Genomic DNA, 49,663 nt, shown 5'->3' with positions numbered 1-49,663 from the left:
CCGTCGACGTCCAGGCGACAATCAGCGGCAAGACCACCACCCAGACCCTGACCTACGATCTGGTCAAGGAAAGCGGTGAGTGGAAGGTGTGCGGATTGGCCAACGCCATCCGATGACATGACCTTCGGTGGCCTGGTCGGGCCGGTCGCTCATAGGCGGATCAGCGCCTCGCGGTCGACATCGGTGACATACAGGGGGAGGTAGCGGGCGAGGTGGTCGAGCACGGCGGCGGTATTGCCACCCAGAGCTGCCTGATACTCCTTCATGGTGAGCCCCACGATCTGTAGAAATCGCAGCTCGCCGTGTGGAGTGTCGATTTCACCGAGTTCCGGATCAACGGTGAACGCCATCGCGCGGATGGCGCTGTCCGGGCGGTCGGTGGCCAGTGGTCCACTCGCCTTCATGGTGTGGCCGGGCTCGAACCATTTTCCGGAGTCGAAGACGTAGCGGCCGAGTTTCTGCATGAGCTGAGCGGGCCACATCGGCGGTTGCGCCTCATCCGGGCGGCGGAGCAGGCGGACGGTGAATTCGAACCCCCAGCCCGAGACAGCCGGATCCTCCGATTCCTTCTCGTAGAGTTCGGACATGCCGTAGCCGACATAGTGCCAGTGCGGAACCGGGCCACCGTGGGCGTAGATACTGATCCCGTCGAGTGGATCCGGGCCACCCAGCGCCCAGGGCTGTTTCGTCCCCAGATGGAATGGCGTCATATCTCTGTACAACTGTCGAAGCGCGCCGTCGATCGCGGCCCAGCCCGGTGCATCACTCACGGGGGGAACAATAGTTCGAGCTCGGGCTCCCGTGCTCGCTGGGAGAGCTCAAATATTTGTAAAACCTTTGTCCGCCAACCACTCCCGGGTGCTGGAAGGTGCGTGGACCGGCCGACGCGATCGGGTGGCCACCGAGTGCGGCCGCGTCACGATGACCGGGTAGCCCGCCGGTCGAACGATTGGGCCCGGCGCAGCACACACCGCGGTCGACGAGTTATGGCGGTGTCGCGCCGCCTGGCCCCTTGATCATGCGGTGGCACACCTCCACCAGTGCCGCGCGCAGCGCGTCGTCGGGAATATCGGCCAGGGGTCCGTCGTCGAGGCGGTGCGGGTGGATCGCGATGGTGGTCACGATCATGGTCCGAATGCGGAGCGAACGGACGGCGTGGGCCGCGGCGGCCGCGCGGCGACTGGCGGGGATGGGGTCGGCGGCGAAGTAGTCGAAGGTGCGGTGTTCGTGGCGGGCGACGTATTCCGCCGCGAGTACGCGCGAACCCGCGGTCGAACCGCCCTGTACCTGTCGAGACAGCAGCCGGAAGGCATCGGGATTGCGGGCCGTCCATTCCCAGACGGCGGTCACGATCCGGTCGAGGGTGTTCTCGTCGGCGGGAGTGTCGTGCGGCCAGGCCGCCTCGGCCGCCGCGGAACTGGCATCCATGGCCGAGCGCAGCGCCACATCGAACAGCTCCTCCTTACTGGCGAAGTGGTAATAGACCGCGGCGGGCGCCATTCCGGCCGCCGCGGCGATCTCCTGTACCGACGTTTCGGCGAAACCCTTGTGGGCGAATACAGCTACGGCCGCGTCGATAATGTGGTGGCGGCGCGACGGACGGTGCGCGGCCGGGCGAGCGGATTGCCCGAGTCCCGAACCACCGGCCGAATCGCCTGCGATATCACGGGGATTCGCCATCGCCTACCCTCCTGTGGCCGGTGTGCTCCGGCGGCTCGTCTACCAGCACAGGATGGCACAGTCGATCCCGGCGGCTGTCATCATCGACCCATGCCCGCCGAACCCGCCGCCCGTGCCGCCCACCGTCCGTCTCGGCAGGATGCCGTGCTGGACGCCGCCGTTCATCCAGGTGATCGGCGTCGATATCGCCACGGAAGCGCGGATGAGCCCCGCTGTCCTCTACCAGGGTGGCGGTACCAATGCTCCGTCTTCTGGCCACCAGTGTGGTCCGCGCGCGGACTCACCCACCCCTGAGCCGAACATTTTGAAGACACCTGTTGGTCAGATGATCAGTATCGACACGCGAAATCGACGGAAGGAGTGAGTAATTCATTAGTGTGTCACCACCGGGCGACGATAGGATTCGAACATGATTTCGACACCCGCGCCGACCGCCGGCTCAGCGGCGGACGATGCCGGGTGTTCTCGCGGTAGCGCCGTTGTGGGTCAGGGGCAGACGCGCAGGGGTGACCGCGTGCGGGCCAATACCGCCCTGAGGTTCCGCGTCTACCCCGACCGGGGTCAGGAAGAGCGGCTCACCGCGTGGTCGCACACCTGTCGTGCAGTGTGGAACACCGCACTCGCACAACGTATTTGGGCATACAAGTCCGCCCGGCGGGTCACTCTGCGCGCGGTGGCGCAGTGCAAGGAGTTGACCGAAGCTCGCCGCGCACACGAATGGCTGAAAGACTTGCCCGCCCAATGCGCCCAGCAAGTCCTGCGCCAGCTCGACACCGCCTACGACAACTTCTGGAACCCGAACCATCCCGCAGGGTTTCCGCAGTTCAAGAAGAAGTCCCACCGCCAAGGCATCCCCGTCCCCGGCCAGGCGATCCAGGTGCGGCAGGTGTCGCGGCGGATAGCGCAGGTGCACCTGCCGAAGATCGGATGGGTGCGGTTTCGGCTCTCTCGCCCGATCGACGGAACCATTCGTAACGCGACGATCGGCCGGGACGGGCTCGGCTGGCACATCGCGTTCGGGGTGCACCGCTTCGAATCTGTAGTGCCGTCGGTGCCTCCAGGTCCGCCGGTTGGGGTTGATATGGGGATCGCGTGCTCGGTGTTCGTCTCCGACGAAGCCGCCGCGCGGCAACGTCCCGACCTTCTCACCCCAGGTGAGCAGGCGCGGCTGCGGGGTTTGGAGCGACGAAGGGCTCGGCAACTCGCGTACGCGAAAAGGCACAATGGAGGTAGACACTCGAATCGGTTGCGACGGACGATTGGTCAGATCGCGGCACTGAATGCTCGGCAGGCGCGTCGTCGCGCGGACTGGAATCATAAGCTCACCACTGATCTGGCCAACAACCACGGCCTGATCGCGGTGGAGGACTTGAAGGTTCGCGACATGATGCGTTCGGCGGCGGGCACCGTCGAACAGCCCGGACGGAATGTGCGGCAGAAGTCCGGGCTCAATCGCGGTATTGCCGATCAGGGCTGGGGCGAGGTCCGCCGCCAGCTCGAGTACAAGACCCGCCGTCGCGGCGGGGAACTGATTGCGGTCCCGGCGGCGGGTACGTCGCAGACGTGCCGCAACTGTGGTGTACGGGATCCACGCTCGCGGCAGGGGTGTGGCCGGTTGTTCGCCTGTACCGGGTGTGGGCATACCGAGCACGCGGACCACAATGCTGCACACACTATTTTGGATAGAGCTTTGAGCACCGCCGGACGTGGCGGGGTCTGCCGTGGTGGTAGCGGTGGGCCGCAGAGCACGCGCAGTCCGCGAGGGCGAGGCACCCGTAGGGGGAGTCGGTCGCGTGAACCTTCCTCGACGATCGCCACAGCACTGTGATTTCGAGGAATCTCCCGCCTTCAGGCAGGAGTGGACGTCAACATTACCGGTCCAAGGAGGGGGGTGTTGCGCGCTAGCGGCGCTGCGCTGATAAGCCGCCGCGCTGCTGCATTGGATGGACCAGTGACGTTTGCGTCGCTGCTGCCTTTCGTGCGATCCCCGGGTTGGAGTCCCTCGGTCGACATGTGCGGTGCGCGGGGGACGTGTCACTGTCATGTCCGTCGAATTGGTGCCACGGCATGGTATGACCTTCGTCGGCGAGTGCCCGGTTTCGAGGAGGGACACACCACGATCGACGAACCGAGACCCGTGCTCAACCTCAAGGGGTACGGCACCGTGACGGTCTGCGCCCTCACCCTCTGTCACTGCCGCGGCAGGTTCGATCTCCAGGACCTCGGCGTGGACGATCTGGGCGTCACCGATCGTGGCAGTTGGACATCCCGGAATTTCGCACCATCCTGCGCCGCTGTGTGGGCTGGGCGGTAACCGGCACAACGGATATGAGCGACGGCGGATTGTCGCGCTGGTCGGTTTCGCCGCCGCTCGAAGCGACCGCGGAGGGGTTCCGCCGACTGCCGGTCACGCGAGCACGGGTTCACTCGGTGCGCGAGACCACCTCGGGTAGGTGCGGTCCGCGGCGGCGTTGTATCCCCTCATAGTCCGTGCGGCTCGGACATGGTGAACACCCTCAGACTCCGTTGTTTCGGTTGTTTGCGGTGGGAATGCTCGACTACAACGGGCTGACCAGTCGTGCCCGTCTCCGGGAAACGGCCGTGAGAGAAGTTGAACACTGTGGTTACCGATGTCATCGATGTGGTCGCGGAGGTGGCAGTCTCCCGACGTGCGCTGTGGACGCTACTGCTGGACCCGCAGACCTATCCGAGGGTCTATCCGGGAGTGGGAGGTTGTGAGCCGCTCGAATCCGTCGACGGGAGTTCGGTGGTGCGATTCCGGGTCGGGAATCCCACGGTCGGTATCGGGACGGTCGATATCCGGTTGATGGTCGGCCGCTGGTTCGAGCGGTTGGAATTGCAGTGCGCGGGCCGGGAGAGCTTCGCGTCGATTCGCCTGAGCGGGGAGGGGGAGCGGACCCGGGTCGCTTTGACCTGCTTCAGAGCGGGCCGTCTGCATCCGGCGATAGCGGGACTGCCGAAATCCGTGGTGGTGCGGTGGATTACGGATGGCCTGGCTCGAGCGGTCGATATCGCGCGCGGGGCGCGGACCTCGGTGCTTGTCAACGCGGAGAACTCGCCCGTGCGCCACCAGGTGGGGGTGGCCCGGCAGATCCTCGGCTCCGGAGTGGTGACCAGCCGCCCCGACCTGCTCGTCGGACAGCTACGCGAACTGGCGCGCTGGGGATTCAATATGGCGGGCGGATTCGGGGCGGGAGCGGCGCATTCACCGGAACTCGCCGCTATCGTCGACGCGCGGGGGAGCCGGACCTACGCCGAGATCGACGCCCGGAGCACCGCACTGGCCGCGGCCATGGCCGATCTCGGGTTGGGTTCCGTTGACGCGATCGGCCTGCTGTCGCGCAACCACGCCGGGATGGTCGAAACCATGGTCGCCGCAGGCAAACTCGGTCTCGATGTGGTGCTGATGAATGCCGGATTGTCCGGTCGCCGTCTCGAGGAGATCGTGCAGCGCGACCGGCTCGCGGCACTGTTCGTGGATGGTCGGCTCGAAGAACTCGTCAAGTACCTGCACGACGGCATCCCCCGGATACTCACCGATGACGGCGACGGTGCCTCCCACCATCGGACCATCGGCGACCTGATCGCACTGGGGCACAGGGAGTTCCGCAAGCCCGCCCAGCCGGGCCGCCTGGTGGTGCTGACATCCGGGACCAGCGGTACACCGAAGGGCGCGCGCCGCCCGCATCCCAGGGGATTCGGCACCATAGCCGCACTGCTGTCCCGAATTCCCCTGCGAATGAACGAGGTCATGCTCATCCCGGCACCGCTGTTCCACACCTGGGGGTTGGCGGGGCTGCAGATCGGGACGGCGCTGCGCGCGACCACGGTGCTCGTGGAGCAGTTCGACGCCGAGGACACCCTGCGCCTGATTGTCGAGCACCAGGTCAGCGCACTTTTGGTAGTGCCCACCATGGTGCAGCGCATACTCGATCTGCCCATCTCGGTCCGGGCCAGATACAACGTTTCGAGCCTGCGGGTGGTGGCGAGTTGCGGTGCGCCACTGGCGGCCGCGACGGTTCTGCGGTTCCTGGACAGCTTCGGCGACATCCTCTACAACGTGTACGGCTCCACCGAGGTGTCGTGGGCGACCATCGCCACTCCGGAGGATCTGCGCATCTCGCCGATGACCGCGGGTTGTCCACCGCTCGGGACGAAAGTCGCTGTACTGGGCAGCGATCGGCGCCCGGTGCCGGTCGGCGCCCCGGGGCGCATCTTCGTCGGCAACCACATGCTCTTCGACGGCTACGTCAATTCCGCGCCACCCGATGAGGCCGACGGCATGCTCGATACCGGCGACCTCGGGTATGTGGATGCCGCGGGTCGGCTCTTCATCGCGGGCCGGGACGACGAGATGATCATCTCCGGCGGCGAGAACGTGTTCCCGCGCCCGGTGGAGGAGGCGCTGGCGCAACTGCCACAGGTCAGCGATGTGGCGGTGGTCGGGGTTCCGGATCGGGAGTTCGGTCAGCGTTTGGCCGCATTCGTAGTGAAACGCGATGGGGTGGGGCTGGATTCGGACATGGTGCGCGATTACATCCGCGACCGCCTGGGTCGGGTGTCGGTCCCCAGGGATGTGGCATTCCTCAGTGATCTGCCGCGCGGCGAGACCGGGAAGATCCTGAAACGCCTACTCGGACAGGGCGCTTGAAGCCCTATTCCAACCGTTGTGTCTTCTCCCCACGGGATCGGCGAAGCAGTCGTGAAGTGTTTCAGAGACTTCGCGGAATTCCGCCCCGAATTGTTTGTCCGACATAGCGTGATCGCAGTTTCGAGCCCGGAGCTTCTCGGGCACGCGGACGTGAACGAGTCGGGTTATCGAAAGGCATGGAATGAAACGACGTACGCGCGGGGGGACGATCAGGGCGGCAGTCATAACCGGGGTATCGCTATTGTCGATCAGTCTTATCGGTGTCGGTGCGCGGGGGGCGCCCGAATCACCGCCGACCGAACAGCAATTAGCGGACTACATTGCCGCGGGCCGCACAGTCGCTGATTCCGGTAGCGCCGGCTCGGGGTCATCCTGCAACTCCGGCAGCGGTACCGGCTCGGGTAACGGCTCGGGCGATTGTCTCGGCGGCTCCGGTTCCAGCTCCGGCCTATCGGGTGGCTACGCCTCCGACACCGTGGGGCACGGACCGTCCATGACCTCGTGGCTGGCCGCGTTCGGCTACGGGCTGGCCAACGGTGATGCCGCTCCACCGGGATCGAACGACTGGAACTGCGAGCCGACGCCCGAACATCCGCGCCCGGTAGTGCTGCTGCACGGCACCTGGATGAACGCCTACAACGGGTTCGCGTACATGGGGCAGCCCATCAAGGACGCCGGCTACTGCACCTTCACCATGAATTATGGCCGTTCCAACGTGATCGAGGGCGGTGGTCTCGGTTCGGTGCTGCCGGGTGTGATGGGGACCGGTTACATCCAGGATTCGGCGAAGCAGACAGCGCAATTCGTGGATCGGGTGCTGGCCGCGACCGGTGCGTCCGAGGTCGATATCATCGCCCATTCACAGGGCGGGTCGATGGCCAACTGGTACACCAAGTACGAGGGTGGCGCGGCGAAGGTGAACAAGCTGATCACCTATGGGGCGACTCATCACGGGACGACCCTGGTCGGCATCGGCGCACTCGGCCGGGCCATCAATAACTTCGGTATCGATATTCTAGGCTTCATCGAAATCTTCGTGGGGCACGCCGGAATTCAGCAAACGGTCGGCTCCGACTTCATCAATAAGTTGAACGAGAACGGCGATACGGTGCCCGGCGTCGACTACACGGTCGTCGGCACTCGCTATGACGAGATCACCACCCCGCACGAGCTCACCTTCCTCACACCGGGACCGGGTTCGACCGTGCGCAATGTCGTGCTGCAGGACGGTTGCGAACAGGACCTCTCCGATCACCTGACGATCATGTACTCCCCGCGCGCCCTGTCCATCGCATTGCGCGCCCTCGATCCGGCCGCGAATCACCAGCTGGAGTGCACCTTCAACCCATGGTTGATCGGCGGCGGCGGAAAGCTATAGCTCATTTCGAATCGATTGGGTGGGCGGGGTACATCCCGTCCACCCGATCGGTTTTCGTCATCGGGAATCAACCCAGGTTGGCTCGCGGGAATCGCAGATCCGCGGTCGCGTAGCCGAAGAGCTTGCGGCCCTGCGAATACGCGTCGATGGCTACCGTCGCAGTTCGACGGCGGCCATCTATGGCGACCACCCGGCCGCTGAATTCGATTTCGGCCGTGTGGTCCGGCGGTACCGGCAGATAGTGGATATGGTTCGCGAACTCCGCTCGGAACGTGGTGAGCGCGGTCGGATCGGCCGCACACGACGAGGCGTACCCGGCGGCCAACGCCAGAATCAGCGTGCTGGGCGCCACCACGGCGGGCGTGCCGGGCGCCGAGGGGCCGGTGTCCGGCCCGATCGGATCGGTGTCGCCCATTACGCGTGCATAGATTCCCAGGTCACGCGGTGCGAGACGGGTAGTGGCCGTGGGCAGTTGGGTACCGGTGGTCAGTCGTTCGAAGTCGAACGCGGGTGGTGTCAGCCGTAGGTGGGGGACCGGTGCGACACCATCGTCGGTCGCCAGCAGGCAGCCTCGGCGTGGGGCGCGCACCCGGCTCACGTCGCCCTGCGGTTCGTCGGTGCGCACCAGTAGGGCGCTGGAGCCGGACTGCACCGGCAAACCGGCCTGGTCGACAAGTAGCCCGGTAACCGTCAAGACATCGTAGGTGCGATAGCTGCGGAACGATTCGAAAAAGATATCGCAGGTGAGGACATCCCCGGCGAGTAGCGGCCGACCGATCTCCAGCACCTGATCGATATGCAGAATCCGCTCCGGCCGGTAGCCGGTGACCAGGTTCCGCAGCAGTTCCCGCCGCGCCTGCTGCCAGATCAGCGATGCGAAGGTCGGCGGCGCCACGACGGCGTCGAATCCGAATACCGCCGCCGCGGATTCGGGCCAGTGGACCGGGTGATAGGCCCGGACCGCGCGAGCGTACTCACGAATCCGGGTGCGGTCTACGGTGAATGGCTTCGCACAGCGGTAATGGTGCCCGGTGAGGTCATGGGCCCGATCGGCCGCGCTGCCAACGGTTCTGGTCATGGATGTCCTCCAGATCGCCCCGGCGTCGTGTCCGGACAGCTTCATGATTGGTGCGATAAGAACCGATTACGCGGAATTCGCCGCGATATGTGGAAATTCACCGAGACCTGCTCGCGATTATTGTGAAAGACCTATTCCCGCTACCGAATACGGCGGTATCCGGTGGGTTGACAGTGCCACCAACATTCATCCCCGCGGGTATTGTGCGGTCGTGCAACATGTTCGCCGTACCGTTCGGATCGCCGTACTGTTCGTCGCCATTGCTCTGGTGGGTGTGAGCGGACCGGTGATCGCCGATCCGGTGATCGCCGCCGACGTACCGAGGCCGGTACACGCGATGCGATCGGCCCAGCCGGCGGCCAATGGCGCTCGACTCCTGGCCGCGGCACAGGGGCCGGGCCGGATCGTCGATCTGACAGTGCACTCCGAGGCGATGGGGCGGTCATTCCCGGTAGCGGTGCTTCCCGCACCGGATAGTTCCCGTCCCGCCCCGACCCTGTATCTGCTCAACGGGGTGGACGGCGGTACCGAGACCGGTATCTGGAGCGACAGGCACAACTGGCTCACCCGAACCGATGCCGAGCGCTTCCTCGCCGACAAACAGGTGAATGTGGTGGTTCCATTCGGCGGTGCGGCCAGCTTCTTCGCGGATTGGCGCGCCGATGATCCGGTGCTGGGCAGGCAGTCGTGGGCCACCTTCCTCACCCGGGAACTGCCCCCGATCATCGATTCCGCATTCGGCGGCACCGGTATCAATGCCATTGCCGGACCGTCCATGGCCGGCTCGGCGGTCTTCCGGCTCGCGCTCGCGGCGCCGGGCCTCTACCGGGCCATCGGCTCCTACAGCGGTTGTGTGCGCACCAGTGATCCGACGGGGCAGGCCATGGTGAATACCGTCGTGGCGACCCGACAGGGCGATCCGCTCAATATGTGGGGTCCGTCGACCGACCCCGCCTGGGCCGCCAACGATCCCTACCTGCACGCGGCGGATCTGCGCGGCACCGCCATCTACGTCGCCTCCGGCACCGGCCTGCCGGGGGCGCTGGATACCCTCGACGGGCCGGGGATCGACGGTAATGCCAAGACGCTGATCGACCAGCTCGTCATCGGCGGCATGCTCGACGCCATCACGGCCTCCTGCACGCGCCAGCTCCAGGATCGGTTCCGGGAGTTGAACATTCCCGCGGTATTCGAGGTACGGCCCACCGGCACCCATTCCTGGGGCTACTGGCAGCGAGACCTGCGCGACTCCTGGCCCACCCTGGCCGCCGGGCTCGGCTTGTGAGCGCGCCGCACCGGCGACGACCCCGCCGAATATCGACTTCTTGACGGGGACATAGCGATTCAACGGTGCGAGCCGCGGTGAGCGGCGTGCCCGCGACCGCTGCCGCTACCGTGGGTGATCGGTGCGTAGGAAGATCGGGGATTATCGTGAACTCCGCAGTTGTGTCGGTGACACTGCCGCTGGCCTTGGCCGTGATCATGTTCGGATTGGGGCTATCGCTGACAGTGGACGATTTCGCCCGGGTGGCGCGCAATCCGAAGGTGGTGGCGATCGCGCTGGCATGTCAGATCGTGGTGTTACCGCTGGTGGCCTTCGGTTTGGTCCTGCTGTTCGAGCTGCCGCCGATCCTGGCGGTGGGAATGATGCTGCTGGCGGCCTCGCCCGGCGGGGCGACGGCGAATCTGTTCAGCCACCTGTTCCGTGGCGATGTCGCGCTGAATGTGTCCCTGACAGCGGTCAATTCAATGCTTTCGGTGGTGACCCTGCCGCTGATGGTGAATTTCGCCCTCGGCTATTTCGAGCCGGTCGACGACACGGGCGCGGTCGGGTTGCAGTTCGGAAAGGTGCTGCAGGTCTTCCTGCTGGTGCTGGTGCCGGTGATCGTCGGGATGGTGCTGCGGCGGATAGCGACGTCATTCGCCGAACGGATGGATCGGCCGGTGCGGATCGCCTCGGCGGCCATCCTGGTATTCGTCGTGGTGGTGGGCGTCGCCGCCGAACGATCCAATGTGTCCGACTACGTTATCGACGTGGGTGCGATCACCGCCCTGTTCTGCCTGGTCAGCCTGACCGCCGGCTACTGGATTCCGCGCCGCCTCGGCATCGCCCCGCGCCAGGCCATCGCCTGCTCGATGGAGGTCGGAATCCACAACAGCGCCATCGCCATCACCATTGCCATCAGTGTTCTCGGCAGCACCGAGATGGCGGTACCGGCCGCGGTCTACGCCGTCACGATGTCCCCGATGGCGGCGCTGGTCGGCTGGCTGATCTCCCGTCGGTCGATTCCCGCCGATAGCGCCCCCGACCTGGCGCCGGTCGAATCGTGACGCGCTGATTGCCGCAGGTGTGCCAGACCTCCGTTTCCTGTGGCGAATGGCGGGCACGCGCAGGCGGCGGTGCTGACCGCCGGACTCGGGCTGCCCGGTGCGTTGGAGGGCTGCGCTCGCACCTCATCGGCGGGCCTGCGGGGCGCAGTTATAGAGCAGTTGGGAACGGATATCCGACCATAGCTCCGACAGGCCCAGCTCCGCCGCAGTCGGCGGTAACGCGCTGATCGCCTCACCGGCCAGTCGCACGCGATCCGCCGTGCCGCCCATCGACTAGAGTCCCGCACCGGGTGCCATACCCGGTGCCGGACCGATCCGATCCATCCATACGTTGAGGAATTCACCGTGACCGTCATTGCGTCGCACCCCTTCGATGCCGCCGTCCAGCTCAGCGCGGCACCGGATGGAACGTGCACCGGCCGGACGAGTGAGCGGTACGGCAATATGGTGGGTCCGTTCGGTGGCGTCACCGCGGCCACGCTGCTCCAGTCGTACTCCAACATCCGCTGCGGCTCGGGGATCCGCTCTCGCTCACTGTCAATTACGCGGCTCCGATCGCCGATGGCGCGTTCTCGATTTCCGCCCGCCCTGTTCGCACCGCCCGCACCACTCAGCACTGGGTGCTGACCATGAGTCAGGGCGATGTCGTAGTCACCACGGCCACAGCGGTATTCGGCACCCGCCGGGAAACCTGGGCCGCCACCGAGATCGAGCCACCCGTGTTCCGCCCGCGACGGATATCGATCCGCAGGCCGTCCCCGATTTCATCCGCTGGATGCACAACTACGAAATGCGTTTTGTCACAGGCGGACTCGGTGACCTGGAGACGCCGGCGACGGATTCGACCAGCACCCTCTGGGTGCGCGACCTACCGCACCGTCCGCTCGATCACCTCTCACTCACCGCGCTCAGCGATGTATTCGTCCCGAGGGTGATGATGCGCCTGGGCCGCCTCGTCCCAGCGGGGACGGTCTCGCTGAGCGTCTACTTTCACGCCGACCGGGCCGCCCTCGATGCCCGGAATGACGCCCCGGTGCTGGCCACGGCCCGGTCCCAGCATTTCGGCTCCGGCTACTTCGATCAGACCGCGCAGCTGTGGGCCGAGGACGGCGCGCTGCTCGCCACCGGTCATCAACTGGTGTACTTCAAGGACTAACCGGTGTTCGCTGACGGTTCGGATCGAATGCTCAGTTGGGCGCTGTGGTTACCCGCCCGGCGTCCGGAGAAGACGCAGTCTGCCAGTGACAGGCCGCTGACGTAGGAGTTGGAACAGATGCCGACGGCCGCGCGACCGGCCGCGTAGAGGCCCGGAATATCGTGGCCGACCCCGGTGCGGACCGCGCCGGTCTGCTCGTCCACGAGCAGGCCGCCGAGGGTGAGCATCGGGGTCGGGTAGGTCAGTCGAGCCTTGAAGGAGATATCGAGTAGCGCGAACGGACCCGTGCGAATGGGGCGACGGATATCGGCCGGTTTGCCCATCGGGTCGGGTCGGTCCTCCTCGATCGCGCGATTGTGCGCGTCGACGGTCTCGCGGAGCCCGGCCGGGTCGATTCCGGCTCGGGCGGCGACCTCTTCGATCGAGTCGCCGGTAATCCGACCCACCCGCAGCAGGCGTTCGGTCTGCATTCGCTGGAACCACACCGACTGCGGACGGATCTGGGTCCGGGATTCGGCGGCCAGATTCGCGTCGAGCAGGAGCCAGGCGCGGTTGCCCGGACTGGTGGCGATGGCCGCGCCCAGCGCCGCGCCGTAGCGGGATTCGTCGATCATGCGCTGCCCGTTGGCATCTACGGCGATCGAGCCGAAGAAGGCACTGGGTGGTGCGATGAACCGCCAGGTGGAGATGGCATCCATCTTGCCGGTGGCCCCGCCGACCGCCTCACCCATGGCGATACCACTGCCGTCGCACCCGGCGGTACCGAGCGGAAGGCCTTCGGCCCACGGATAGTTCGGTGCGTGCTGCCGGACCATCTCGCCATTGGCGATGAATCCGCCGGTGGTCAAGATAACACCCGAGCGCGCCCGCAGGCGGACCGCGACGCCGTGCCGTCGTTCGATGCGGTCCAGGGCGAACTGCACCGCACGGCGCAACCCGGGGTGGTACACACCGGGTTTCGCCGAAATCCGCGCCAGCGCGGCGAATCGTCGCCGCACCGCCGCGGGCGCCTGTGCGAGGGTCGTGGCTTCGACACCGACCACCCGGCCCGCTTCGACAATGAGCCGCGTTGCCCTGGTGCCGGTTTGGACGCGCACGCCGTGCGCGGCGGCGGAAGCGGCCAGCGGCTCGAATATCTTCTTGCCCGAGACGCCCGGCCCGTGCGCGCGATGTCCGCGCTGACGCGGTGTGGTCAGATCGCGGAAGCGGCCGGAGTTCTCGCTGCCGGAGTAGTACAGGTAGTGGTCGTCGGTCGGATACGACGTCTTGTACGGGCACAGCGACGCCTCGAAGGGAACCCCGTGCGAGGTGAGCCAATCGATCATGGTGGCCGATTCCTCGCAGAACCGCCGCAGGGTCTGTTCGCTCACGGCGTCGCCGACCTCCGCGCGCAGGTACGCCTGCATGCCATCGACATCGTCTTCGACCCCGGCGGCCCGCTGCACCCAGGTACCGCCACCGGCGTACACGATCCCACCGGACAGTGCCGTCGCGCCGCCTCCGCCGAAGCGGTCGATCGCGAGCACCTCCGCTCCGGCTTCCCGCGCGGCCAATGCCGCCGTCACCCCCGCGCCGCCGTACCCGACAACCACGACATCGGCCGAAGAATCCCAGGTCCGCACCGTTGCGACCACCTTTCCCGAACGGAAACCCCACCTGCCCAGCACAAGCGCACTGAACTATAACTCGTTCTAGTTTCGCATGCCGTGCGTGCGGCGCGACCCCGGTTCGACCACTGGCGCGCGGATCGGCGGGAGAGGATGCTCGATGCTATCCAACCGGCCGCTCGCCCGAGGAGGGGCGATCGTGGTCGACGAGGCCGAGAAGGCTGGGGAGCGGGTATGAGTATCGAATCGCCACAACGGCGGGCCCGGTTCCGTCACGCGGCGGGTACGGGCACCCTGCTGCGCTTCGCGCTGCGCCGGGAGCGATTCACCCTGCCCGGTTGGGTACTCGGAGCAGTCACGCTGCTGGTCTTGCAATCGGTCAGCAGTCAACGCTTCTACGACACTCCCGCCAAACTGGCGCAGCTGCGCAACACCATGGCCGGAAATGCGGCGGCCGTCGCCATGGGCGGTCCGACCCGGCTGCTGGACACCATCGGCGGCGAGATCCTGTTCGAGATCTTCGGATACCTGGCGATCGTGGTCGCGCTCATGAATATGTTCCTTGTCGGCCGTCTCACCCGCACCGACGAGGAGAGCGGGCGGATGGAGCTGATCCGTTCCGCACCGGTGGGTCGGCGAGCGCCGGTCATCGCCGCGCTCCTGCTGGCCGGACTGGCGAATCTCACTGTCGCGCTGGCGATTATCGCCGCAGCGATCGCTACGGGGCTGCCGGTGCACGGTTCGCTGCTGCTCGGGGTGGCGGTGGCCGGGGTCGGTGCCACCTTCGCCGCACTCACCGCCGTCGCGGCGCAGGTGTTCGAGAACCCGCGCAGTGTCTACGGGTCCGTGGCCCTGCTGCTCGCCGTCGCGTATGTGCTGCGTGCGATCGGCGATATCGGCGACGGCACCCTCTCCTGGGCGTCTCCGCTGGGTTGGGGGCAGCGCACCTATCCGTATGTAGCGGAACGGTGGTGGCCGCTACTGCTGTTCGCGGTCGCCAGCGTGGGGTTGACCGCCGTCGCGTTCGCCCTGCTGGGCCGCCGCGATCTCGGAGCGGGACTGCTGGCCTACGCGACCGGTCGGCCCACCGCGTCCTGGACGCTCCGATCCTCGTTGAGCCTGGCGTGGCGGTTGCAGCGGGGCACGCTATTGGGTTGGTGCGTCGGTGTTTTCGGCCTGGGCGCGGCCTACGGCTCGTTCGCGAACAGTATCGAGGAGTACCTCGCCGACAATCCGGAGTTCGCCACCTACCTGCCGGGCGGCGCGGCCGACGCGGTGAATTCCTATCTGGCGCTGACCCTGTCGATGTTGGCGCTGCTGGCGTCGGCCTACGCCATCGGTTCCGTGCTGCGCGCTCGCGCGGAGGAGGTTGCGGGCCGCCTGGAACCGATTCTCGCGGTACCGGTCAGCCGACACGCGTGGTTCGGTGGACATCTGAGCGTCGCCCTGATCGGCAGCGCGATCGTATTGGCGGCGGGCGGTTTCGGCGAGGGTCTCACGCACGGTCTGGCGATCTCGGACGCGGGTGAGCTGTCTCGGCTGACACTCGCCGCTCTCGTCTATCTGCCGGCGGTGTGGATTGTCGCCGCCCTCGCGGCGGTCGCGGTCGGCTGGCTGCCCCGGGCGGCGATCACCCTGGCCTGGTCGGTCTTCGCCTACTGCGTGCTGGCGGTGCTGTTCACGACATCCTTCGATCTCCCGGACTGGTTCGATGACGCTGCCCCGTTCGCACATACCCCGCAGGCACCCCTCGAGGCCGCGACAGCACTGCCGCTGCTGGTACTCGTCGGCGTCGGTGCTGCGGGAATCGCACTGGCGCTCACCGGGCTTCGGCGTCGCGATATCGGAATCTGACCGAATCCGTCACCCGTCGTGCTGACGGCATCGGCCGGTGAAAACCAGCGACAGTACCGGTCGCAGCATCTCGCCCACTGAAGGCAGTGGTCCACAGGCCCACGCTCGAACCGGAACTCGTACTGGCGAACCGCGCCATCCGCGCCGGGTCGTCCGTGCGACCGGGAGCCAATCCGATTCGGCCGCAGCTGTTTTCGTAGGAGGGGCACCAGTTGCGCGAATGTGCGGTGTTACGGTGGTTCCGGAGATCTGTCATTGTCGTATGAAGAGGAGATATCGGTATGGGTGTCAGTCTGTCCAAGGGCGGCAACGTTTCACTGACGAAGGCAGCCCCGAACCTGACCGCGGTCGCGGTCGGCCTAGGTTGGGATCTGCGCACCACCACCGGAACCGATTTCGACCTGGACGCCAGCGCCATCGCGCTGACCCCGGACAAGAAGGTCGTCTCGGACGGGCATTTCGTCTTCTTCAACAACCTGAAGTCCCCCGAGGGCTCCATCGAGCACGCCGGTGACAACCGCACCGGTGAGGGCGAAGGCGACGACGAGGTCATCAATATCGACCTCGCCAACACCCCGCCGACCATCGACTCCATTGTCTTCCCGGTCTCGATCTACGAGGCCGAGCCCGCAGCCAGAGCTTCGGCCAGGTCCGCAACGCCTACATCCGCGTCGTCGACCGCGCCAACGGCGCCGAGCTGGCTCGCTACGACCTCACCGAGGACGCCTCCACCGAGACCGCCATGGTCTTCGGTGAGCTGTACCGCAACGGTGCCGAGTGGAAGTTCCGCGCCACCGGCCAGGGCTACGCCTCCGGCCTGACCGGCATCGCCCGCGATTTCGGCGTCACCATCTGATCCTGCCTCCAGGCACCCACGGTCTTCGACGTCTCTCAGGTGACGTCGGAGACCGTTTGCGTTATCCGCCGACCGCACTGCCTCGGGTAATCGCGCGGTCATGGCACTCTGGAATCGATGGTGTGCGACGGCCGCACCAACAGTTCTGTCGCCCAAGTGAAGTCGAGGTCGCCATGAGCACGCCGAATACTTCCGCGACATCCGTGCCCGTGCATTGGATGCCGGTGAAGGATCCACATGGTCGAGGCCCCTTCATCTACCGGGGCAGCGATGCGTATGGCGTCTGGTTGCTGTGGCTCGATAGCCGTCCGGGTCATCGGGCCGTGTGGCGGCTGGCGGATTACAACAATCCCGGCGACATGATCGATATGGGCGTTCGCGGGATCAGTGCGGCTCTCAACGCCGCCACCGCTCATATCGTCGGTACCGCGGTCTCCAGGCTCGAACCCGTCGCGGTGAGCTTCACAGCGCTCAGCCACGCGCTGTACGGGTTCCGCCAGGCTCTCGACGGCGTCTGTACGCTCGCTGCCCTCGACGGTCTATCCGCGATCAAACACTCGCTGCGCACCCAGGAGACCATTCTGGAGACCGTGCACCAGCAGGTGCGGCAATTGGGGGCGCAACTGCATACCGAACTCGCACTGCCCACTCGCGCCGCGCCGGTACCGCCCGACCATCGGATCGGTGTAATCGGTGTCAGTGACACCGGCCAGCCGGTCACCTTCGAAACCTACGTGGACGTTCCCGTCTACGCCGATGCCCACACCGTTCTCGACCGCCGCGCCTACCTGCAAACCCGGCTGGCCCGCTGCACTCCCGCCCACGGCCACCAACTCGCGTACGCTCTTCGCGACTTGCACCTGTCGCTGCTGGAACGCTCCGACCTCGACCTCGGCGGTCACCAATTCCTGCGTGGTGCCACCGCCGCGCTGCCCGGGATGAGTGAGACCTTATTGCGCGCCGCATCCTTCGCCGCGGATATGGCCCGCTCCTATGGCCAGGAGCGCTACGGAATTGCGTTGCACCCCAGCATGATCGAGAAAGACCGCGCGGATCCGGACGCGTTCCGCCGCCACTACGCCGCAGCGCTGGCTCATACCGACCGGGTCACCGCGGTGAATGGTGATCTCTCCGAAAACGTCCGTCGGATGGTCCGTGCTACCCGCAGTGCTGCCGAATGGTCCCGCACCGCCGTACGCAGGCGGTGGGCTCGATCTCGACCATTGACGCACTCTCTACTGTGACTTCCGAGCGCCCCGGCCGTTCGGGGGCGTCCGCTCGGGCTGCTCGACGCGGCGGAAAACAGGTCATTCATTCAGAAATAGACTCCCGGGAAGCAGTAACCGGTGACCAATTGACGGTCTCCGTAGCGCACGGCGGCCGGATCCCACTGCGCGCCCAAACCTTGGACGAAAGTGCGCGCCACGTCGAGGTCGGCTCGGTCGGCGACCAGGATGAGTGTGCCGTCCTCGGTGATCGAGCCGCCGCCGAGGCGTTCCCGTGCCACCGGATCGGCCATCAGGGCGTCGTGTAGACGGGTCAGGTCGATGCCCGGGACGCGGACGAGGAATCCGTCGGCGCGCTCGTGGTCGGCGGGCAGGAATTCGATGCCCAGTACGGCTTCCTGGTTGTAGCGCACCTTCAGGTCGTCGGCGATCCAGCACAGATTGTCGCGGCCGGTACAGGCCAGTTCGAAGCGCCGTGCGGGTTCGTAGGTGATCTGCTGTGACTGTTGCGACCAGTAGACGCTGTCGATGGGTTCGGAGTGCACCGTGAGCCCGAGCTCCATGGCCGCGGTGAGGTTGACCTCCAGTTCGAACTGCGTGAGCGGGTCGTCGAGGCGAGGGTCGGCGGGGTCGGTGATGGTGGCGGTATTCCAGGTGCCGAATAGTTCGGCGGTGGGCAGCAATGGATTCTCGGGCGCGCACGACCACGGGCCGTAGGCGTCGGCGGTGCCCGAGCCCGCGGTGAGCAGGGCACCGGTGAGCGTGATGACGGCGGCGAAGGCGGCGGCGATTCTTGCAATGATCATTTCGGCCATTACTCCTCTCGAGAGGGGTCGAAATTCGACACATGGTTGACGAGATGAGAATCAATCGAATTGTATTGCGCTAACCGTGCCGCTATTCACCGAATGCGGCATACATTGTCCGCACCGGTACGGCGAGGTAATCAGAACATCCCGTGCGGAACCTCCGCGGGCACGGGGACATGCTGCACGACGTCCCAATGTTCGACGATCTTGCCGTCGGCAAAGCGCCAAATATCGACGACCGCGAGTTCGGGTTCGCCGTCGGAGGGAACGAGTCGGTAGTGCATGACCACGTAATCGTCCTCCGCGATTACCCGGGCCAGTTCGAGGCGAGCCGTCGCCACCTGGGCTCGGGTAATGAAGTCGAGGAACGCGTCCTTGCCGGAGGGGTTTCCAGGACTGTGTTCGACGAAATCGTCGTGTAGCGCGGTACGCAGCACCTCGGTATTGCCCGCCGCGAATTCGGCGAAGGTGTGCAGGGCCAGGTCCTTGTTCCGGGTTGCCGGATCAGTGCTTGTCATGGTGACGAGCGTGGAGTTCGGACTGCGGTGTTGTCGATTACCCGGCATGTAATGGCGCCCGTCGCGCCGTGGTCGCGATACTGGGCCGATGGATGGCGAACTTCCGGTCGGGGCGCTGCTGCGGGAATGGCGGCATCGGCGCAAGCTCAGCCAGCTGGATCTGGCCCTCGAGGCGGAGGTGTCGACACGCCATATCAGTTTCGTCGAGACCGGGCGGACCATTCCAAGCCGTTCCATGGTGTTGCACCTGGCGGAACATCTGAATGTGCCGCTGCGTGACCGCAATCGGCTGTTGACCGCGGCGGGGCACGCCCCGGAGTTCCGTCGCCGCGAGTGGGATGATCCGGCGCTGGAGCGGGCGCGCGAGGCGGTGGCCAGGGTATTGCGCCTGCATCAGCCGTATCCCGCCCTGCTCGAACCGCCCGTCAATATGATGCGGCTGGGACTGCATCCGAAGGGTTTCGCGCCGCGGCTCGGCAATCCGGAGCAGGTCCGCGCTTTCCTGCTGCCGCGCCTATAGCGCCAGGTCATGGCGACCGGTGATCCGGAACTCGCGGCGCTGCACCAGGAACTCTCGTCCTATGGCGACCAGGACGGGCTCGTGCACGACGCCGATACCGCCGAGAGCGATCCAGCGGATGTCGCACTACCGATCCGTTTACGGCACGGCCGGACCGAACTGTCCTTCTTCAACACCATCACCACCTTCGGCGCGGCCTTCGACCTCACCCTCGACGAGATCGCGGTGGAGGCGTACTTCCCGGCCGATGACGCGACCGCCGAATATCTACGTGCGGGTTGTGCGGTCGAGAGCGTCGAATAGCCAACGCTGCGCCGCGCCCGCCGTGGTGGCGCCCAGGATTTCACCGGTACGCAGCCAATAGCGTTGAGTTCGAGGGTCATTGCCGCGAGCGGCGGCGCGCAGCCGTCTGCGGAAGTCGGGGGTGTCCCGGGTATCGCGGGCGGTGGCGTGCGCATCCACGAATCGATCCAAGGCCTGGCCGGGCGAAGGCTCGAGTCCGGCATCGATCTCCGCTCCGGCCATGCCGCACGCATCGGCGACACCGGCGAGCAAACCAGCCCGGTCCCGGATTCCGGCACTGTCTGAACACCAGAGCTGTTGCGAGACAGCGGTAGCGAACCGCTGCTCACCAACGAGCGTGACGAGTTCGGCGTAACCGACAACCTGGTCGGGCGTCGGAGCACGCAGCGGCTCCGGCACATTCATCGCGACGAAGCCCTCGAATATATCCGGCGATGTCGGCGCGAGTATTCGCCGCCAGAACGTCACCACCAGGTCATATGCGGACCCGCCATCCCGCACCGCGGCCAACAGTTCCAGCCTGGCCGCCCGGTCACTCGGTGCCGCGTCCTCGATGGCGCGCAACGACGCTCGCCGCCACGCCAATGCGCCCAATTCGATATCGACTGCCGCCCGTTCGGCGGCAATCGCGTCCGCCATAGCCCGCTCACCGTCCAGCACCGCGCCGATCGCCACCAACCCCAACCCGAGCGCGCGCAGCCGTCGAATCAGCAATAGCCGATCCACGGCCGTGGTTCTGTCGAACAGCCGATGGCCCCCGCTGCTGCGCACCGACGCCAAAACCCCGCTATCGCAATAGAAGCGAACCGTCCGAACCGCAACCCCGGTGAGCTGCGACAGCTCCCCGATACTCACCAACTCGCTACGCACTGTGTCGCCGGTCACAATCTCTTGAACCTCCACCCGGGTGGAGTTCCTACGGTACTTCCACCCACCCGGAAGGAACCCATCCGATGACACCGACATCCGATGAAATCTGGCAGGCGGTCGCCGCGGAGCGCGTAACCCTGCTGGAACTGCTCGAGGGCCTCTCCGAATCGGATTGGGACCGCCCGTCCCTCTGTGACGGCTGGCGAGTCCGTGACGTGGCCGCCCACGTCATCCTGTCGAGTAGTCCCACTATCGCCGCGCTGCTGATCAACCTGATTCGAGCCCGCGGCAACCTCACCCGTCTCAGCCGCGACACCGCCATCCGCCATGCCGACCGCAGCCCCTCCCGACAACTTCTGGTCCAACTGCGCGCCACCATCCCACTGCGCGTAGCCGCCCCCGGCACCACCCCCACCGACCGCCTGATGGACCTCCTCGTCCACATCCAAGACATTGCCATTCCGCTCGGTCTGTCCCGTGACATGCCCACAGCCTCAGCACGTCTGGCTCTCGACCGGGTATGGACCATGAACTGGCCCTTCCACGCCCACCGCAAACTGTCCCCGTATCGCCTCATAGCCACCGACACGCACTGGACAGTCGGCACCGGCCCCACCATCGAAGCGCCCATAGCCGACCTGCTCCTCCTGGCCACCGGCCGCACCGCGAAACTCGCGACCCTCGACGGCGACGGCGCATTCCTCTTGCGGAACGATCTCGGCTAGCGCCCGCCATACCGAAAGGCGTTGGCCTTCAGTCAATTTGTCAGCTGATGGTGAAGGAGAACGATGGTGCTGTGCGCTCCTGGACCAGTGTGCCGGTGATGGCCAGGGGTTCGGGGGCGACGCTGTCGACCTCGGCCCCGGCTTCAGCGGGATCTTGGTTTGGTTGTCGGCGGCGGGGCCATAGAGCGCGGTGAGGGTGTCGAGGAGGTGCCTTGGGTCGCCCCAGCAGATTCGCCGTCTCGTCCCACGAGGCTCCGAAGATCCGAGCGCATGGTTCGCACTGAAATACGCTGCGAGGGCGGTGATGTCAACGCCAGGAAGGGCAACCATATGAATAGCGACAGTTTCGCACCGACCCGACGGGTCGCACTGGTCACCGGCGGCGGGCGTGGCATCGGCCGCGCGATCGGTCTGGCGTTGGCCGGTCAGGGGTCGGCGATTGCCGTGAACTGGACTCGTGATGAGAAAAGCGCGCAGCAGACGGTGGATGACATTCGCGCGCTGGGAGTCGAGTCCTGTGCCGTGCAGGCGTCACTGGAGGATCCGGATGCCATCGAAGCCATGGTCGAGCGGGTGCGCGACGAGCTCGGGCCGATCAGCATTCTCGTGCACAACGCGGGTATCGCCAGTCGTGGTAAAGCGGTCGCGGACACCGGTTACGAAGAAGTCGAGCGCCTCTTGCGGATTCAGGCCGCCGGTCCGCACCAGCTGACCCGCCTGGTGCTACCGCAGATGCGCGACTGCCCGCGGGGCGACATCGTCGTGATCAGCAGCGTGGCGGCCCACCAGCTGGGTGCGCACGGGGCTCCGTACAACATGGCCAAGGCGGCCCTGGAAGCCCTCGCGCACACCCTGGCAAAAGAGGAGGCGGCCAACGGAATTCACGTCAATATCGTCGCTCCGGGCCTTGTCGCCACGGATATGGGGGACCGGCTGGCCGCCGCCCTCACCGGCGGCACCGCCCGCCGGGCCAGCGATCTGGACGCGGGCGCGCCGTTCGGCCACATCTGCCGACCGTCGGAAGTAGCCGAGGTGGTCGCATTCCTGGTCTCCCCGGCCGCGGGTTACCTGACCGGGCAGCGCATTGTGGTCGACGGCGGTGCCCACCCGCATCGGGCGTGAGCCCGTCGCTCAGGAGACAATTATCAACGGCTGGGTTTCGGTTGCGGCACTGATGGTTTCGACCGAGGCCGTCAGTCGGATGCGCGATTCACCGATCGTCGCGGTGAAGGCGCGGCGGCCGTCGATGGCTTCGCGGTCGGTGGTGGATTCCACCATATTCAGTGCCCGCACCCAGTGCAGCAGCTGCGCTTTCGCCTCGATATCGGGCAGGTCGGGGTGGATGGTGCCGCGAAATTCCGGCTCACCGGTGGTCGAGGTGAACCGCGCGGAGCAATCCCACGTCCAGGTCACCAGCGGTAGGGGTATTCCGGCGGTCTCGGAGGCGTAGGAGTTCACCGTCTGCGAGACGGACTCCATGGCGGCCATCGTCAGCGAATCGGTCACAAGCGACAGGTTGCCATCGACGGGAACCGCTGACCCGCAACCTGGCTGGTCGCGCGTGTCGGCGCTACCTCATGGACCGAGATTTCAGCCAGCGTTTCGTTCTAGGAAACGTTCAATTGTGTCAGAATCATTGACTGCCTGCTCATATAGCTGAGATCATCCTCGCATTCGAACTATCGTTTCGCATAAGGAAACTCTCGATATGAGACATACAGGATGTCGCGCGCTCTTCGGCGCGCTCATGATCGCGCCCATTGTCGCTCTGATCGGTGGCCTCACCGCCGCGCCGGTCGCCGCAGTCCCCGGCGAACAGACGGAGTTCGGCAATCTCTGTATCCGGGCACAGGTGCAGACCGCGAATCTGGACGCCGCCGCGTTCGCGCGCAAGTTCGGCTCCGTCGGCGTTCTCGACCACACCGATGCGGACGCCTTCGCCCAATCCAAGCCGCACGTGCGACCACTGACCACCATGCGCTTCGATACCGTCGAGCCGGGCACCCCCGGGCTCCCGAAACAGGTGCGCTGCAAAGGAAAATCGGCCGATTCCATCGCACTCGAGTACGGTACGGGCGTCGTCGGCGGCGAAGGCGACTGCGCGAAGGTGAACCGCCAGACCCTCACCGAGGTCGCGAACCAACTGTGGCCGTTCGAACGCGACGCTCTCGTCCATCAGCCGGGCGATGTCGTCATCGATGCCGATCAGCGCGCGGTCTCCGGCCCGGACTGGCTGCTCGACTTCCCGGCCGCTACCAAGGACGCGGCCGGTCGCCTGCACCTGCAGTCGAAATCGCTGTACGTCCCGGTCAATACGCCCGGAATCCCCGAAGAGTTCAAGGGCCAGCACTACTGCACCTTGGCGGCACACTCCTACGTGAAGCGGCTGCTGCTCGGTCAGGCACAACTGTGATCCGCGCCTTAAGGCGTTGTTAACGATCTGTTCGGCGCGTGCCGACACCCTGGGCGAGCCTCGGTTCACCGAGGTTCGCGTCCGGGACGCGGACATGGACCACTCGACCATTCGCCCGGCACCATAGGATGATGGCGCGAGGAGGTTTCGACGAATGACCGACCCGGTACACGGCAAGATCGGTACGGTGCAATCACCCATTGGGGGTGCGGGTCAGCTGGGAGAGATCCTGGTTTCCGTTCGAGGGGGCAGGGAGCTGTACATCGCGAGGGCGTCCGAACCGATCGGGGTCGGCGCCACCGTACTTGTTGTGCATGTCAATCCGGGACGCATTGTCGATGTCGTGCCCTGGATGGATGTCCCGTCCGAACCACCCGCAGACGCGTGACTGGAGGAGAAAACGACGATGTTGGGCTACCACGTACCGGATCCGGACGAGGCGATGTTGATCAGCGGTGGAGCCGTCAAGGGCGAGACACCCTTCCGGGTGATCATCGGCCGCGGCTCCTGGGTGATTCCGTTCTTCCGGAAGGTGAGCTACTTATCGCTCGCCATGTTCGAAGCCGAGATCGCCGAGCGGTGCGTTACCAAGCAGGCCATCCAGCTCGATGTACGCGCGGTGATCGCGTTCAAGGTCGCCAATGACACCGGGTCGATAGTCAATGCGGCGCAACGATTCCTGTCCGAACAGCAGAACGAGATGTCGGTGTTGACCGGCCGCATCTTCTCCGGCCACCTGCGCTCGATTATCGGCTCTATGACCGTGGAGGAGATTATCCGCGAACGGCAGCGCCTGGCCGACGAGGTCCTGATCGCCTCCAAGGTGGAGATGAGCAATATCGGCCTGTCGGTCGATTCGTTCCAGATCCAATCAATCGACGACAGCGGACTCGGTTACATCACCGCGCTGGCCGCGCCGCACAATGCCGCCATCCAGCGTGACGCGCAGATCGCAGAGGCGAACGCCTCGCAGCGCGCGGCCGAAGCCGAACAGGAATCCCTGCGCCGCCGTGCCGAGTACGAACGCGAAACCTCGCTGCTGAAGGCGCAATACCAGCGCGATATCGATAAGGCGCAGGCCGAGGCCGATCAGGCCGGACCGCTGGCCGAGGCGGTGGCCCTGCAGGAGGTGCTCACCGCGCAGGCCGAGCAGGCGCGCAAACAGGCCGAACTCCGTGCGGAGCAACTCCAGGCCGAGGTGGTCAAACCCGCGCAGGCCGAAGCCGAGCGGGTCCGCATTCTCGCGGAGGCGGAAGCGAACCGAACCCGTATACAGGCCGATGCCGCCGCCTCCAATAACCGCATCGCCCTCGACCAGCTATTGATCGAGCAGCTGCCCGAAATCGTGGAACGGGCCAGCCGCGGCCTGTCCGGAGCCAACCTCACGGTGCTCAATGGTCCCGACGGTGTCAGCGAAATCGTCAACAGCATGGTCGGTCAGGGCCTGACGGTCTTCAATTCGTTGCAGAAGGCGCTCGCGAACGATGACGATCACTCGGACCGAAGCGGCCGAGAGGTAACTCCCTAGGGTTCGGCGCTCGTTCTGGGCTGCCGGCCGAGTGTCGGGGACGACTCGTCCTTCCCGACACTCGGCGGAGTTCTTTCAGCGCCCTGAGTGGGTAGCGTTTGTGAACTAACTGGCCTAGGCTGGCCGAATGAGTGAGTGGCGACCCACGGCCTGCGTTCTGTGCGAGTGCAACTGCGGTATTCAGGTGTTGGTCGGGCCCGACGGCCGGTCCTTCGAGAAGATCCGCGGGGACAAGCTGCACCCCGCGTCCGCGGGATATACCTGCAATAAGGCCCTGCAGCTGGACCACTACCAGAACGGGCGCACCGGTCGATTGACGGCACCGCTGCGGCGGCGGCCGGACGGCGGGTTCGAGGAAATCGATTGGGATACCGCGATTTCGGAGATCGCCGCGCGGCTACGCGAGGTCGGAGAGCGCCACGGCGGTGAGTCGATCTTCTATTACGGCGGTGGCGGGCAAGGCAATCACCTCGGTGGCGCGTACGCCCCGGCGACCATGGCCGCGTTCGGTATGCGGTACCGGTCCAGTGCGCTGGCGCAGGAGAAGACCGGCGAGTTCTGGGTGGGCGCGCGAATGTTCGGGCACCCGGTGCGCGCCGATGTCGAGCATGCCGAGGTGGCATTCTTCGTCGGCAAGAATCCCTATCAGTCACACGGGTTTCCGCGTGCGCGCACGGTACTCAAGGAGATCTCCCGCGACCCGAATCGGTCCATGATCGTGCTGGATCCGGTGCGTACCGAAACCGCGGAGCTGGCGGACTTCCACCTGCAGTTGCGGCCGGGAACCGATGTGTACCTATTGTCGGCAATGGCGGCGATCCTGGTGCGCGACAGCCTGATCGACGAAGTGTGGCTGGCCGAGCATGCCGAGGGTCTCGACGAGGTACTCGCGGTACTGCGTGCGGTACCGATCGAAAAGTACTGCGCCATAGCCGATGTCGATCTCGAGCTGGTGACGGCGGCGACCCGCCGATTGGCGGCGGCCGAGTCGGTGGCCGCGCTCGAGGATCTCGGCGTGCAGATGAACCGCTTCTCCACGGTGGTCAGCTATATCGAGAAACTGGTCTGGTTGCTGACCGGCAATCTCGGCAAGCCCGGAACGCAGTACGCGTTCACCGGAATGGCGGCCATCGGCCACGATCGCGGCCATCGGGCGGGGGAGGGGCCGAAGAGCCCGGTGGTCGGAGCGCCCATCATCAGCGGTCTGGTGCCGTGCAATGTGATTACCGAGGAGATCCTCACCGATCACCCCGACCGGTACCGCGCCATGTTCATCGAGAGCAGCAATCCCGTTCACTCCCTCGCGGATTCGGCCCGCATGCGCGAGGCGCTGGAAGTGCTCGAACTGGTCGTGGTCATCGATGTCGCCATGACCGAGACCGCCCGCCTGGCCGACTACGTCCTGCCCGCCGCGACGCAGTTCGAGAAGTACGAGGCGACCTTCTTCAACTTCGACTTCCCACGCAATATCTTCCATCTGCGCCACCCGGTACTGTCCGCGCCCGACGGCGTATTGGCCGAACCCGAGATCCACGCCCGACTGGTGGAAGCGGCGGGCGTGCTCACCGAGGACGACTACGCCCCCTTGCGGGCCGCGCTCGAACAGGGTCGGCAGGCATTCGCGATGGCATTCCTCGGGGTGCTCGCCGATCGGCAGCGGGCGAAACTAGCTCCCGTACTGCTGTACCGCACACTCGGCCCCACCCTTGGCAATGGTGCCGACGCGGCCGCCATGCTGTGGGCGGCGGCCTACAACTGCGCCCGCAAATTTCCCGAAAGCGTCGAACGCGCCGGGTACGGAACGGGATTGGAAGCGGGTGAGCGGCTCTTCGAGGCCATCCTCACCGGTGAGCACGGCATCGTCATCACCGAGGATGACTACGAGGTGACATGGAACAGGCTGCGCGACAACAAGGTGCGACTCGATATCGCCGAACTGCTGGCGGTGCTGGCCGATCTCCCCGAATCCGACGACGATGTCGACGAGTGGCCGTTCGTACTCGCCGCCGGTGAACGCCGTGCCTTCACCGCCAACACCATTGTTCGCGACCCGCGCTGGCGCAAGCGCGATAGTGGTGGCACCCTGCGAATGAGCAGCGCCGACGCCGAACGCCTGGGTTTGGCCGTGGGCGACCTCGTCCGCGTCACTACCCGGGGTGGCAGCGCCGAAGTGCCGGTGGAGCCCAGCGACCGTATGCGTCCCGGGCACCTGTCGCTGCCGAATGGTTTCGGCCTCTCGGTCGCCGATCCGGACGGTATCGAGATCACCACCGGCGTCGCACCCAATGAGCTCACCGAATTCGACTCCCGCGACGAATGGGTCGGCACCCCATGGCACAAGTACGTGCCGGCCCGCCTGGACACAGTGTCGGCGGATAGCGTGCCCGTATGAAACGGACGACCTTCGCGAACTGGCCGTGTACGGTGGCCCGCACCGTCGATCTCATCGGTGACTGGTGGACACCGCTGGTGCTCCGTGAAGCCCTCTACGGCGCCAAACGTTTCGACGAGTTCGAACGCATCCTCGGCCTCAGTCGCAATGTCCTCACCCAGCGCCTGACCCGCCTGGTCGAGGAGGGTCTGCTGGAACGGGTCCGCTATCAGGAACGCCCACCCCGCTTCGAGTACCACCTCACCGACCAGGGTCGAGACTTCTTCCCGGTGATCGCCGCCATGATGCGCTGGGGCGATCGCTGGCTGGCGCCGGACGACGGTGTCCCGATCGTCCTGCACCACAACAGCTGTGACCACGACACCCACGCCGAAGTGGTGTGCGCCCACTGTCGCGAGCCCCTGCGACACGCCGATATGTCCGTGCGGCTGGGGCCGGGATTCCCCGACCGACACCGCGAAAGCGCCTTGGCTACCGGGAGGTTCGACGAGGCGAGCAGCGCGGTCGAGTCGTAATGCGGCGGCGCTCGGTCGACCGGGAGTCGCTGAGGATCGGCTATGCAGCGAGGCGGCTAGCGCGGACTATCGGTCGGAACTCCAGATCCCGGTGGCAGCGGCGGCGCGCGCGTAGTCGGTGAAATCGCGCGGCTCGCGACCCAGGACCTGCTGAACACCCTTCTCCACCCGGGCATTACGGCCGTCCATCAGATCGGTGAACAGGTAGATCCACCGGTCGACCGCTACCGGCGACAGACCCTGTGCGGTCAGCGTGGCGGCATAGGACTCAGGGGAGATCTGGACGTATTTCACTTCCTGATCGGTGGCCTCGGCGATTTCGGCGATCGCCTCCGCGAAGGTCAGCAGTCGCGGACCGGTCAACTCGTAGATCGCTCCCGAGTGCCCGCGCCTGGTGAGCACGGTCGCCACGACATCGGCGATATCGTCGGCGTCGATGAATCCCTCGCCGACGTCGCCGACCGGCAGCGCCACCCGCCCGGAACACACCTCCTCGCGCAGGAAACCCTCATCGAAATTCTGGTTGAACCACGCCGCCCGCAGAATGGTCCAATCCGCCCCCGAATCCTGTAGCCGCCGTTCGCTTTCCAGGCCGACTTCGGATTTCTGTCCGGACAGCAGCACCAATCGTCGGACGCCCGCGGCCACGGCCTGTTCGGTGAATGCGTCGATAACCTCCGGTGCGCCGGGCATTGCGATATCGGGGGAGTACACGATAAACGCCGCATCCATCTCATCGAGTACGGCGGCCCACGTCTGCGGATCGGTCCACCGGAATGGTGGATTTCCCTTCGATGATCCGACCCGAACGGTTCGTCCGACCGCCCGTAACCGCTCGACGACCCGCCGGCCACTCTTTCCGGTCCCGCCCAGCACCAGCGCTGATTCCTGCACCGACACACCCGCTCCGCTCGTCCGCTCCGACTCCGGCAGACCGGACGCTACCGATGTGGCGGCGTCAGGAATGGCGCGGCGCGCCGACATATCGTCCGGATTTGTCGCGTATTCCGCGGACATGGCGCGCGATTCACCGCGGAGCGAAGACAGCGCCGATGTCCACGTGAATGGTGATGGTGACCAAGAGAATCAGGGGCAGTAGGTCGCCGCTCAGCAGCCCGAGGGAAGAAGAACAATAGCTCTCCGATGACGAGCAAGGGGACATTCGCACAGCCGAAACCGGTATGGCCGCGCGCGTGCGGAAATCGCCCCTCGACGCCGAGGTAGCTCAGGGGTGGTGGCGAGTGTCTCCATCCGGCGCGGTCCGCCCGTGGATATGATGGCGGAGTCGCATTCGGCGACGCACCGGCCGATCGAAACCGTACCCGGGACCCGACAAGACGGTATTTCCTCGAAGGGATATCTCTGTCATGGCGTGGATCGTGCTGTTGATTTCCGGGATTCTGGAGGCCGTATGGGCCACCGCACTCGGTAAATCCGAAGGTTTCACCAGACTCGTGCCGTCGGCTGTCTTCGCTATCGCCCTCCTGCTGTCGATGGCGGGTCTGGCTGTCGCCATGCGTACTCTGCCGGTCGGTACGTCGTATGCGGTATGGGTGGGTGTCGGGGCGGCGCTCACCGTCGCCTACGCCATGGCCACTGGCACGGAGACGGTCTCTCCGCTGAAAATCGTGCTGCTGGTGACGATTGTGGGTGCGGTGGTGGGGCTCAAACTTGCCCATTGATCCGCCCTACTGGTAGCTGGGATCCGCCCAGGCGCCGATGGATCGGGAGCGGACGGGTTCGACGAACCGCGGGCTCAGGCTCTGCGCATAGCCCTCGCCCCAGTTCGTGGCATCTCCGGCCATGACGACCTTGGCATTGTCGGTGTACCAGTCCACGAGATCGGCATCCGACCGCACGATCCAGGTGCAGCCCAGTTCGGCGTCGGCGGTGAAATCGCCGTGCCGGATGAGGGCGGGACGCCAGAAGTAGGTGCCCGGCCACATCTTGCCGTAGTTGTAGTCGAATCCGCCGTCGAGGCAGTACGCCTCCTCTGAGCAGGGGTGGTGGGCGAGAGGTTCCTCGCGCCAGCCCGGCTTGGCTTTGATGAGCCGGGTGTAAAAACCGGTCTTCTCGTCGCGGTGCAGCATTTTGATGTACAGGCCGGGGACGGGCGTGCCACCCAGATCGAAGCGCATCGGGCTGCCGTCCTTGACGTCGATCCACGGCATGGCGGCCGAGTCCAGCACCACGAGTTTCTGGTCGGGCCGGACGAATTCGCGATCGGCGTCAGCCGGATCGAAGCGCCAGTCGCCGTATTCGCGGAACAGCAGGATCTCGGTGCCCGCGGTGACGGTGATCGGCGGAGTCAGGACCCCGATGGGCGCCATCCAGAATCCCCCGTCTCCGAGCGTGGTCTCGCCGATGGTCACCTGCCCCGACAGCACGAACCATTCGGTCTCGGCGTGATGCAAGCCCGCCGGGCGGGACCAGTCGCTGGTGAATCGCACCTTGAGCGAGGCCGATCCGTCCTCCTCGTCGTAGCTGAGATTGCGCTGTTCGGCGGTGCCGGTGGCGTGCGGGAACTCGGCGATATGGCTGATCAGGTCGCGGTCGTCGATGAGCTCTACGTGTGGACGCATCGGTCCTCCTCCAATGAGCGGTAATTCCGATACAAAATGTACTGGTTATGGATAACCAAAACAAGATGTATCGTAAATTCCATGACGAGACCCGGACGTCCCGCCGGACCGGCCGCCGATACCGAGGAGGTCGTCCTGACCGCCGCGCTGGAACTCCTGCTGGCCGAGGGCGCCACCGCGCTCACGCCGCAACGACTGCACGCGGTCACCGGAATCGCGCGCACCACCATCTACCGGCACTGGCCGACACCGCGCGAGGTACTCGCTGCACTGATCTCGGTCGCTCCGCACGAGCCCTCGCAGCTCAGCGGCGACTTGGCCGCGGATCTGCACACCGAGGTCGATCTGCTCTGCGATCGGTTGCGCGACAAGCCCGTTGCGGCGTTCCTGCGTGCACTGGTGACGGCCTCGACGGCCGATCCGTCCTACACCGAGCTGCGTCGTCGCTACGTCATGGACCTACTCGAACCGTTCCGCGCCGCCATCCGCGCACTCGGTGTCGAAGACGAGAATCGCATCGAGGAATCCGCCACCGGCATCACCGCGCCACTGCTCGTGGACGTGCTGCTGCTGGACCGGCCAGCCGACCGGGAGCGCGCGCACCGTGCCGTCGAGGACCTACTGGTCCGCGCCGCCTCCTGAAATCGAAAGCTCCAGCGCCACAAGGAATACAGTATGACCAATGCCGTGGGAACCCGAGCCGTCTTCGGCGTGATCGTGCCCAGTACCAATACCGTTGTCGAGCACGACTATTGGAGGGCCGGACTGCCGGGCATCGCCTATCGCGCCGGATCGATGTACATCCCGAATCCGGTGATGGGCGATGACGACGACTTCCAGGCGCTGCTCGGACAGATCCGCGCCTCCATCGACACCGCCGTGCGCGATGTGCTCACCGCCGAGCCCGACCGCATGGTCATGGGCATGTCCGCCGAAACCTTTTGGGGCGGAGTGGCGGGGAACGCGGCTTTCGAACAGCGGTTGCGTGACCGCACCGGTCTACCCGTCACGACGGGCGCGAGCTCGTGCCGGGCCGCGCTGCACGAACTCGGCTGCCGCCGGATCGCGGTGTTCTCCCCGTATCAGCCGATCGCGGACAAGGAGGTCAGCCGCTTCTTCACCGAGGCCGGATTCGACGTGGCCGCCATCACCGGGCTGCGCTGCCCGACCGCCATGGATATCGCACGGGTCGGCCCGGACCGGCTGCGAGATGTCTTGCGCGAGATAGATGGACCCGACGTGGACGCCATTGTCCAGGTCGGCACCAACCTCTCCTTCGTCGTGCAGGCCGACCGCCTCGAAGCCGAACTGGGCAAGCCCGTCATCGCGATCAATGCCGCCACGCTCTGGTATGCCCTGCGCGACCACGGCTTCGACGATCGGGTCGACGGAGCCGGGCAGCTCTTGCGCGAACACTGAGCGCGCGTTACCTCCGGCGGTCATCTCCGCGTTATCTCCGGCGGGCACCCCGGCGTCATTTCCTGCGGGCACCTCCGCGTCGTCTGTTGCGGTCATCTCTGCGTCATCCCGGCGTGCTTTTGGCCGGGATCCACTACTTCCTGACGGTGGATTCCGGCCAAAAGCATGCCGGAGTGACGGGAGTGCATGCCGGAGTGACGGGAGTGCACGCCGGGTGATGTCGAGCTGTAGGGGCGATAGTCCGAGCTCAGCCGGCGCCCGGCAGGACCTGCGCCGCCGGTGCGGCGCTGAGCGTATCGCCCGGCCCGGCCGGGTAGTAGCCCGGTGTTGTTGTGCCCTTGACGAAGTCGTTCGTCCAGCCGAGGGCGAGGGTGCGCAGCATGGTGGAGTTCGCGGGTTCGGGGATTCCGCACAGCAGTTCGCCGAGCACATCGGAGCTGTCGCCCTCGGCATCGGTGTGCGCGCCGCCGGGAAGCCGGACGCCGACGAACGGGCGGTGCAGCCGGGTCTGTACGGCGACGGTGCCGAGCGTGAAGCTATTGCACAGCGCCGGAACCGCCGAGATCGTCAGGATGGGCAGGGCGGTGTCATCGAGTCCGGACAGGGCACGGGCGATATTGTCGCCGATGAACGATTGCACCGGGTCGAGCAGGATCACCCCGCGCAATCCGTTCCATGTCCGAGGGTGGTTGGTGCGCACCCGATCGGCGACAAAGGTGACGGCCTCGGCCCCCGCGGAATGCCCGATGAAGACCAGATCGTCGGGAAATGCCGGGATGGGCACCCCGGCATTGCGAGCCGCGGCGGTCAGGCTGGCGGCCAGGGCGCCGTTGGGATCGGTTGCGGTGCCGAATAATTCGGCGACATTGTGCAGGAATGCGGAGTTGTCGCCGAGGTTCTGCAGCGTACAGCCCTGCAGCTGCATGAACGGCAGGCTCGGTGCGAAGACGAGATATCCGGCGTCGGCGAAACTTTCCGCGAGCGCCCCGACCTGCGTGCTGGTCCGGGCGAAGCCGTGCTGTAGCCATACCAACCCCGTGGGGGTTCCGGTGGGCAGGTACCAGTCGGCGGACTGATGGAGAGTGTCTGCGAAGCAACGAATGTCGATGTTGCCGGGTAGGTGAGTGGTGGCATTGGCTGGTCCGGCGGAAGTGACGGCGAGCAGCGCGACGGCGGCGGCAGTCAGAACCGAGCCTCTAACGATCATGATGACTCCCACTGAGGGGCACGCCGTTTCTTCTAGCGAAATGACGTTTCCGTGTTTGGGGGACAATTAGCACCCACTGTTCGACCGCTGTCAAGTGGAACGAGTTCCTATGGACAGACTTTCGCAATGTCGCTATGTTTCTGAGAGAGAAACGGCGTTCCACTCTTGAGAGGTGGGTAGGTGAGATCCGCGCTCTACGTTCCCGGCAACCGTCCCGAACTGTTCGACAAGGCCCTCAACGGTCCGGCGGACGTGATTCTGCTGGATCTCGAGGACGCGATTCCGTTGTGCGACAAGGAATCGGCGCGCATCGAGGTGGCCCGCTGGCTCCGTACGGTCCCCGACCGGCAACGGCCGATTTGGGTCCGCGTCAATCCCGGTGAAGTCGGTGAAGCCGACCTGCGCGCGGTCGCCCTGCCCGCTGTCACCGCGCTGTGCTTGGCGAAAGTCGAATCCGCGCAACAGGTTCGATCCATCAGCGCACAGCTCGACGAATACGAACCCCGTCCAGGCGCGATCAGCATCTGCCCGCTACTGGAAAGCGCCAGAGCCCTCTACGCCGCTCCCGAAATCGCGTCCGCTCCCCGCGTACTGCGCCTACAACTGGGTGAGGCCGACCTGTGCGCCGATCTCGGCATCACTCCCGGCCCCGACCGACACGAACTCCTTCCGCTGCGCGTCCAGGTCGTCATGGCCAGCGCCGCCGCCGCGATCGATCCTCCACTGGCCCCCGTCGACACCAACTTCCGCGATCTGGACTCCCTACGAGCCACCACCGCGGCCCTGCGGCGCCTGGGCTTCCAGGGCCGAGCCTGCATCCACCCGGCCCAACTCCCGGTCGTCAACGAGGTCTTCACCCCCAGCCCCGATGAGTTGGACCGGGCCCGCGCCCTGATCGCCCGCTTCGAATCCGCAGCAGGCGGTGTAGTCCTCGACGACAGCGGCCGCATGGTCGACCTCGCCGTAATCCGCCAGGCGCGCCGCGTACTCTCCGCCTGATCGGAATCGGCGAGTGCTAACTTGCCCCTCGTGAGCATCGACAACGACACGATCGTCAACGAGATTCATACGCTGCACGCCGACCTGGCAAGCTGGCTGGGTGCGCCGGAGAACTTGGATGGGCTCGAGCGCTTCGTGACCCAGCAGCATCCGGACTTCTCGATGGTCACCCTGGACGGAATAGTCCTAGCGCGTGGACAATTGACACAGGCGTTGCGTGGGGCGGGCAATTCCACACCCGGCCTGACAATCGAGATCACCGGTATCGAGATACTGCACCAATCGACCGACTCCGCGATGGTGCGCTTCCAGGAATCGCACCGCAGCGGTGGCGGCGCGCGGCAACGCCTGACCACCGCCCTCCTCCTGTCCGACCCCCAGGCCCGCAATGGGCTGCGCTGGCGCACGGTCCACGAAACGGCGTCACCCGCCTGACCTCCTGGTCGGCGGGTGACGCCGTGGAATCTGTGTCAGTGGTCGCGCAGTAGCGCCCCTGCTCCCTCGATGCGGTCGTGGATGCCATTGTCGCGCAATGCCATCCACCAGGTGGCGGCATTGATGGCCAGGACGGGTTTGCCGAGCCACCGTTCGGCTTCGTCGGCCAGTCGCACCATGGAGAGGTTGGTGCCGCATTGGACGAGTGCGTCCACATCGTCGCCGTCGACCTCGAGCAGTGCGGCCCGGAGTTCGGCCTCGGTGACGTGGGCGATGGATACGGCGGTGGGGCAGCGCAGACCCTTGATGGCTTTCACCTCGAAGCCCAACTCGCCGAAGAACCGGACCACGTTATCGTCGCCGACGGGCTGGTAGGGGGTCACCACGCCGATTCGCTTGGCTCCGTACAGTTCCAGGGCGCGACGGCAGGCTTCCGCGCCGGTCGCTACCTGCAGGCCGGTGACGTCGTGGATTTGTTTGACGAATTGCCGGTTGCCTTCGATACCGCCCCAGAAGGTTTCGGCGGACATGCCCATGACCATGTAGTCCGGCTCGCAGGTCAGGACACGTTCGCAGGCGGAGACGATTTCGGTGCGGATTTGTTCGAGCAGGCGACTCATACCCGCGTCGTCGCTCATATTCTGATCGCGAATATGGATGCGGCTGAAATGGGCGGTGACGCCGGGAACGGCCATGCGGTAGAAATCGGGCTCCACAATGGTGTTGGTGGAGGGGGCGATTACGCCGAATTTATGTCGCCAGCCCAGTGCGTCGGTCATTGAATCAGCTCCTTGTCGGGGGCCGCTACATAGGCGGCCGATAGTCGCCACGCGGCAACCAGGAAGGCGCCCTGCGCCGCGGTATTGCAGAGTTGTTCGGCCCACTGCAGTGCCACCGTCTGATCGGGGCGGGATGCGAGGGGGCCGAGGATGAAGAAGACCAGCAGTTGGCCGCCGAAAAGCGCGGCGCTCGTATTGTCGCCGCGCATGCGAGCGAGGCCGATCAGGAAGATGCCGGTAATGGTGGCGAAGACCGTTGTGCTCACCAGCATCGGCAGGGTGTCGCCGGCCAGGACCGCCCCCAGCGCGCAGGCGACCGTGAAGCCGGGAACCAGCAGGCCGAGCCAGCGTGGGACGCGCCCGGTGCCGATGCGGGACAGTTCCAGGCACAACAGCCCGAATCCCACAGTCAGCAGGGGGAACAGCATGCTGCGCAGCCAGGGCAGATCGGGACCGCCGGTGGCGGCGATGAGCTTCGCGGTCGCCTTGGTGAATCCACCCGTGGCGATCACCGCGGCCGCGGCGACGGCCACCCACGGCCGCGGCGCGACCCGTCTCAGCAGCAGCACCCCGGCGGTAGTGAGCAGGACGGGAACATAATCCTCGACGGCCAGCGAGACCGGATAGTCCACCGCGCTCATTCGCCGAACAGTTCCCGGCGGCGGAATGGGGCAGAGGCGAAGCGACCGATTACCTTGGGGGTGGTCAGCCAGCGCACGTGCGCACCATTGCGAGTGTGGCTCACGGCGCGTTCCGCCAACCACGGCGCTACCGTTTCCACTCGATCGGCGAGGATATTGAATACCTTGCGCGCCTTCGCCAATTCCGCCGGATCGTCGTAGCCGTGCGTGAGCAGATCGGTCACGACCATGCCGGGACTGAGCAGCCCCACCGACACGCCCGCGGGCACCTCCTTGGCCAGCGCTTTGGTCAGATAGGTGACCGCGCGCTTACTCGCCCCGTAGGTCGCCAGACCGGGCACCATGCGCCCGTCGCTGCCGAGCCCCTCCATATTCCAGACGTGCCCACCGCGGCCCGCCGCCATCCCCGCCACGGCGACGGACGAACCATGCAGTACGCCCAGCAGATTGGTCTCGACTACCGCGCGGGCCGTCTCGACAGGTAACTGCCACAACGGCTTCCGGTCATGCGAAATACCCGCGTTATTGATCCAGACGTCGACCACACCGAAACGCTCGACGGTGGCATCCCACAGCGCCCGCACCTGATCGCGATCGGTCACATCGGTAACCATGACGAGCGCGTTCTCCGACAGTTCGGTCCGCACCTTCTCGACCCGCTCCGGATCGACGCCACACAGCGCGACCCGATGCCCGCCCGCCAGCAGCGCGCGCACCATGCCCAATCCGATGCCACGGGTACCGCCGGTCACCACCACGGTGCTCATGACCGCTCCAGCACGCCGTGCATGATCGCGACCAGGCTGTTGTGCTCGAACATCTGGTACACCACAGCGAGTTTCGACCCCGCTCCCATCCCTGGCTCGGCGTCGATCATGAACTCGCGGCCGATGAGCCTGCGCCCGTCGACGGTGTGCAGGCGGACGAAATTGGCGCGGCCGTAGGAGTTCCCGTTTCCGTACACATCCGGACCCTCATGGAAGGACCGCACCCCGTCGCGGCGCACCATAATGGTGGAGTCGGATTCCACCGGCCCGGACATGATCAGATGATGTTCGGCGACCAGTAGGCTCACCGGATCGATCGCCAACTCCATACGCAGGCTGCCCAGCGGCTGCTGATTCGCACCCCACAGCTCGAGATCACCGGCGTAACTGCTCTTGTCCTTGGTCGGCACTGTGAAGATGGCCGCCCCACAGCGGGTCTCGGTCGCCAAACGCTCCTCGACCAGCGCCGGGTCCCGGGTGTAGACACCATTGAACACCCCTACCATGGCGGGCCCCTGATACAGCACCGACGAATACACCTGGGTGTCACCGAGAGTCTGATTCCAGGTGTTCAACGACACCTGCCAACCGGGTCCGTAGTAGTTGGCATCCACGAAACCGCCGTAGGGCTGCCCGGACCCGAAGAAGTCCGGACCGGTGTAGAGGCGATCGCTGTCGGAGTCCCGCACGCCGAACGCGAACGGCGCGCCGAGCGCGAAGCGCCCCGCCAGATTACCGCCGCCGGTGAGGCCGCCATCCATGTAATAGGTGGTGACGCCATGCTCGAACACCGATGACCGGCGGATATCCTCGAAACCCCGCCAGGTGCCCTCGGCATCGAAAAGCGAAGGGCGGCCCACCCATTCGCCCGCTATGCGCTGCTGGAAGGAACTGGGCTCACTCATGCGATCAACTCCCCGCGCACCCGCTCGGACTGTTCCGCGCCGAGCAGCCTGGTCACCTGCGTCCACACCGGATCCACCTCGGGGCTGAACAAATTCGCGCGATTGGCCCGATCGCGGCGCGCCAGATCCGCGTCGACCGCCGGAACTCCCTTGTCCGCCAGGGTGAGCCAATGCGCCAGATAGCCGTCGACGGTCGCGTCCAAGGCACGGAACGCGTCCTCGGTGGCCCGGCACACCACCATCCACGGCGACATCATTGCCCGCTGTCGCGGCCCGATGGCGGCGGGGGCGACGCCCTCGATCCGCCACGCCTCCTCCAGCAGCGGTGTGAGCGGCAGGAACGCCGCATCGAGGTATTCCAGGTTCACGGCCAGATCCGCGCGCGGAATCAGATCCAAATGCATGGCGTGATACTCACCGGCATTGACCGAGTCCAGCGTGAAATGCGGTATGGCCGAATCACTTCCGGTGAAGGCGAACATCATGTGGCTGTCGAGCCCGATCGGCGGCACCACCAGATCCACGGTGACGGCCTTGTCGATCGGCCCACCCCGCAAGACCCGCAGCCGGCCCACCGGCTCCGGTGACATGGCGCTGGTGAGTGGCAGATCCTCGATGGTCTCGAGACCGAGCGCCGAGGTCAGCGTGGACAGGGTGCGCTCGCTGAGCGCGGTAGGCAGACTCACTGGGCAGTACCTCCGGTACGGGCCTTGTGCACCCAGGCACTGGCCAATTCGGGATTGTCGCGACGGACGGGGGAGGGGATCACGGTCGCGGTGCGCCGTGGCGAATCACCGGTGATGATGTCGTCGCCCCCGACCCACCAGCCCTGTTTGATGAGCTCGAGCCGACGGCGTCGGTACGCGACCTGCAGGCCGTCGCTGCGCACATGCAGCTCGTCCGACAAATCGAAGGGAAGCAGTTCCGGCCGTTGTGATTCCACTACCGGCTGATCCTGGAGCAGGATCTTCTCGATACGTTTGCGGGTGTTGCCGTCCGCCCAGCTACCGGTGAAGAAGTTGCGGTAGCCGAGAATCTTGACCAGCGTGCGGTCCTGTGACAGCGGGATATTGAAGTCGTAGAGCAGTAGATCGCCGATCGGCAGCCGCACATGCAGTTTCACGATATTGGGCAGATACCAGGCGTTGGTGACGGTCACATACTCCGGTTGTGGCTTGCGTTTGGCGAGTAGCCCCCACAATCCGCCTGGCGGCGGCGGGCTGAGTTCGATATCGGCCTCGGCCGACCAATCCGTCTGCCGGATACGGAAATCCGGAATCTGTGGCTTTTTCGGATTGCCGAAGGCGGTGCCGTGGACGAATGGGGTGTGCGAGGCATCGACCACATTCTCGAAGGTGCGCTCGTAGTTGGCGTTGATCTCCATCTCGACGTGCACCGCCTTGAAGGTCGGGTCGTCGTGTTCGGGAATGTGCGGAATCGGCGGGCGCTCCTGCTCCGGCAGGTCGCCGAGGAAGGCCCACACCATGCCGTAGCGTTCCACCGTGGGGTAGGCGTCCACACGGGCCTTACGGGGGATCTTGCGTTCCTCGGCATTGGCCGGAATCTTCACGCAGACGCCCTCGGCATTGTATTCCCAGCCGTGGTACGGACATGCGATACAGTCCCCGGTCACCTTGCCCATCGACAGTGCCCCACCGCGGTGTACACACAGATCCGACAGGCAGGTCACTCCGCCGGATTCGGTGCGGTACAGCACGAAATCCTGACCGAGGCAGGTGACCTTGCGGGGTTGCCGGGTCACCTTGTCCGCGAATTCGACCGCGTACCAGAAGTTCTTCAACATGGTGTCTTGCTCCTATCGTCGAGTCAGCCGCATCGCGGCATCGTCGAATTCGGCCAGCTCGGTCTTGGCCGTCGCGTCATCGCGCAGGTGTGCCCGCAAGAAAGTCGAGGTGAGGCGGGAGAACGAGGCCAGCGCATCGGTCTCGTCCGGGCCGTCGAGGAATGCGCGGGCGGCGGTGGGATCGGTGTCGGCGATACCGAAGTGATTGGCGCCGGGCACCACCGCCAGCAGGTGATCGCCGTCCGGCAGCGCCTCGGCGAAGGTGCGCCGCACCGGATCCGGCCGATCTTCGCCGTCCTCGCCGTACCGGTCGGCGCTGCCCTGAATGACACCGTCATTGGTACCGACGCCCAGCAGCACCGGGCAGGTCACCTGGGCGGGCAGCACGGTGCCCGGCTCCCAGCCCAGCATAGTGGCCACCATGGTGTGCGCACCCCATGCGAAAACCGCTGTTACGGAGGGAAAGAAGCGCGCCGACTGCAACACCACGGTGCCGCCGGCCGAATGACCGCCCAGGGCGACGCGGTCGAGATCCACTGCGCCCCGCAGCGGCGCGACCTCGTTGAGTTCGGCGAGGGCGTCCAGGACGGCCCCGATGGTCGGGCAGGTCGGGCGGGTGCCATACGCGTCCGGACGGGCCGCGTCGATATCCACACCGGGGGTGAGGCCGCGTTGGCCGCCGAATAATTCGGCGACCCGATCCATGGTCACCACCACGAACCCAGTCTCGGCGACGGCGGTGGCGAAGCGCCGGTAGGAATCCTGTCCGACATTGACTCCGGACATGAACACCACCACCGGGTACGGCGCCTGCGCCGGATTGGGTGCGAACACCCCGGTCAGGCGTTCGGTATCGGCACCGGAGGCGACGGCGGGGTAGTAGATCTTCAGATGGGCGGTGTCGAACGGGGCTGCGCCGTCGGTGCGGATGGACCACCACAGGGAGCGAACAAGTCTCATGCGCCCGGCCTCGGCAGTTCCCGGTCCCCGCCCCAGAGGGCGCGCACCAGCCGCTGGGTGAGTTCGGCTCCGAACAGTCGCTCGCCCATGACATTGGCCGGATCGCGTTCGGCGATATTGCGGCGTATCGCCAGATCCCGAGCGGCCAGCTCGGCGCGCTCCGGGGCCGGTACCGGCTCGGCTTCGTCGACCCAGCCGAGCCACTGGTCGACCCGCGCGGTCAGCAGTTCGGCCACGGTATCGAGATTGGGTCGGGTCGGCGGGAACGAATAGCAGTAGGCGGTGGGGGACAGGCTGCCTCGAATGAACCCGGTGCGGCTGGTGAACCAGGTGAAGTCCTTGTGCTCCTCCTTGAACGCCAGCCAGGATGCTTCATTCGGCGCGTAGTAGCGGTCGAAGTACTCGCCGTCACCGACGAGGTCACCGCGCGGTATCGCGTCGACATAGAACCAGCCGTCCGGCCACAGCAGTAGCGCCGAACCCAGATGGGGCACCCGGATGTGTGGTCCGAGCCAGGCGGTCAGGTGCAGATTCACGAAACCCGTTCGCGGATTGCCGATCCAGGAGTGCACGAGCCAGTCGATCTCGGGGCCGGAGTAGGCAGCGAGGCTGCCGGAGGGGCCGGACTCTGCATCGCCGTAGCTCTGCAAATCCGTCGTCGACGGATCGCGGGTGAGTTCGAAACGTTCCGCGATGCGGGTGTGCAAACCGCTCAGCAGGTTCCGCCATTCTTCGAAGGTCTCGGTCACGTCGGCGCGCGCGGTGTTGTCCACCATTTGCTCGACGTGCTGCAGGGTTTCGCTCATAGCTGCTCCGATGCTGTTGTCATGGCGTCGATCGGACGGCGGGGACGGCCGTCGACGAGGTCGGTGCCCCGGGATGCGGTGCGGTTCATGGCCTGTGCGGGGCGGATGGTGGCGCGGACGCTGGTCGCGCCCGGTGGTACGACGGTGACGAGTGGGTGGCTGATCACGCCGGTGAACGGGCCGCCCCAGGGGGTCCACAGCGTGAAATCCGGGCTCAATCCATAGATTCCGCCGGTCAGCCCGGCGGAGCCGAACCCGGAGGCCACCACATTGAGCCGATTCTCGGCCGACCGTTCGGGTAGTCCGAGGCGCAGTTCCCACGGTTCGGTGGGGGTGCAGGGGGTCGCGACCACATCCGCGTCCCCGACGGCCGCCAGCCGGAAGGTCTCCGGGAACAGCGCATCGTCACCGATGACGAGAGCCAGCCGACCCCAAGGCAATTCGACAACCGTCAACTCGTCGCCGAGCGTGGTCGACCACTTGTGCCTGGCGGTCGGATGCAACTGCGGCTGTCGGGCGACGACCCCGTCGGCGCTCACCAGCACGCCGTGGTGAGCGTCGCCCTCCTGGACAGTCAGGACCGCGTACGCCGAGGTACCACGCAGTGCACTCACGACATCCGGCACCGCTATGGCCGCCATTTCGGGCAGCACGATCAGATCCACGCCGTCGAAGGCCAATTCACTGATGGTCGCGGCGCTCGGTGCCGAGATCGCCGCCGTGATCGTCTCCGCCCCCGCCGCCGCGCGCCGACCCGAGGTCGAAGTGCTGAGTGGCGCATAGAGTTCGGGGCGCCGCGCCGCGATCACATCGGTGCCGTCCGGGCGGTGCTTGTCGTCGGCCAGGGCGATATCGATATCGGCCACGACCACCGCCTCGCCGGTCGCCGGAGCCATGGCGACACACGTGCCATCGGGTGCGACGATCTGGCTTTCCCCCGCCCCGTGCAACCGATCCGGCGGTACGCCCAGGCGTTCGGCAATGGCGGGCAACTGCCGCGTCGGCAGTAGGGGACCGACCTTATTGGCCGCGACCACCCACACCTTGTTCTCCGCCGCCCGCACCGGAATGTGCAGGCTCGCCTCATCGGTGGCGAAGGAATTGAGGCTGTTGAGCATCAGCTGCGCACCGCGCACGGTCAGTGAGCGGGTGACCTCGTTGATGACGCCCTCCATACAGGCGTACATGCCGATGCGGCCCAGCGGAGTGTCGATAACCGGCGAATCTTCGTGTCCGGCATCGAGATAGTCGTTCTCCGCGCCCATCAGGATCTGCTTATCGGATTCCCCGAGCAGTGCGCCGTCCGGACCGAAGAGCAGGCTGGTGCCGGTGGTGCGGCCGTCGTCGCGGGCGACGGTCACGCCGATTTTGACGTATATCCCGTGCCCGGCGGCTCGTTCGGCAATGGTGGTGAGGAAGGAATCTCCGAGCCTGCGGGCCATTCGGCGGGCGTGCGCGCGATCGTCGTACCAGGATAGGTGATTACAGAACTCCGGCAGGACCACGAGTTCGGCATCCGCCTCGGCGGCAGCGTCGATCATGCGGAGGCAGGCTTCGAGGTTTGCCTCGACGTCGGTCCCCGCGGCGAGCTGTGCGGCCGCGACTCGTGTCATGCGTTCGCACCCCTTCCCATCGAGTGTTTCGTACACCGAAACACTGTTTCCCGTTGAGCTGATTCTGTACCGGGTCCGGTGATCTGTCCAGCGCTGGCCCAGGATTTCCCGCCGCGGCAAGCCCCGGGAGCGGAATCGCCTTGTTTCCCTGGGGTTACGCGGTTGCCCGCCTTGACACCCGTGAGTGCCGCGGGTTCAATATGGCAATTCCGAAACCCCGTTTCCGTGTGAGAAACGCACGCAGGAGGGTGAACATGACGACCTGCGATTCGTCCCCCGGTCCCACCGCCGGTTCGACTGCCGTAGTAGGCATTCGGCGGCCGAGTAGTCGACGCTGTCGCCGGATGGGCCGCTGAGATGACATCCGTGAATCCTGGGCATGCGGCGCTGGTGCTCGCCGGAGCTCTTACCGGTCCGGTGGCGGGCGGACAGTTGATACTGCTGAGCAAACCCTTCGGCGGCGTTGTCGGTATACCTGGAACCGCCGCCGTCTATATCGCGTTGACCGGGCTCGTCGTGGGTTGCGCCACCGGGCTTCTCACCCTGCGCCACCCACTGTCGGCGCGGGCGGCGGGCTGCTGTGCGGTGGTGGCGGGTGGAGCCTTCGCGGTCGCGGGTCTGGTCTCGACCCTGTGGCTGTTCGTCGCCGTTATCGTGCTCGCCTGCGCGGCGGCGGGACCACTGATCGTGGCGGCTCGGGTATTCGCGTTCCGGCAGCGCGCGCTGCTGACCGGCGGACACATCGTGACGGCGGTCTGTGTCGCCGGGGCCGCCGGGGCGGCCTCACTATGGTTCGAAACGCCCGGGGCCGCACTGGTGGTCGTCGGTCTGGCCGCCGCGCTGCTGGGAGGCGTGGCGATACTGGCGAAAGCGCCGGTACCGCACGAGGAGTCGAACGACGGATCCGGCGCGGTGCCGCGCAGGTTCCTGGTCGGCTACGCCACGGTCGGTCTGCTGCTCGGCGGCACCGTCCTACCCGCGCTGCATCTGCTGCTGTTCCGCTGGAACGCATTCGGCGCGGAGCAGACCGATCTCCTACTACTGGCGGCGCTGCCCGCCGTACTCGTGGTGGCCATACCGGGGCCGGATGCCAGTGCGGTGGCGCCACTGCTGATTCTGGCCGCCGGAGGACCGGTGCTGGTCGCTACCGCACCCGGGCAGGCCACCGTGGTAATCGGCCTCGCCGTCACCCTGGCCGCGGCAGCACGTGCGGCCCGGGGGCTCGATCTCGCGCTGCGCGCCCGGGACGCCGGCACCGAGCATCATGACGCGGGCGGGCGTCCCGCCGTGGGGGCCGGGGGTGCGCAATCCGACCGAGCCGCCGCGATCACCGCACTGACAGTGACCCTCGGCGGTCTCGGCGGTCTCGGACTGGTCGTCGCACTCGGCGAACTCTTCGGCACCGGAACCGGTCTGACCGCCCTGGCTATTCCGGCACTCGCTGCCGCGCTGCTGTCCGGCCCGCGAATCCCCACGCCGTCCGCCGGGTCGGCCGTGGCCACACCAGCCTTCGAAGGAGGCACCCCGTGATCCGCTGGACCCAGCGCCTGGCCGCCATCGCGCTGTTGGCCGCATGTCCCTCCGCGATGGCCTCGGCCCAGGCCGCTCCGGAGACCCCACCCGTACTCGAGGTGAGTGCGAGCACCGATCTCACCGAGGGGCAGCGAATCGTGGTGAACGGCAGTGGTTTCCGCCCCGGTCTCGCCGCGGTCGCGGTCGGGCTCTGCAAACAGAACTTCGCCAACGGCCTGAAGGACTGCGACCTCGAGGGTGGCGCGACCTTCGTCAATATCTCCGACGACGGCACCTTCCCGACGGTCACCCTCAGCGCCCGCCACAGTTTCAATGCCATCGACTGCACCCAGCAGCAGTGCGTTATCGCCGCCGCACCATTGCCCGGGACCGAGCCGCCCGCCATTATCGAGGCCAATTCGGCTCAGGTCGCGGTCAGTTTCGCCGGTGCGCAGCTGCCCGTTCCCACCGCCCCCGTGACCGGCGCGGCGACAGAGGCCACCGACACCAACGGTCCGTCCGGCCTGCTGTGGGGCGTAACCGCCGCCTTGCTTTCCGCTGTCGCCGTCATCGCCCTCGCCGACCGGCGGCGGCTGTAATCCCCTGAGGAGGAAATATGAGAAGAACCGGAATACGACTCGCACTGCTCGTCGGCACGGTGGTGGGTGCGCTCATTGTCGGAGCTCCCGCGGCGCATGCCGCGCCCACTCTGGAAGTGAGTGAGAGCTCCGGACTCTCTGTCGGACAGACGGTTACGGTGACCCTGGACGGTCTGCCACCGAATCTGCCCACCGTTGCCGTGGGACAGTGCAAGCCGGAGATCATCGTCCCGACCGATTGCGATCTGGCCGGGTCGCGCATGGGCAAGGCCGACGAGCAAGGCGTGTGGGAGCCCAACGACGGAACCCGCACCATCACGCTGGTGGCCTCGATCGGTGGCGTCGACTGCGCCTCCGCGCCCGGTGCCTGCACGGTCGCCGTCACGAGTCTGACCGATCCTTCGAATATCCTCGCCTCGGTACCGCTGGAATTCGGTGCGAAGGAGACCGCGACACCTACCGCGGAAGCCGGTGATTCCGAAGACGGCGACAGCAGTACCGGTGTGCTGATCGGCGTCGGCGCGGCGGTCGTCATCGTCGTACTGGCAGGCGTCGCACTGGTGCTGCGTCGGCGCAGCTCGCAGTGAGCACCGATTCGGTGCTCACCCATGTGGTGATGATGAAGTTCCATGATCGCCGTGACGCCGCAGCAGCGGCGAAACTGCTCATCGAACTCGAGGGCGCCGTCCCACCCATCCGATCGATGGCGGTGGCGCTCGACGAACTCGACACCGCGAACTCCTACGACCTGTGTATGACAACCACGCACGACTCGGCATCGGAACTTGCTGCCTACCAGAAGCATCCGGCACACCGCGAGGTCGCCGAATGGCTGGTTCCCCGACTGGCCGCCAGAGCAGTGGTGGACTACCACACGTAGTGGATTGATCACCGCGCAGTCGTCCGGTGGTCGCGGGGTCTGCCCTCGTACTACCGGGGCAGGCCCCCGGGCCCGTGCTCCGGGAAACCCGCTCGGGCTCGCAGTGGGAGGTCGAGTTCGGTGACCTTGCCCAGACCCTCGTCCGGCCGGGCGGTCTCCAAGGTGAAACGGGACAGGCGTCCCGAGATATCGAGGGAGGCAATGGAGTTGCCGAAGTGCGGACCGCTCAGCTTGCGCCACTGGACCGGGTCGGGAGAGATGCCGCGCCGGTTCGCGAGCCACCGCAGTGCCGATGCGAGTGGCCTTGCCCAGGTCAGCCTGAAGAGGGTGCGGTATATCCGGGGCGGATCATTGTGCACCGGTGAGCAGACCAGTTGCAGCACTTCAGATTGCGTGGGCTGGTCGTAGTCGGCGCAGGCCGCGTAGCTGTGGTGGACATCGCCGGACAGCACGCAGATGGTGCTGGGAGGGTTCGATCCGGTTCCCAGCCGGTGGATCAGCCGGGCCAATCGTTCGAAGGAGACACGGAAAGCGGGCCAGTGTTCCAAATCGGCCTCCTGCCGCAGCTTTTCGCCGAGTCGACCGCGCCAGCCCGGCTGGCCCGCCGCGCGCTCATTGAGGGACTGGAGATGGCTCACCGCATGCGGCATCAGCCAGGGCAGTGAGGATCCGATGAGGAGGTGGTCGTAGTCACCGGCGGCATTCGCCTCGATCCAGTCGAATTCGTCATCGCTGACCATGAGGCGCCGGCCGTCGAGGATACGGCCGCTGCGGGCACCGAGGTTGGAAACCGCTCCTACCTGCCGACTTCCCCGGGCCGATCACGGAACCCACAGATACCACTCCGCGAAGGTGCCCTGGATCGGCCAGGTTTCCGCCATCAGCTTGGCCGGTCCCATACCCACCCACAGGTCAACGGTCACGGTGGCGCCCGGTGCGGCACCGGTATGTACGTACACCTGCTGCGTGCGCGCACCCGCCGACCCCACCCACCCCAATATGACGTGGTTGCCGCACGGCCCGCGCTGATATCCCAGCGGTGTCACATGCGCGCGCACCTCACCGGGCCGTCGCGGCGTAGCCTCCAGCCGCACCCCGATCGCCCCGGTACAGAAGTTCGCATCGCCGAAGGTGAACAGGGTGGTGCCCAACGGCGTGAACTGCGGCAGCGGATCGGCCCGCACCGGAGCCGCCCCGATCCCACTCACCAGCGCCCCCGTCCCCACCGCCATCGCGACCCCAGCCGCCATTCGCCGCACCCGCATCAGCCGATGTCCTTTCCGCATAACGACACTCGCGGCGGTACTACCCGCTGCGACTCGACGGAAACTCCGTGAGCTCGCGACGAGAGCGCTGCGGGACTCGACCTGGAAATGACGTTGAGCGACGGCGCGTGCTACGCGCCGTTGAACGCGTCGATCGCCGCTGCCTGGGTAGCGAAGTTCGGGCGGTCGTCATCCTGTACCGGTGCATGCCAACGGAATCCATATTCGTCGGCGGTTCCGGTCAGCGAGTCCGCTTGGCGGGTAAGGAAATCGCGAGTGGCCGTGGAGCCCGGGGCGGCGAGGAGTTCTCGGTAGGCGCGGACGAGGACGCCCTTGAAGGTTTCCGCATCCTGGCAGTCGGGGCCGGGACAGTCCACCGCCGCGGGTTCCCGCAGTACGCCGTCTGAAAGGAATGGTGAACCCGTACCGGTGGTCGCGACGGCAATCGCGTCGGCCGCCCGGAGAAGTTCCGCGCCTCCGGCGGCGTCGTGCAGGGCTACCAGGCCGCCGATCATGGCGCCCTGGTTGTACGTCCATCGCGTCTCGGGGTCGACCAGAAGGCAGGTGTCGCCGTACTGGTCGAGATGATCGTTGATCAGTCCGGATCGATCGAACAGGGCGCGCCCGGCGCGCTCGAAGAACCACTGTCGGGTCTGCTCCGCGCGAGCGAGATATGAAGGGCGGCTGGCGGGTTCGACTCGGGTGCTCAATAGCGCGGTCGCGGTCAAGTGCAAGCCATTGGTGATCGTATTGACCTGGGTCCACGGACGCAGCTGCGGATCGACGCCCACCCGCGCCCACGCGAGCCCACCGTCGCAGAATGCGGCCCGCTGGTCGTCGAGTCCGTCCACGATGGTCCGCGCGGCGTCGAGGTATCGCGGCTCGCCGGTGAGGTCGAAGGCGCCGAGCCAGGCCAGTGCCCACCACAGTTCATCGTCGTTGTACCCGGTGTACTTCGGAACGCCGATCTCCGAAACCGTGCCATGCCTGTAGGTTTCGTCGATATAGCTGACGTACTGCCGGTCTCCGGTCCGCGCCATGTAGTCGATCAACGCGGTCAACGCATTAGCGCTCTGCCAGGTACTGGAATCGTTCTCCCACAACCCGGTCGTACGGTCATAGCGATCGAGCAACCGCTCCACCGCCCGCAACCGGCGGTCCGGAGCCGGGTCGCCCTCCTCGACCCATCGGGTGCACCGAATCTCGGCCCTGTCACCGGCTGTCCCGCACGCCCGCACCGCACCGCCCACATACGGATACTCCCCGGTACGCGCCGCGGTTTCGCTCCCCGCGACCACGCCCGAGCCGAGCCGAACCGCGGAATTGCCCGCGGCCCGGCGATCGAGCCACACCTCATCGCCCGGTTGTCCGCGTTCGATCGCCGCCGCGGCCCCTCCCGCCGCGGTCGTCAGCGAAATCACCCGTGACCACTGCCGAACCTGAAGCACCATCCCCGGATCACCCGAGGTCGGCGCATTGTCACCGACCAGAACGATCCCCAGCGCCACCACCACACAGGCGAACGCGCCCCACCGCACCCTTGCGCTGTCAGCCACGGTCGCCACGGTAACCCATATCCGTCTCGCTCTTCGAGGCTTGATGGTACGTACATACCACTAGCGTGGTACGTTCGTATCAGGAAGATTGAAAAGGGGACATGATGCCGAAGATCGGGCGATTCACCAGCGAGGAAGCGAAGGCGACTTTTCTGCGTGTCTACGATGGCGTGGCTGCGAAATGGCCGGTGCCGTCGAGCAATATCGATGTCGAAACATCGTTCGGGACAACACGCGTGCGTAGATCCGGACAGGGGGAGGGCGCGCCGATTGTGCTGCTGCCCGGTATCGGCGGCAATGGACAGGTGTGGTTCCGGTTCATCGAGGAGCTGGCGCGTGACCATGTCGTGTATACGCCCGATGTCATCGGGTGGGCGGGGCGTTGCGTGCAGACCGCACCCGTGCGCGATGCGGAAGATATCGCGAAGTGGATGGACGAGGTGCTCGTCGGGCTCGGTGAGGAGCGAGTCCATCTGGCCGGAAATTCCTTGGGAGCCTGGTTG

General features: G+C 66.0%; 51 protein-coding genes, 2 pseudogenes and 1 riboswitch (1 of these 54 only partly in view). Of the genes and pseudogenes, 29 read left to right on the top strand and 24 right to left on the bottom strand.

Annotated features, from left to right (window positions below; genetic code table 11):
* Window positions 1-149 precede the first annotated feature (149 nt).
* Both NU1_RS12680 and NU1_RS12675 read right to left on the bottom strand, forming a co-directional pair.
* On the bottom strand, window positions 150-770 hold the full coding sequence (locus NU1_RS12680; protein ID WP_084521233.1) for a suppressor of fused domain protein: 621 nt from the start codon (window positions 768-770) through the stop codon (window positions 150-152).
* A 214-nt stretch (window positions 771-984) separates the two neighbouring features.
* A complete protein-coding gene (locus NU1_RS12675; RefSeq protein WP_067520619.1) occupies window positions 985-1,680 on the bottom strand; it encodes a TetR/AcrR family transcriptional regulator in 696 nt (231 codons plus the stop codon).
* 52 nt (window positions 1,681-1,732) lie between these two features.
* On the opposite strand from NU1_RS12675, the gene NU1_RS41340 reads away from it, so the two are divergent.
* The 4 genes from NU1_RS41340 to NU1_RS12655 all read left to right on the top strand — a co-directional run bounded on the left by NU1_RS41340 (window position 1,733) and on the right by NU1_RS12655 (window position 7,730).
* Window positions 1,733-2,044, top strand: coding sequence for a hypothetical protein (locus tag NU1_RS41340; RefSeq protein WP_157552150.1), 312 nt, complete (start codon window positions 1,733-1,735; stop codon window positions 2,042-2,044).
* 45 nt (window positions 2,045-2,089) lie between these two features.
* Window positions 2,090-3,508: an RNA-guided endonuclease InsQ/TnpB family protein gene (locus tag NU1_RS12670; protein ID WP_157552148.1), complete on the top strand. Its 1,419-nt coding sequence runs from the start codon at window positions 2,090-2,092 to the stop codon at window positions 3,506-3,508.
* Window positions 3,509-4,300: 792 nt separating this feature from the next.
* Window positions 4,301-6,352, top strand: coding sequence for an AMP-binding protein (locus NU1_RS12660; protein ID WP_067520613.1), 2,052 nt, complete (start codon window positions 4,301-4,303; stop codon window positions 6,350-6,352).
* A gap of 181 nt (window positions 6,353-6,533) precedes the next feature.
* Entirely contained in the window at window positions 6,534-7,730 is a 1,197-nt protein-coding gene (locus tag NU1_RS12655) for an esterase/lipase family protein (protein WP_067520610.1), read from the top strand.
* Between the two features lie 67 nt (window positions 7,731-7,797).
* On the opposite strand, the gene NU1_RS12650 is transcribed toward NU1_RS12655, so the two are convergent.
* Window positions 7,798-8,808, bottom strand: coding sequence for an FAS1-like dehydratase domain-containing protein (locus NU1_RS12650; protein ID WP_169815049.1), 1,011 nt, complete (start codon window positions 8,806-8,808; stop codon window positions 7,798-7,800).
* A 211-nt stretch (window positions 8,809-9,019) separates the two neighbouring features.
* Between NU1_RS12650 and NU1_RS12645 the strand changes: the two genes are divergently transcribed.
* Both NU1_RS12645 and NU1_RS12640 read left to right on the top strand, forming a co-directional pair.
* Window positions 9,020-10,093, top strand: coding sequence for an alpha/beta hydrolase (locus NU1_RS12645; RefSeq protein ID WP_371859787.1), 1,074 nt, complete (start codon window positions 9,020-9,022; stop codon window positions 10,091-10,093).
* A 146-nt stretch (window positions 10,094-10,239) separates the two neighbouring features.
* The gene (locus NU1_RS12640; RefSeq protein ID WP_067520605.1) at window positions 10,240-11,139 is read left to right on the top strand and encodes a bile acid:sodium symporter family protein; all 900 of its coding nucleotides are present in this window, start codon (window positions 10,240-10,242) and stop codon (window positions 11,137-11,139) included.
* Between the two features lie 123 nt (window positions 11,140-11,262).
* Here NU1_RS12640 and NU1_RS41335 read toward each other — a convergent pair whose 3' ends face one another.
* The gene (locus tag NU1_RS41335) at window positions 11,263-11,409 is read right to left on the bottom strand and encodes a hypothetical protein (protein WP_157552146.1); all 147 of its coding nucleotides are present in this window, start codon (window positions 11,407-11,409) and stop codon (window positions 11,263-11,265) included.
* A gap of 75 nt (window positions 11,410-11,484) precedes the next feature.
* On the opposite strand from NU1_RS41335, the pseudogene NU1_RS12635 reads away from it, so the two are divergent.
* A pseudogene (locus NU1_RS12635) lies at window positions 11,485-12,295 on the top strand (acyl-CoA thioesterase).
* Here the strand turns inward: NU1_RS12635 and NU1_RS12630 are convergent.
* Entirely contained in the window at window positions 12,292-13,917 is a 1,626-nt protein-coding gene (locus tag NU1_RS12630; protein ID WP_067520692.1) for an FAD-binding protein, read from the bottom strand. The pseudogene NU1_RS12635 and the gene NU1_RS12630 overlap by 4 nt on opposite strands.
* 219 nt (window positions 13,918-14,136) lie before the next feature.
* On the opposite strand from NU1_RS12630, the gene NU1_RS12625 reads away from it, so the two are divergent.
* The 3 genes and pseudogenes from NU1_RS12625 (at window position 14,137) to NU1_RS12615 (ending at window position 17,856) form a co-directional block, all read left to right on the top strand.
* Window positions 14,137-15,756 carry an ABC transporter permease gene (locus tag NU1_RS12625; protein WP_067520602.1) on the top strand — a complete coding sequence of 540 codons (1,620 nt, stop codon included), beginning with the start codon at window positions 14,137-14,139 and terminating at the stop codon, window positions 15,754-15,756.
* Window positions 15,757-16,037: 281 nt separating this feature from the next.
* Window positions 16,038-16,612: pseudogene (locus NU1_RS12620) on the top strand (TerD family protein).
* A 173-nt stretch (window positions 16,613-16,785) separates the two neighbouring features.
* Window positions 16,786-17,856: a hypothetical protein gene (locus tag NU1_RS12615; protein WP_157552144.1), complete on the top strand. Its 1,071-nt coding sequence runs from the start codon at window positions 16,786-16,788 to the stop codon at window positions 17,854-17,856.
* A gap of 71 nt (window positions 17,857-17,927) precedes the next feature.
* On the opposite strand, the gene NU1_RS12610 is transcribed toward NU1_RS12615, so the two are convergent.
* Together NU1_RS12610 and NU1_RS42210 are read right to left on the bottom strand one after the other, a co-directional pair.
* Window positions 17,928-18,644, bottom strand: a complete 717-nt coding sequence (locus NU1_RS12610) for a hypothetical protein (RefSeq protein ID WP_170264165.1) — start codon at window positions 18,642-18,644, stop codon at window positions 17,928-17,930.
* Between the two features lie 140 nt (window positions 18,645-18,784).
* Window positions 18,785-19,165 carry a nuclear transport factor 2 family protein gene (locus tag NU1_RS42210; protein WP_084521231.1) on the bottom strand — a complete coding sequence of 127 codons (381 nt, stop codon included), beginning with the start codon at window positions 19,163-19,165 and terminating at the stop codon, window positions 18,785-18,787.
* 88 nt (window positions 19,166-19,253) lie between these two features.
* Between NU1_RS42210 and NU1_RS44025 the strand changes: the two genes are divergently transcribed.
* Window positions 19,254-19,685, top strand: a complete 432-nt coding sequence (locus tag NU1_RS44025; protein ID WP_307643710.1) for a helix-turn-helix transcriptional regulator — start codon at window positions 19,254-19,256, stop codon at window positions 19,683-19,685.
* Between the two features lie 9 nt (window positions 19,686-19,694).
* Complete coding sequence (locus NU1_RS44020; RefSeq protein WP_307643708.1) at window positions 19,695-19,988, top strand: MmyB family transcriptional regulator; 294 nt, start codon at window positions 19,695-19,697, stop codon at window positions 19,986-19,988.
* On the opposite strand, the gene NU1_RS12595 is transcribed toward NU1_RS44020, so the two are convergent.
* Window positions 19,953-20,873 (bottom strand): MerR family transcriptional regulator, encoded by a 921-nt coding sequence (locus tag NU1_RS12595; RefSeq protein WP_067520684.1) that lies wholly within the window; start codon window positions 20,871-20,873, stop codon window positions 19,953-19,955. The two genes, NU1_RS44020 and NU1_RS12595, sit on opposite strands and share 36 nt — an antisense overlap.
* 68 nt (window positions 20,874-20,941) lie before the next feature.
* Between NU1_RS12595 and NU1_RS12590 the strand changes: the two genes are divergently transcribed.
* Together NU1_RS12590 and NU1_RS12585 are read left to right on the top strand one after the other, a co-directional pair.
* Window positions 20,942-21,583 (top strand): maleylpyruvate isomerase family mycothiol-dependent enzyme, encoded by a 642-nt coding sequence (locus NU1_RS12590; protein WP_067520596.1) that lies wholly within the window; start codon window positions 20,942-20,944, stop codon window positions 21,581-21,583.
* Window positions 21,584-21,913: 330 nt separating this feature from the next.
* The gene (locus tag NU1_RS12585; RefSeq protein ID WP_067520681.1) at window positions 21,914-22,705 is read left to right on the top strand and encodes an SDR family NAD(P)-dependent oxidoreductase; all 792 of its coding nucleotides are present in this window, start codon (window positions 21,914-21,916) and stop codon (window positions 22,703-22,705) included.
* Between the two features lie 9 nt (window positions 22,706-22,714).
* On the opposite strand, the gene NU1_RS12580 is transcribed toward NU1_RS12585, so the two are convergent.
* The gene (locus tag NU1_RS12580) at window positions 22,715-23,089 is read right to left on the bottom strand and encodes a hypothetical protein (protein ID WP_067520592.1); all 375 of its coding nucleotides are present in this window, start codon (window positions 23,087-23,089) and stop codon (window positions 22,715-22,717) included.
* Between the two features lie 202 nt (window positions 23,090-23,291).
* Between NU1_RS12580 and NU1_RS12575 the strand changes: the two genes are divergently transcribed.
* The 5 genes from NU1_RS12575 to NU1_RS12555 all read left to right on the top strand — a co-directional run bounded on the left by NU1_RS12575 (window position 23,292) and on the right by NU1_RS12555 (window position 28,431).
* The gene (locus NU1_RS12575; protein WP_157552140.1) at window positions 23,292-23,996 is read left to right on the top strand and encodes a hypothetical protein; all 705 of its coding nucleotides are present in this window, start codon (window positions 23,292-23,294) and stop codon (window positions 23,994-23,996) included.
* Between the two features lie 154 nt (window positions 23,997-24,150).
* Window positions 24,151-24,384, top strand: a complete 234-nt coding sequence (locus tag NU1_RS12570) for an NfeD C-terminal domain-containing protein (protein WP_067520586.1) — start codon at window positions 24,151-24,153, stop codon at window positions 24,382-24,384.
* An 18-nt stretch (window positions 24,385-24,402) separates the two neighbouring features.
* Complete coding sequence (locus NU1_RS12565) at window positions 24,403-25,524, top strand: flotillin family protein (protein WP_067520584.1); 1,122 nt, start codon at window positions 24,403-24,405, stop codon at window positions 25,522-25,524.
* Window positions 25,525-25,651: 127 nt separating this feature from the next.
* Window positions 25,652-27,916 carry a molybdopterin-dependent oxidoreductase gene (locus NU1_RS12560; protein ID WP_067520581.1) on the top strand — a complete coding sequence of 755 codons (2,265 nt, stop codon included), beginning with the start codon at window positions 25,652-25,654 and terminating at the stop codon, window positions 27,914-27,916.
* Complete coding sequence (locus tag NU1_RS12555; RefSeq protein ID WP_067520578.1) at window positions 27,913-28,431, top strand: winged helix-turn-helix transcriptional regulator; 519 nt, start codon at window positions 27,913-27,915, stop codon at window positions 28,429-28,431. The genes NU1_RS12560 and NU1_RS12555 overlap by 4 nt, the downstream gene beginning before the upstream one ends.
* A 66-nt stretch (window positions 28,432-28,497) precedes the next feature.
* On the opposite strand, the gene NU1_RS12550 is transcribed toward NU1_RS12555, so the two are convergent.
* Window positions 28,498-29,448, bottom strand: coding sequence for an NAD(P)H-binding protein (locus NU1_RS12550; RefSeq protein WP_245720086.1), 951 nt, complete (start codon window positions 29,446-29,448; stop codon window positions 28,498-28,500).
* A 262-nt stretch (window positions 29,449-29,710) separates the two neighbouring features.
* Window positions 29,711-29,778, top strand: a riboswitch (guanidine-III (ykkC-III) riboswitch).
* A 20-nt stretch (window positions 29,779-29,798) separates the two neighbouring features.
* On the opposite strand from NU1_RS12550, the gene NU1_RS12545 reads away from it, so the two are divergent.
* Window positions 29,799-30,113, top strand: a complete 315-nt coding sequence (locus NU1_RS12545) for a DMT family transporter (RefSeq protein WP_067520575.1) — start codon at window positions 29,799-29,801, stop codon at window positions 30,111-30,113.
* 6 nt (window positions 30,114-30,119) lie between these two features.
* Here NU1_RS12545 and NU1_RS12540 read toward each other — a convergent pair whose 3' ends face one another.
* Window positions 30,120-31,013 (bottom strand): DUF4437 domain-containing protein, encoded by an 894-nt coding sequence (locus NU1_RS12540; protein ID WP_067520565.1) that lies wholly within the window; start codon window positions 31,011-31,013, stop codon window positions 30,120-30,122.
* A gap of 81 nt (window positions 31,014-31,094) precedes the next feature.
* Here NU1_RS12540 and NU1_RS12535 point away from each other — a divergent pair, with 81 nt between their 5' ends.
* Both NU1_RS12535 and NU1_RS12530 read left to right on the top strand, forming a co-directional pair.
* A complete protein-coding gene (locus NU1_RS12535; protein WP_067520562.1) occupies window positions 31,095-31,655 on the top strand; it encodes a TetR family transcriptional regulator C-terminal domain-containing protein in 561 nt (186 codons plus the stop codon).
* 33 nt (window positions 31,656-31,688) lie between these two features.
* Window positions 31,689-32,432, top strand: coding sequence for a maleate cis-trans isomerase family protein (locus tag NU1_RS12530; RefSeq protein ID WP_067520560.1), 744 nt, complete (start codon window positions 31,689-31,691; stop codon window positions 32,430-32,432).
* A gap of 247 nt (window positions 32,433-32,679) precedes the next feature.
* Here NU1_RS12530 and NU1_RS12525 read toward each other — a convergent pair whose 3' ends face one another.
* Window positions 32,680-33,639, bottom strand: a complete 960-nt coding sequence (locus tag NU1_RS12525; protein ID WP_157552138.1) for an alpha/beta fold hydrolase — start codon at window positions 33,637-33,639, stop codon at window positions 32,680-32,682.
* A gap of 180 nt (window positions 33,640-33,819) precedes the next feature.
* On the opposite strand from NU1_RS12525, the gene NU1_RS12520 reads away from it, so the two are divergent.
* Window positions 33,820-34,638: an HpcH/HpaI aldolase/citrate lyase family protein gene (locus NU1_RS12520; protein ID WP_067520557.1), complete on the top strand. Its 819-nt coding sequence runs from the start codon at window positions 33,820-33,822 to the stop codon at window positions 34,636-34,638.
* Between the two features lie 30 nt (window positions 34,639-34,668).
* Window positions 34,669-35,073, top strand: a complete 405-nt coding sequence (locus NU1_RS12515; protein WP_067520554.1) for a hypothetical protein — start codon at window positions 34,669-34,671, stop codon at window positions 35,071-35,073.
* A 35-nt stretch (window positions 35,074-35,108) separates the two neighbouring features.
* On the opposite strand, the gene NU1_RS12510 is transcribed toward NU1_RS12515, so the two are convergent.
* The 9 genes from NU1_RS12510 to NU1_RS12470 are packed head-to-tail and all read right to left on the bottom strand — an operon-like array spanning window position 35,109 to window position 43,348.
* The gene (locus NU1_RS12510) at window positions 35,109-35,852 is read right to left on the bottom strand and encodes a maleate cis-trans isomerase family protein (protein WP_067520551.1); all 744 of its coding nucleotides are present in this window, start codon (window positions 35,850-35,852) and stop codon (window positions 35,109-35,111) included.
* Window positions 35,849-36,493, bottom strand: a complete 645-nt coding sequence (locus tag NU1_RS12505; RefSeq protein ID WP_067520548.1) for a hypothetical protein — start codon at window positions 36,491-36,493, stop codon at window positions 35,849-35,851. Before NU1_RS12505 ends, NU1_RS12510 begins: the two co-directional genes overlap by 4 nt.
* On the bottom strand, window positions 36,490-37,260 hold the full coding sequence (locus NU1_RS12500) for an SDR family oxidoreductase (RefSeq protein ID WP_067520545.1): 771 nt from the start codon (window positions 37,258-37,260) through the stop codon (window positions 36,490-36,492). The genes NU1_RS12505 and NU1_RS12500 overlap by 4 nt, the downstream gene beginning before the upstream one ends.
* Window positions 37,257-38,165 carry a hypothetical protein gene (locus tag NU1_RS12495; protein WP_067520541.1) on the bottom strand — a complete coding sequence of 303 codons (909 nt, stop codon included), beginning with the start codon at window positions 38,163-38,165 and terminating at the stop codon, window positions 37,257-37,259. The genes NU1_RS12500 and NU1_RS12495 overlap by 4 nt, the downstream gene beginning before the upstream one ends.
* Window positions 38,162-38,851 carry a hypothetical protein gene (locus tag NU1_RS12490; RefSeq protein ID WP_067520539.1) on the bottom strand — a complete coding sequence of 230 codons (690 nt, stop codon included), beginning with the start codon at window positions 38,849-38,851 and terminating at the stop codon, window positions 38,162-38,164. The genes NU1_RS12495 and NU1_RS12490 overlap by 4 nt, the downstream gene beginning before the upstream one ends.
* Window positions 38,848-39,969 (bottom strand): aromatic ring-hydroxylating dioxygenase subunit alpha, encoded by a 1,122-nt coding sequence (locus NU1_RS12485; RefSeq protein ID WP_067520536.1) that lies wholly within the window; start codon window positions 39,967-39,969, stop codon window positions 38,848-38,850. The genes NU1_RS12490 and NU1_RS12485 overlap by 4 nt, the downstream gene beginning before the upstream one ends.
* A 12-nt stretch (window positions 39,970-39,981) precedes the next feature.
* Complete coding sequence (locus NU1_RS12480; protein ID WP_067520533.1) at window positions 39,982-40,929, bottom strand: alpha/beta hydrolase family protein; 948 nt, start codon at window positions 40,927-40,929, stop codon at window positions 39,982-39,984.
* Window positions 40,926-41,735 carry an oxidoreductase gene (locus tag NU1_RS12475; RefSeq protein ID WP_084521228.1) on the bottom strand — a complete coding sequence of 270 codons (810 nt, stop codon included), beginning with the start codon at window positions 41,733-41,735 and terminating at the stop codon, window positions 40,926-40,928. The genes NU1_RS12480 and NU1_RS12475 overlap by 4 nt, the downstream gene beginning before the upstream one ends.
* Window positions 41,732-43,348: a carbon-nitrogen hydrolase family protein gene (locus NU1_RS12470; protein ID WP_067520530.1), complete on the bottom strand. Its 1,617-nt coding sequence runs from the start codon at window positions 43,346-43,348 to the stop codon at window positions 41,732-41,734. The genes NU1_RS12475 and NU1_RS12470 overlap by 4 nt, the downstream gene beginning before the upstream one ends.
* A 366-nt stretch (window positions 43,349-43,714) precedes the next feature.
* Here NU1_RS12470 and NU1_RS12465 point away from each other — a divergent pair, with 366 nt between their 5' ends.
* From NU1_RS12465 to NU1_RS12450, 4 genes are read left to right on the top strand one after another with little or no spacing between them, the layout of a single operon-like run.
* Window positions 43,715-44,878, top strand: coding sequence for a hypothetical protein (locus tag NU1_RS12465; RefSeq protein ID WP_157552136.1), 1,164 nt, complete (start codon window positions 43,715-43,717; stop codon window positions 44,876-44,878).
* Window positions 44,875-45,459, top strand: coding sequence for a neocarzinostatin apoprotein domain-containing protein (locus NU1_RS12460; RefSeq protein WP_067520524.1), 585 nt, complete (start codon window positions 44,875-44,877; stop codon window positions 45,457-45,459). The genes NU1_RS12465 and NU1_RS12460 overlap by 4 nt, the downstream gene beginning before the upstream one ends.
* 17 nt (window positions 45,460-45,476) lie before the next feature.
* Complete coding sequence (locus tag NU1_RS12455; RefSeq protein WP_067520521.1) at window positions 45,477-46,046, top strand: neocarzinostatin apoprotein domain-containing protein; 570 nt, start codon at window positions 45,477-45,479, stop codon at window positions 46,044-46,046.
* The gene (locus tag NU1_RS12450; protein ID WP_084521227.1) at window positions 46,043-46,339 is read left to right on the top strand and encodes a Dabb family protein; all 297 of its coding nucleotides are present in this window, start codon (window positions 46,043-46,045) and stop codon (window positions 46,337-46,339) included. Before NU1_RS12455 ends, NU1_RS12450 begins: the two co-directional genes overlap by 4 nt.
* Window positions 46,340-46,389: 50 nt before the next feature.
* Here the strand turns inward: NU1_RS12450 and NU1_RS12445 are convergent, their stop codons facing one another.
* The 3 genes from NU1_RS12445 to NU1_RS12435 form a co-directional block, all read right to left on the bottom strand.
* Entirely contained in the window at window positions 46,390-47,079 is a 690-nt protein-coding gene (locus tag NU1_RS12445; protein WP_212761170.1) for a metallophosphoesterase family protein, read from the bottom strand.
* Window positions 47,080-47,160: 81 nt separating this feature from the next.
* Window positions 47,161-47,589 carry a hypothetical protein gene (locus NU1_RS12440; protein ID WP_067520519.1) on the bottom strand — a complete coding sequence of 143 codons (429 nt, stop codon included), beginning with the start codon at window positions 47,587-47,589 and terminating at the stop codon, window positions 47,161-47,163.
* 146 nt (window positions 47,590-47,735) lie between these two features.
* Entirely contained in the window at window positions 47,736-49,160 is a 1,425-nt protein-coding gene (locus tag NU1_RS12435; protein ID WP_157552134.1) for a glycoside hydrolase family 76 protein, read from the bottom strand.
* Window positions 49,161-49,264: 104 nt separating this feature from the next.
* Here NU1_RS12435 and NU1_RS12430 point away from each other — a divergent pair, with 104 nt between their 5' ends.
* Window positions 49,265-49,663: the 5' end (the start) of an alpha/beta fold hydrolase gene (locus tag NU1_RS12430; protein WP_067520667.1), read on the top strand. The gene runs 483 nt beyond the window's last position; only the first 399 of its 882 coding nucleotides appear in the window; the start codon lies at window positions 49,265-49,267; its stop codon lies beyond the right edge, outside the window.

It is taken from the genome of Nocardia uniformis NBRC 13702 (genome assembly GCF_001613345.1).
In the GTDB taxonomy this organism is placed as follows: Bacteria; Actinomycetota; Actinomycetes; order Mycobacteriales; family Mycobacteriaceae; genus Nocardia; species Nocardia uniformis.
This window is presented reverse-complemented; position numbering and strand designations above follow the sequence as displayed.

Coding starts and splice junctions, on each gene's coding strand:
- NU1_RS12475 (WP_084521228.1), bottom strand. CDS start 41,735: ATGAGCGAAACCCTGCAGCACGTCGAGCAAATGGTGGACAACACCGCG.
- NU1_RS12585 (WP_067520681.1), top strand. CDS start 21,914: ATGAATAGCGACAGTTTCGCACCGACCCGACGGGTCGCACTGGTCACC.
- NU1_RS12670 (WP_157552148.1), top strand. CDS start 2,090: ATGATTTCGACACCCGCGCCGACCGCCGGCTCAGCGGCGGACGATGCC.
- NU1_RS12590 (WP_067520596.1), top strand. CDS start 20,942: ATGACACCGACATCCGATGAAATCTGGCAGGCGGTCGCCGCGGAGCGC.
- NU1_RS41340 (WP_157552150.1), top strand. CDS start 1,733: ATGGCACAGTCGATCCCGGCGGCTGTCATCATCGACCCATGCCCGCCG.
- NU1_RS12510 (WP_067520551.1), bottom strand. CDS start 35,852: ATGACCGACGCACTGGGCTGGCGACATAAATTCGGCGTAATCGCCCCC.
- NU1_RS12470 (WP_067520530.1), bottom strand. CDS start 43,348: ATGACACGAGTCGCGGCCGCACAGCTCGCCGCGGGGACCGACGTCGAG.
- NU1_RS12535 (WP_067520562.1), top strand. CDS start 31,095: ATGACGAGACCCGGACGTCCCGCCGGACCGGCCGCCGATACCGAGGAG.
- NU1_RS12485 (WP_067520536.1), bottom strand. CDS start 39,969: ATGTTGAAGAACTTCTGGTACGCGGTCGAATTCGCGGACAAGGTGACC.
- NU1_RS12675 (WP_067520619.1), bottom strand. CDS start 1,680: ATGGCGAATCCCCGTGATATCGCAGGCGATTCGGCCGGTGGTTCGGGA.
- NU1_RS12565 (WP_067520584.1), top strand. CDS start 24,403: ATGTTGGGCTACCACGTACCGGATCCGGACGAGGCGATGTTGATCAGC.
- NU1_RS12615 (WP_157552144.1), top strand. CDS start 16,786: ATGAGCACGCCGAATACTTCCGCGACATCCGTGCCCGTGCATTGGATG.
- NU1_RS12540 (WP_067520565.1), bottom strand. CDS start 31,013: ATGCGTCCACACGTAGAGCTCATCGACGACCGCGACCTGATCAGCCAT.
- NU1_RS44020 (WP_307643708.1), top strand. CDS start 19,695: ATGGCGACCGGTGATCCGGAACTCGCGGCGCTGCACCAGGAACTCTCG.
- NU1_RS12495 (WP_067520541.1), bottom strand. CDS start 38,165: ATGAGTGAGCCCAGTTCCTTCCAGCAGCGCATAGCGGGCGAATGGGTG.
- NU1_RS12560 (WP_067520581.1), top strand. CDS start 25,652: ATGAGTGAGTGGCGACCCACGGCCTGCGTTCTGTGCGAGTGCAACTGC.
- NU1_RS12445 (WP_212761170.1), bottom strand. CDS start 47,079: ATGGTCAGCGATGACGAATTCGACTGGATCGAGGCGAATGCCGCCGGT.
- NU1_RS12570 (WP_067520586.1), top strand. CDS start 24,151: ATGACCGACCCGGTACACGGCAAGATCGGTACGGTGCAATCACCCATT.
- NU1_RS12550 (WP_245720086.1), bottom strand. CDS start 29,448: ATGTCCGCGGAATACGCGACAAATCCGGACGATATGTCGGCGCGCCGC.
- NU1_RS12610 (WP_170264165.1), bottom strand. CDS start 18,644: ATGATCATTGCAAGAATCGCCGCCGCCTTCGCCGCCGTCATCACGCTC.
- NU1_RS42210 (WP_084521231.1), bottom strand. CDS start 19,165: ATGACAAGCACTGATCCGGCAACCCGGAACAAGGACCTGGCCCTGCAC.
- NU1_RS12530 (WP_067520560.1), top strand. CDS start 31,689: ATGACCAATGCCGTGGGAACCCGAGCCGTCTTCGGCGTGATCGTGCCC.
- NU1_RS12480 (WP_067520533.1), bottom strand. CDS start 40,929: ATGAGACTTGTTCGCTCCCTGTGGTGGTCCATCCGCACCGACGGCGCA.
- NU1_RS12655 (WP_067520610.1), top strand. CDS start 6,534: ATGAAACGACGTACGCGCGGGGGGACGATCAGGGCGGCAGTCATAACC.
- NU1_RS12505 (WP_067520548.1), bottom strand. CDS start 36,493: ATGAGCGCGGTGGACTATCCGGTCTCGCTGGCCGTCGAGGATTATGTT.
- NU1_RS12500 (WP_067520545.1), bottom strand. CDS start 37,260: ATGAGCACCGTGGTGGTGACCGGCGGTACCCGTGGCATCGGATTGGGC.
- NU1_RS12545 (WP_067520575.1), top strand. CDS start 29,799: ATGGCGTGGATCGTGCTGTTGATTTCCGGGATTCTGGAGGCCGTATGG.
- NU1_RS12440 (WP_067520519.1), bottom strand. CDS start 47,589: ATGGCGGCTGGGGTCGCGATGGCGGTGGGGACGGGGGCGCTGGTGAGT.
- NU1_RS41335 (WP_157552146.1), bottom strand. CDS start 11,409: ATGGGCGGCACGGCGGATCGCGTGCGACTGGCCGGTGAGGCGATCAGC.
- NU1_RS12455 (WP_067520521.1), top strand. CDS start 45,477: ATGAGAAGAACCGGAATACGACTCGCACTGCTCGTCGGCACGGTGGTG.
- NU1_RS12625 (WP_067520602.1), top strand. CDS start 14,137: ATGAGTATCGAATCGCCACAACGGCGGGCCCGGTTCCGTCACGCGGCG.
- NU1_RS12575 (WP_157552140.1), top strand. CDS start 23,292: ATGAGACATACAGGATGTCGCGCGCTCTTCGGCGCGCTCATGATCGCG.
- NU1_RS44025 (WP_307643710.1), top strand. CDS start 19,254: ATGGATGGCGAACTTCCGGTCGGGGCGCTGCTGCGGGAATGGCGGCAT.
- NU1_RS12525 (WP_157552138.1), bottom strand. CDS start 33,639: ATGATCGTTAGAGGCTCGGTTCTGACTGCCGCCGCCGTCGCGCTGCTC.
- NU1_RS12555 (WP_067520578.1), top strand. CDS start 27,913: ATGAAACGGACGACCTTCGCGAACTGGCCGTGTACGGTGGCCCGCACC.
- NU1_RS12650 (WP_169815049.1), bottom strand. CDS start 8,808: ATGACCAGAACCGTTGGCAGCGCGGCCGATCGGGCCCATGACCTCACC.